The sequence below is a fragment of the Providencia burhodogranariea DSM 19968 genome (genome assembly GCF_000314855.2).
GTDB lineage: Bacteria > Pseudomonadota > Gammaproteobacteria > Enterobacterales > Enterobacteriaceae > Providencia > Providencia burhodogranariea.
The window spans coordinates 1681816-1739486 of sequence record NZ_KB233222.1 but is presented as its reverse complement, the minus strand read 5'-3'; the positions used below and the strand labels follow the sequence as shown (position 1 = coordinate 1739486).

At 39.3% G+C, this 57671-nt stretch carries 53 protein-coding genes, 1 tRNA gene, 1 other RNA gene and 1 other annotated feature (1 of these 56 running past the window's edge); of the genes, 35 read left to right on the top strand and 20 right to left on the bottom strand.

Annotation, left to right across the window (positions count from 1 at the left end; all coding sequences use genetic code 11):
- The 4 genes in view from OOA_RS07405 to OOA_RS07390 are tightly spaced (at most 1 nt apart) and all read right to left on the bottom strand, a layout consistent with a single transcriptional unit that may run on beyond the window.
- Window positions 1–472 carry the 5' portion of a metal ABC transporter permease gene (locus OOA_RS07405; protein ID WP_008911522.1) on the bottom strand. Its footprint begins 395 nt before the window's first position, so the window shows 472 of its 867 coding nt (coding positions 1–472); it begins with the start codon at window positions 470–472; its stop codon lies off the left edge, out of view.
- Window positions 465–1355, bottom strand: a complete 891-nt coding sequence (locus tag OOA_RS07400; RefSeq protein ID WP_008911521.1) for a metal ABC transporter permease — start codon at window positions 1353–1355, stop codon at window positions 465–467. Before OOA_RS07400 ends, OOA_RS07405 begins: the two co-directional genes overlap by 8 nt.
- The gene (locus tag OOA_RS07395; protein WP_008911520.1) at window positions 1352–2242 is read right to left on the bottom strand and encodes a manganese/iron ABC transporter ATP-binding protein; all 891 of its coding nucleotides are present in this window, start codon (window positions 2240–2242) and stop codon (window positions 1352–1354) included. The genes OOA_RS07400 and OOA_RS07395 overlap by 4 nt, the downstream gene beginning before the upstream one ends.
- Before the next feature lies 1 nt (window position 2243).
- Entirely contained in the window at window positions 2244–3155 is a 912-nt protein-coding gene (locus tag OOA_RS07390; RefSeq protein ID WP_008911519.1) for a metal ABC transporter substrate-binding protein, read from the bottom strand.
- 292 nt (window positions 3156–3447) lie between these two features.
- Between OOA_RS07390 and OOA_RS07385 the strand changes: the two genes are divergently transcribed.
- Window positions 3448–4095 carry a transglycosylase SLT domain-containing protein gene (locus OOA_RS07385; protein WP_008911518.1) on the top strand — a complete coding sequence of 216 codons (648 nt, stop codon included), beginning with the start codon at window positions 3448–3450 and terminating at the stop codon, window positions 4093–4095.
- On the opposite strand, the gene OOA_RS07380 is transcribed toward OOA_RS07385, so the two are convergent.
- A complete protein-coding gene (locus OOA_RS07380) occupies window positions 4092–4796 on the bottom strand; it encodes a MarC family NAAT transporter (protein WP_008911517.1) in 705 nt (234 codons plus the stop codon). The two genes, OOA_RS07385 and OOA_RS07380, sit on opposite strands and share 4 nt — an antisense overlap.
- 648 nt (window positions 4797–5444) lie before the next feature.
- Here OOA_RS07380 and fos point away from each other — a divergent pair.
- The 24 genes from fos (at window position 5445) to OOA_RS07265 (ending at window position 27986) form a co-directional block, all read left to right on the top strand.
- Window positions 5445–5861: a fosfomycin resistance glutathione transferase gene (gene fos, locus OOA_RS07375; RefSeq protein WP_008911516.1), complete on the top strand. Its 417-nt coding sequence runs from the start codon at window positions 5445–5447 to the stop codon at window positions 5859–5861.
- 62 nt (window positions 5862–5923) lie between these two features.
- Window positions 5924–6448 carry a GNAT family N-acetyltransferase gene (locus OOA_RS07370; protein WP_008911515.1) on the top strand — a complete coding sequence of 175 codons (525 nt, stop codon included), beginning with the start codon at window positions 5924–5926 and terminating at the stop codon, window positions 6446–6448.
- A gap of 128 nt (window positions 6449–6576) precedes the next feature.
- Window positions 6577–7005, top strand: coding sequence for a hypothetical protein (locus OOA_RS07365; RefSeq protein ID WP_008911514.1), 429 nt, complete (start codon window positions 6577–6579; stop codon window positions 7003–7005).
- A 105-nt stretch (window positions 7006–7110) separates the two neighbouring features.
- Complete coding sequence (locus tag OOA_RS07360) at window positions 7111–7560, top strand: methyltransferase family protein (RefSeq protein WP_008911513.1); 450 nt, start codon at window positions 7111–7113, stop codon at window positions 7558–7560.
- An 847-nt stretch (window positions 7561–8407) separates the two neighbouring features.
- On the top strand, window positions 8408–10336 hold the full coding sequence (gene thrS, locus OOA_RS07355; protein ID WP_008911512.1) for a threonine--tRNA ligase: 1929 nt from the start codon (window positions 8408–8410) through the stop codon (window positions 10334–10336).
- Between the two features lie 3 nt (window positions 10337–10339).
- Window positions 10340–10879: a translation initiation factor IF-3 gene (gene infC, locus OOA_RS07350; RefSeq protein ID WP_071524214.1), complete on the top strand. Its 540-nt coding sequence runs from the start codon at window positions 10340–10342 to the stop codon at window positions 10877–10879.
- Between the two features lie 361 nt (window positions 10880–11240).
- The gene (gene infC, locus OOA_RS07345) at window positions 11241–11780 is read left to right on the top strand and encodes a translation initiation factor IF-3 (RefSeq protein WP_040690872.1); all 540 of its coding nucleotides are present in this window, start codon (window positions 11241–11243) and stop codon (window positions 11778–11780) included.
- Between the two features lie 94 nt (window positions 11781–11874).
- Window positions 11875–12072 carry a 50S ribosomal protein L35 gene (gene rpmI, locus OOA_RS07340; protein WP_005968897.1) on the top strand — a complete coding sequence of 66 codons (198 nt, stop codon included), beginning with the start codon at window positions 11875–11877 and terminating at the stop codon, window positions 12070–12072.
- A 43-nt stretch (window positions 12073–12115) separates the two neighbouring features.
- Window positions 12116–12472 (top strand): 50S ribosomal protein L20, encoded by a 357-nt coding sequence (gene rplT, locus OOA_RS07335; protein WP_008911509.1) that lies wholly within the window; start codon window positions 12116–12118, stop codon window positions 12470–12472.
- A gap of 89 nt (window positions 12473–12561) precedes the next feature.
- Window positions 12562–12685: a sequence feature (Phe leader region), on the top strand.
- Window positions 12568–12612, top strand: a complete 45-nt coding sequence (gene pheM, locus OOA_RS21360) for a pheST operon leader peptide PheM (protein WP_148284526.1) — start codon at window positions 12568–12570, stop codon at window positions 12610–12612. (Overlaps the previous feature by 45 nt.)
- 124 nt (window positions 12686–12809) lie before the next feature.
- Window positions 12810–13793 carry a phenylalanine--tRNA ligase subunit alpha gene (gene pheS / locus OOA_RS07330; protein ID WP_008911508.1) on the top strand — a complete coding sequence of 328 codons (984 nt, stop codon included), beginning with the start codon at window positions 12810–12812 and terminating at the stop codon, window positions 13791–13793.
- 14 nt (window positions 13794–13807) lie between these two features.
- Entirely contained in the window at window positions 13808–16195 is a 2388-nt protein-coding gene (gene pheT / locus OOA_RS07325) for a phenylalanine--tRNA ligase subunit beta (RefSeq protein ID WP_008911507.1), read from the top strand.
- Between the two features lie 4 nt (window positions 16196–16199).
- The gene (ihfA, locus tag OOA_RS07320; protein WP_008911506.1) at window positions 16200–16496 is read left to right on the top strand and encodes an integration host factor subunit alpha; all 297 of its coding nucleotides are present in this window, start codon (window positions 16200–16202) and stop codon (window positions 16494–16496) included.
- Window positions 16497–16865: 369 nt separating this feature from the next.
- On the top strand, window positions 16866–17867 hold the full coding sequence (btuC, locus tag OOA_RS07315) for a vitamin B12 ABC transporter permease BtuC (protein WP_008911505.1): 1002 nt from the start codon (window positions 16866–16868) through the stop codon (window positions 17865–17867).
- 8 nt (window positions 17868–17875) lie between these two features.
- Window positions 17876–18643 (top strand): vitamin B12 ABC transporter ATP-binding protein BtuD, encoded by a 768-nt coding sequence (locus OOA_RS07310; RefSeq protein ID WP_040690866.1) that lies wholly within the window; start codon window positions 17876–17878, stop codon window positions 18641–18643.
- A gap of 124 nt (window positions 18644–18767) precedes the next feature.
- Complete coding sequence (gene arnB, locus OOA_RS07305; protein WP_008911503.1) at window positions 18768–19913, top strand: UDP-4-amino-4-deoxy-L-arabinose aminotransferase; 1146 nt, start codon at window positions 18768–18770, stop codon at window positions 19911–19913.
- Complete coding sequence (gene arnC / locus OOA_RS07300) at window positions 19913–20905, top strand: undecaprenyl-phosphate 4-deoxy-4-formamido-L-arabinose transferase (RefSeq protein WP_008911502.1); 993 nt, start codon at window positions 19913–19915, stop codon at window positions 20903–20905. The genes arnB and arnC overlap by 1 nt, the downstream gene beginning before the upstream one ends.
- Entirely contained in the window at window positions 20905–22887 is a 1983-nt protein-coding gene (arnA, locus tag OOA_RS07295; RefSeq protein WP_008911501.1) for a bifunctional UDP-4-amino-4-deoxy-L-arabinose formyltransferase/UDP-glucuronic acid oxidase ArnA, read from the top strand. Before arnC ends, arnA begins: the two co-directional genes overlap by 1 nt.
- Window positions 22887–23780 carry a 4-deoxy-4-formamido-L-arabinose-phosphoundecaprenol deformylase gene (arnD, locus tag OOA_RS07290; RefSeq protein ID WP_008911500.1) on the top strand — a complete coding sequence of 298 codons (894 nt, stop codon included), beginning with the start codon at window positions 22887–22889 and terminating at the stop codon, window positions 23778–23780. The genes arnA and arnD overlap by 1 nt, the downstream gene beginning before the upstream one ends.
- A gap of 7 nt (window positions 23781–23787) precedes the next feature.
- Window positions 23788–25446 carry a lipid IV(A) 4-amino-4-deoxy-L-arabinosyltransferase gene (arnT, locus tag OOA_RS07285; protein WP_008911499.1) on the top strand — a complete coding sequence of 553 codons (1659 nt, stop codon included), beginning with the start codon at window positions 23788–23790 and terminating at the stop codon, window positions 25444–25446.
- Window positions 25443–25790, top strand: coding sequence for a 4-amino-4-deoxy-L-arabinose-phosphoundecaprenol flippase subunit ArnE (arnE, locus tag OOA_RS07280; RefSeq protein ID WP_008911498.1), 348 nt, complete (start codon window positions 25443–25445; stop codon window positions 25788–25790). Before arnT ends, arnE begins: the two co-directional genes overlap by 4 nt.
- Window positions 25787–26194, top strand: a complete 408-nt coding sequence (gene arnF, locus OOA_RS07275) for a 4-amino-4-deoxy-L-arabinose-phosphoundecaprenol flippase subunit ArnF (RefSeq protein ID WP_008911497.1) — start codon at window positions 25787–25789, stop codon at window positions 26192–26194. Before arnE ends, arnF begins: the two co-directional genes overlap by 4 nt.
- A 212-nt stretch (window positions 26195–26406) precedes the next feature.
- Window positions 26407–26895: a C40 family peptidase gene (locus OOA_RS07270; protein ID WP_008911496.1), complete on the top strand. Its 489-nt coding sequence runs from the start codon at window positions 26407–26409 to the stop codon at window positions 26893–26895.
- Window positions 26896–26969: 74 nt separating this feature from the next.
- Window positions 26970–27986: a lipoate--protein ligase gene (locus OOA_RS07265; RefSeq protein WP_008911495.1), complete on the top strand. Its 1017-nt coding sequence runs from the start codon at window positions 26970–26972 to the stop codon at window positions 27984–27986.
- 99 nt (window positions 27987–28085) lie between these two features.
- On the opposite strand, the gene OOA_RS07260 is transcribed toward OOA_RS07265, so the two are convergent.
- From OOA_RS07260 to ppsR, 10 genes are all read right to left on the bottom strand, one after another.
- The gene (locus OOA_RS07260) at window positions 28086–28457 is read right to left on the bottom strand and encodes a helix-turn-helix domain-containing protein (RefSeq protein ID WP_008911494.1); all 372 of its coding nucleotides are present in this window, start codon (window positions 28455–28457) and stop codon (window positions 28086–28088) included.
- A 751-nt stretch (window positions 28458–29208) separates the two neighbouring features.
- Window positions 29209–29985, bottom strand: a complete 777-nt coding sequence (locus tag OOA_RS07255; RefSeq protein ID WP_008911493.1) for a heme ABC transporter ATP-binding protein — start codon at window positions 29983–29985, stop codon at window positions 29209–29211.
- Between the two features lie 4 nt (window positions 29986–29989).
- Entirely contained in the window at window positions 29990–30991 is a 1002-nt protein-coding gene (locus OOA_RS07250; protein ID WP_008911492.1) for a FecCD family ABC transporter permease, read from the bottom strand.
- The gene (locus OOA_RS07245) at window positions 30988–31809 is read right to left on the bottom strand and encodes a heme/hemin ABC transporter substrate-binding protein (protein WP_008911491.1); all 822 of its coding nucleotides are present in this window, start codon (window positions 31807–31809) and stop codon (window positions 30988–30990) included. The genes OOA_RS07250 and OOA_RS07245 overlap by 4 nt, the downstream gene beginning before the upstream one ends.
- Window positions 31810–32169: 360 nt before the next feature.
- Complete coding sequence (locus tag OOA_RS07240; protein ID WP_008911490.1) at window positions 32170–33219, bottom strand: hemin-degrading factor; 1050 nt, start codon at window positions 33217–33219, stop codon at window positions 32170–32172.
- A gap of 26 nt (window positions 33220–33245) precedes the next feature.
- Window positions 33246–35231: a TonB-dependent hemoglobin/transferrin/lactoferrin family receptor gene (locus OOA_RS07235; protein WP_008911489.1), complete on the bottom strand. Its 1986-nt coding sequence runs from the start codon at window positions 35229–35231 to the stop codon at window positions 33246–33248.
- 231 nt (window positions 35232–35462) lie between these two features.
- Window positions 35463–35687, bottom strand: coding sequence for a hypothetical protein (locus tag OOA_RS20465; RefSeq protein WP_148284500.1), 225 nt, complete (start codon window positions 35685–35687; stop codon window positions 35463–35465).
- A 181-nt stretch (window positions 35688–35868) separates the two neighbouring features.
- A complete protein-coding gene (gene hemP, locus OOA_RS07230) occupies window positions 35869–36054 on the bottom strand; it encodes a hemin uptake protein HemP (RefSeq protein WP_008911488.1) in 186 nt (61 codons plus the stop codon).
- Between the two features lie 340 nt (window positions 36055–36394).
- The gene (locus tag OOA_RS07225) at window positions 36395–37444 is read right to left on the bottom strand and encodes a 3-deoxy-7-phosphoheptulonate synthase (RefSeq protein ID WP_008911487.1); all 1050 of its coding nucleotides are present in this window, start codon (window positions 37442–37444) and stop codon (window positions 36395–36397) included.
- Between the two features lie 302 nt (window positions 37445–37746).
- On the bottom strand, window positions 37747–38607 hold the full coding sequence (gene ppsR, locus OOA_RS07220) for a posphoenolpyruvate synthetase regulatory kinase/phosphorylase PpsR (protein ID WP_008911486.1): 861 nt from the start codon (window positions 38605–38607) through the stop codon (window positions 37747–37749).
- 265 nt (window positions 38608–38872) lie between these two features.
- On the opposite strand from ppsR, the gene ppsA reads away from it, so the two are divergent.
- On the top strand, window positions 38873–41248 hold the full coding sequence (gene ppsA / locus OOA_RS07215; protein ID WP_008911485.1) for a phosphoenolpyruvate synthase: 2376 nt from the start codon (window positions 38873–38875) through the stop codon (window positions 41246–41248).
- Between the two features lie 494 nt (window positions 41249–41742).
- On the opposite strand, the gene rprA is transcribed toward ppsA, so the two are convergent.
- Window positions 41743–41851: antisense sRNA RprA (gene rprA, locus OOA_RS20005), an RNA gene on the bottom strand.
- A 237-nt stretch (window positions 41852–42088) separates the two neighbouring features.
- Window positions 42089–43204, bottom strand: coding sequence for an AI-2E family transporter YdiK (gene ydiK / locus OOA_RS07210; protein WP_008911484.1), 1116 nt, complete (start codon window positions 43202–43204; stop codon window positions 42089–42091).
- Between the two features lie 268 nt (window positions 43205–43472).
- Here ydiK and ydiJ point away from each other — a divergent pair, with 268 nt between their 5' ends.
- The 9 genes from ydiJ (at window position 43473) to OOA_RS07165 (ending at window position 54552) form a co-directional block, all read left to right on the top strand.
- Window positions 43473–46529, top strand: a complete 3057-nt coding sequence (gene ydiJ / locus OOA_RS07205; protein WP_008911483.1) for a D-2-hydroxyglutarate dehydrogenase YdiJ — start codon at window positions 43473–43475, stop codon at window positions 46527–46529.
- Window positions 46526–46942, top strand: coding sequence for a hotdog fold thioesterase (locus OOA_RS07200; RefSeq protein ID WP_008911482.1), 417 nt, complete (start codon window positions 46526–46528; stop codon window positions 46940–46942). Before ydiJ ends, OOA_RS07200 begins: the two co-directional genes overlap by 4 nt.
- A 371-nt stretch (window positions 46943–47313) precedes the next feature.
- A complete protein-coding gene (gene sufA / locus OOA_RS07195; RefSeq protein ID WP_040691195.1) occupies window positions 47314–47682 on the top strand; it encodes a Fe-S cluster assembly scaffold SufA in 369 nt (122 codons plus the stop codon).
- A 16-nt stretch (window positions 47683–47698) separates the two neighbouring features.
- Complete coding sequence (gene sufB / locus OOA_RS07190) at window positions 47699–49198, top strand: Fe-S cluster assembly protein SufB (RefSeq protein WP_008911480.1); 1500 nt, start codon at window positions 47699–47701, stop codon at window positions 49196–49198.
- A gap of 43 nt (window positions 49199–49241) precedes the next feature.
- Complete coding sequence (gene sufC, locus OOA_RS07185; protein WP_008911479.1) at window positions 49242–49988, top strand: Fe-S cluster assembly ATPase SufC; 747 nt, start codon at window positions 49242–49244, stop codon at window positions 49986–49988.
- Window positions 49963–51267, top strand: coding sequence for a Fe-S cluster assembly protein SufD (sufD, locus tag OOA_RS07180; RefSeq protein ID WP_008911478.1), 1305 nt, complete (start codon window positions 49963–49965; stop codon window positions 51265–51267). Before sufC ends, sufD begins: the two co-directional genes overlap by 26 nt.
- A gap of 7 nt (window positions 51268–51274) precedes the next feature.
- The gene (sufS, locus tag OOA_RS07175) at window positions 51275–52513 is read left to right on the top strand and encodes a cysteine desulfurase SufS (RefSeq protein ID WP_008911477.1); all 1239 of its coding nucleotides are present in this window, start codon (window positions 51275–51277) and stop codon (window positions 52511–52513) included.
- A gap of 326 nt (window positions 52514–52839) precedes the next feature.
- Window positions 52840–53256, top strand: a complete 417-nt coding sequence (sufE, locus tag OOA_RS07170; RefSeq protein WP_008911476.1) for a cysteine desulfuration protein SufE — start codon at window positions 52840–52842, stop codon at window positions 53254–53256.
- 216 nt (window positions 53257–53472) lie between these two features.
- A complete protein-coding gene (locus OOA_RS07165) occupies window positions 53473–54552 on the top strand; it encodes a L,D-transpeptidase family protein (protein ID WP_008911475.1) in 1080 nt (359 codons plus the stop codon).
- 561 nt (window positions 54553–55113) lie between these two features.
- Here the strand turns inward: OOA_RS07165 and OOA_RS07160 are convergent.
- The 3 genes from OOA_RS07160 to OOA_RS07150 form a co-directional block, all read right to left on the bottom strand.
- Entirely contained in the window at window positions 55114–55350 is a 237-nt protein-coding gene (locus OOA_RS07160) for a major outer membrane lipoprotein (protein WP_008911474.1), read from the bottom strand.
- Window positions 55351–55744: 394 nt separating this feature from the next.
- Window positions 55745–57157: a pyruvate kinase PykF gene (gene pykF, locus OOA_RS07155; RefSeq protein ID WP_008911473.1), complete on the bottom strand. Its 1413-nt coding sequence runs from the start codon at window positions 57155–57157 to the stop codon at window positions 55745–55747.
- A gap of 411 nt (window positions 57158–57568) precedes the next feature.
- Window positions 57569–57645 (bottom strand) — tRNA-Val (locus tag OOA_RS07150).
- Window positions 57646–57671 lie beyond the last annotated feature (26 nt).

The window sequence follows — 57671 nt, the reverse complement described above, 5'->3', positions numbered from 1 at the left end:
CTTTACGTTTGATTAAGATAATAGCAATCGTAATACCAGCAAACCATAGATTCTGTTTAAACTCAGCATCAGTGATACCAAGAATGTCACCAAATAAAATGTGTGTGAGGTGTTGTTCGGTATCAATCTTGGCAAACATGACTAACCCGACAGCAAACATACCGGAAAAAACAATTCCCATTACGGTATCTTCTTTGATCCGGCTATTTTCTTTCAAATAACCTGTCGCAAATGCACAGAAAAGCCCTGAAGCAAACGCGCCAATAGCGAGTGGGATCCCCGCCACGGAGGCAATCACAATACCCGGTAACACAGCATGAGAGATAGCATCTCCCATCAATGACCAGCCTTTTAAGACCAAAAAGCATGATAAAATTGCGCATACTGCTCCAGTCACAATTGCTGTAATAATCGCTTTTTGCATAAAAGGGAAAATAAAAGGTGCCGTTAGCAAGTCAATAAAATCACTCATTAGAGGCCCCTTGCTGTTTTATTTTATGTAGATTCTCAACTTCATGTTTTGCTTTACGACGTGAAGCAAAAATGCCGTGTTTGGGTGCGAAGAAGAATGCTAATAAGAAAACAACGGTTTGCAAGGTTACAATTAAGCCACCCGTTGCGCCGTTAAGGAAATAACTCGCATAAGCTCCGATTGCACTAGTTGCAGTACCAATAACGACAGCAATAATGACGAGACGTTTGAATTGATCTGTCAGTAAATATGCGGTGGCACCCGGAGTAACAACCATGGCAATAACGAGAATAGCTCCAACAGTTTGTAATGCTGCGACTGTACAGGCACTTAATAAGGTAAAGAAAATAATCTTTAAGCGCAGAGGATTTAAGCCGATTGAGCGTGCGTGGCTTTCGTCAAAAAATACTACGAGAAGATCTTTCCATAAGGCGAGTAATACGATGAATGAAATAGCAATAATAATTTCAACTTGTAATACGTCAGCATCAGCGATACCTAAAATATTGCCAAATATAATTGTTTGTACGTTCACTGAAGTCGGATTCAATGACACAATTAGTAGGCCGACTGCAAAGAATGTCGAAAAAATAAAACCAATAACAGCATCTTCACGCAAGCGAGTAATATGCTTGATAAATGTCATGGCTAGCGCAGCAAGGATCCCGGTAAAAAAAGCACCAGCAGCATAAGGTAAGCCCAGAGCATACGCACCAGCAACACCAGGTACTACAGAGTGAGATAGGGCATCTCCCATTAATGACCAGCCTTTCAGCATCAAATAAGCAGAAAGAAAAGCACAAACAGCACCAACAATCGAGCTTACCCAGATGGCTTTAACCATATAGTTGTACTCAAAAGGCTGAAGTAACAACTCGATCATTCTGAATCCTTAGGTTGATTTTTTCTAACCGGAGCATCATGGTCGTGGCCATAGAAAACCGCAGCTCTCTCATCATCAGTAATGACTGTAATAGAGCGAGGGTCGTCATCGTCATGAAGTTCTTGACCCGAAAGGTTGATATGACGTAATACGCCACCAAAGGCCATCTGCAAATTCTTTTGAGTGAACGTGGTTTCTGTTGGGCCACTTGCGAGGACGGTGCGGTTAATCAATATGACTTGATCACAGAATTCAGGCACGCTTCCTAAGTTATGTGTTGAAACCAATATCAGGTGACCTTCATCACGAAGACTGCGTAACAAGTCAATAATGGCATTTTCTGTTTTAACATCGACCCCAGTAAAAGGCTCATCGAGCAATAATACTTTACCTTGTTGAGCAAGAGCACGAGCTAAGAATACGCGCTTTTTCTGCCCACCGGAAAGCTCTCCAATTTGGCGATGTTCAAGGCCGGCTAAATCCACACGTTCTAATGCACGCTTTACCGCTTCTTTATCTTCATTTTTTGGGATACGAAAAAAACCCATTTTGCCGTATCGACCCATCATCACCACATCAGAAACAAGCACTGGAAAATTCCAATCGACTTCTTCTGTTTGGGGAACATAAGCAATAACATTTTCTTTTAATGCAGCTTTGATTGGGTCACCATTCAAAGTGACATGACCCGATGATGGTGTAACAAGGCCCATGACTGTTTTAAATAATGTTGATTTTCCACTACCGTTTACACCAACCAGCGCACAGATTGAACCACCAGTAATATTGAAACTAGCGTCATAAATTGCGGTATGGCCGTTATTGTAAGTGACGGTGGCATTATCAACAATTAGATTAGGATGTTCGAAGCGGTTTGAGCTACTCATTTTACTGACCAAATCCTTTTGCTATGGTGTCTACGGTGGTGGTTAACAAATCAATATAGGTTGGTACTGGACCATCAGATGTTGATAATGAATCAACATAAAGCATACCACCATATTTTGCACCAGTTTCTTTACTCACTTGACGGGCAGGCTTGTCTGAAATTGTGCTCTCGCTGAAGACAACCGGTATTTGGTATTCACGGACAGTATCAATGACTTTTTTAACTTGTTGCGGCGAACCTTGTTCTTCCGCATTAATTGGCCATAGATAAACTTCTTTAAAACCATAATCTTTTGTCAAATAACTAAATGCACCTTCGCTTGAAACTAACCAACGTTTATCTTCTGGAATTCGGTTAAGGCGCTCACGCAGGGGCGCATCGAGTTTAGCAATTTTTTCTGCATAGGCTTTTGCATTTTGGTTATAAATTTCGGCATTTTGTGGGTCATATTTCACTAATGCTTGGCGAATATTTTCAATATAAATTTTTGCATTTGCTGGAGACATCCAGGCGTGTGGGTTAGGGTGCCCTTCATATTCACCTTCACGAATTGGCATCGGCTCAATACCTTCGGTGACTACGACAGCAGGGACATTTTGGACATTTTCGAAAAAGCGTTGAAACCAAACCTCAAGATTCATACCATTCCACAAGATCAAATCAGCATCATAAGCTTTCATGATATCTTTTGGTGTAGGCTGATAACCATGAATTTCAGCGCCGGGTTTAGTAATTGATTCAACAATAGCGGCATCACCGGCAACATTTTGCGCGATATCTTGAATAATGGTAAAAGTTGTGACGACCTTAAACTTTTTAGCCAATGCAGGTTGATTAATAAGTAGAATAGCTGATAAAGCAAATAGGATAGAAAGTAGCGGTTTAGAAAGCAGTGATAATTTTTTTTTCATTGTACATACCCTGACATCATTGGCTTAGTGGATTCTTTTTAAATTGTATTGTTTTCTGTGTGTTCTGTGTTCTGTGTTCTGTAGAGACAGAAATAAAGCTAACAATACAGTTGATAATAATTATCATTATCAACTAGGTAAAGTCAAGACAAAAAGTAGGTGATTTTGATATAATTATGATTGTTTTTTACTAGACTTAAACATTTCTTGAAGTAAAAGTTAAGTAAAAATTATTTTAATTTTCCTGTGATTAGTTATTCTTCCGTCAGTTTTATTTGCAGAGGGTCTCTCGGTGAAAAAAAATATCAGTGGTGCATTGGTATTTCTGTTGTTAGCGGGCTGCTCTAGCGGACCAGAAAAACAAGTCTCAACACAGCGAATGTTAGGGAATAATAATACAGCTCAGCAAAGTATTTCATTTGCTCGTACACCATTTGATGAATATATTCGGGAGTCATCAAATCGTTATAATGTTGATGAAATATTGATTCGAGCCATCATTGAGGTTGAATCAAATTTTCGACCTGAGGTTGTGAGTAAATCGAATGCAATTGGTTTGATGCAAATAAAGGCTTCAACGGCGGGGCGTGATGCCTATCGTTACCATGGAAAATCAGGTGAACCTTCTACTCGCGATTTAAAAGATCCAAGAACGAATATCGATATTGGAACAACCTATATTCGCATTTTAAAAGAACAACAACTCGCGGGTATTAATCATCCACAGACTATGTATTATGCTACCGTAGTCGCCTATGTTAATGGCGCAGGCGCGTTATTGAGGACGTTCGATAATGATAAAGCCAGAGCTATCGCGATGATTAATAGAATGACACCTGAAGAATTTTATCAGCATGTTCAAACTAAGCACCCAGCGCCTCAAGCTCCGCGTTATTTATGGAAAGTTAAAAATGCCTATAATTCATTAGCAATGAATTAATGATGTGCTGAAATAAGCTGTGGGAGCTGCGCAACGATTTCAACTATTCCGTTGATCACAAATTGCACTCCCATACAAATTAATAAGAAACCCATCACTCGAGAAATTGCATCAATCCCACCGTTACCTAACCATTTCATAATGGAAGTCGCACCTCTTAGTGCAATCCAAACGATAAAGCTGACAATAAAAAAAGTCATAACAGGGGCAACTTTTAAAATCCAAGGAGCAAAGCCAACATCGCCTTGTAAAGAAGCTGTCGAACTGATGATAATAGCAATTGTTCCAGGACCCGCAGTGCTTGGCATTGCAAGAGGCACAAAGGCAATATTAGGTGACTTTTGGCGCTTTTTAGAAATAGTTGAATCGTCAGTGGCTAATGTACTTGTGTCATCATTGTTTTCATTGCTTGGAAACAGCATACCAAAACCAATAAAGGCCACAATCAACCCTCCGGCAATACGCAAACCGGGAATAGAAATACCGAAAGTATTCATCACTAATTGCCCTGCATAAAAAGCAATCGTCATGATAGAAAAAACATAAATTGATGCCAGCAGTGACTGATGATTCCGCTGTTCTTTGGTCATATTGCCAGACAAACTGAGCATGACTGCTATTGTTGTCAGAGGATTAGCAAGAGGAAGTATTAAAACCAATCCAATACCGATGGCTTGAAACAGCCCTAAAAAGTCATTCATAATAGGCAAACTAAGCTCTTAATTGGGTAAATATCCATCATATTTCAAGTTACACTGCAAACGAGAAGCTTGTGTCTGAATGCCGTCGTTACTGATGCCCTCAGAGATAATCTAGTCTAGCGTGAATATACAACTTGAATAATTTTGGATACAAAAAGTCAAAGCGAATTAGGATTATAACAAATATTGTTATAATCCTGTACATTATGCGAGTAATTAAACGATCTTCATATAATTGAATAATGTGAAAATTACTTAATCTTGATAAAGTTGATATGAAGAATTATTAAAGTTGTACACATTAACTGTGGATAACACTAGCATTCTATTGTGAATAACTTAATTTAATCGTTTTATAACAGTGGGATATATGCATGAGCTAAAAGTGTTCAATTTTAAGGGTAAAAAAAACCCTTTTTATGGGGAACATAAAAAGGGAAAGGGCATCTATTAGTAGGTTGTCAAAATTTCGATATGCTTAAGTTATACCCTTAATTATGTTATTTACTTATTGGTTATGTAAATTCATTAAAAGAAAGCATAAATTCGTCTACAGGATGCTGCTTAAGTGCTTTTTAACAACACCTGCTATCTCAAACTTAATTGTTATCGCGGTTCTAAAGCATTTTATCTAGAGGATTGATATTGATGATAAATGGAATTAACCATTTAACCTTAGCAGTTACTGATATTCAAAAAAGCATGTTTTTTTACCATAAAGTGTTGGGAATGAAATTACATGCCAGTTGGACTCGTGGTGCATATTTAACCTGTGATTCGTTATGGGTATGCCTCTCTTTAGACCATACAAGGCGAGTTACTCGATCTGAAGACACCGATTATACTCATTATGCTTTTTCCGTTACCGAAGATAGCTTTCCGATCATGGTTGAAAAATTAAAACAATCTGGTGTGCAAACGTGGAAGGATAATCTTAGTGAAGGCTATTCATTCTATTTCCTTGACCCAGATGGACATAAACTAGAGATTCACGTTGGCTCACTGATAGAACGTTTAAAAAGCTGTGAAACAACGCCTTATGATAGAATGGTATTTTACTCATAATAGACTTTTTAATATTGTAGAAAACTGTTTGCTTTATAAATGATGTAGAGAGGAATTATTTAATGTCTATCGATATTTTAGCAACCATTCAAGGGCATGAATTACAATTTGAACAACTATTAATTAATGGTGTTAATAATGGTGCTTCTATCGGATTTATTGCGCCATTAGGGCTAGATGAGGCAAAGCAGTATTGGTTACAGGTCGATAGTGAAGTACAGCAAGGTAACCGTTTACTGCTAGCTCAATTTATTGATAATCAATTAGCTGGAGCAATACAACTCTCGTTATGCCAAAAAGCGAATGGTCGTCATCGTGCCGAAGTGGAAAAGTTGATGGTGCATACTGATTTTCGTCAACATGGAATTGCTAAGCAGTTGCTTGTGTATGCGGAACAGGTTGCACTCGACAATCATCGTACCTTATTAGTGTTAGATACTCGTACTGGTGATGTGGCTTCACATTTATACCGCCGGCAAGGTTATATTGAGGTTGGTCAGATCCCTGATTATGTTTGTAGCTCTGAGAATAAGTTTGAAAGTACCACATACTTTTATAAGCAATTAAGTCCCTCAATATCATTGTAATTTACTCGTTTTTATCACTAGCTTAATGTTGGTAGAGCTTTCTTTACAAACAATTTTTTATTTTAAAGTTGCTTTACGCCCCATGATTTATCCTAGTGACAGTTAAATAGGTAAGTTTTGGGGTGTAAATGAAAAAGTTAACGACAACTCTGACTACATTGTTGATGTTAATTGTGATCGCAATCGCAGCGTTATTTATTGTGTTTCCACAGCAGTGGAAACAAAGTGTATATCCCAACATATCGCAGGTCTTGCCTGAATCAATTAATTCATTAATTCCAAGTTGGGGTTCTAGCAATAATGCATGTGATAGCTTAGAAAGTAATCTAGAAACTTTTGCGGATTACCTAAAAGCTAACCAAGATGTGGTGAGTGTAAAAGGGATGAATGGTTTGGATGAACAATTAAGCTTAATCCGCTCTCGGGTTGATCAAATGCCAAATCAAGTTCGTAAGTTAGTTTGTCAGCAAGAAAATGCACGATTGGAAGGCTTAAAAAGTGTTTTTTTCTTGGGGCATAATAATTCGTCAGATCAATCATCAATATTTCTCAGATAAAACAGTTACTGATTTTAATATATAGGCAAAGGTGTTTTATTCTGAAGCTAATTAGAACGCAATTATGTTAGTCTAGATATGCGTTGTCACATAAAGGACATCATGATGAACATATTTAGGCTTTCCTTCTTAAACTGGCTTATTTTAAATGGAATTGCCGTTTCTCTACTTTATGCTAACGGGCTTTTCTCATGGAGCTTTTCAGGTTGGGTAGGCATACTGGCCATTTTAGTGGCTTTGGAAAGCTTTGGTTGGATAGCGACAAGCTTATTTTATTTTATTCGCCATAAAACCTCACCCAATCCAATGAACCAAGCAACGTTTCTTATTACTCAAGGCCCATTTCGGTTATCGCGCAACCCGCTATATCTTGCCTTTACTTCAATGAGTATCAGTGTTGCATTATTCACTCATTCTCCTTATTTTTTGGTTTCAGGATTAATTTATTGGTTAATTACCGATCTCTATACTATTCCCCAAGAAGAGAAGTTTTTATCTGAACACTTTGGTGACGAATGGGCAAGCTATAGCCAGCAAACACGGCGCTGGTTATAACGAAAATCGAAAATAAGAATAAAATTTCTTTAGCCATTAGCTAATGCACAAATCTATAATTGAAAAATCAAATCGAGTAAGCCTATTCAGGTTGAATTATAATTTTTCCTAATATCATGCATTAACAATGCATTTGTGTTTTTATTCATGCTTAAGTTAATTATAATATGCTTGAAATGGTTGAAGAAAAAAGCCAGTACCCTGCGAATATGAGGGGAGAAGTACTGGCAAAAATCAGTTTGAGACTAATTGTTGTTATAAAACGCAAATATGACATTAATCATAAAAAGATGTTTACATTAAATGCGAATCAACTGTTTTTCAAACGTATATATAAATAAAAATTGATAAGTGATATTACCCTTAGGATAATTTAAGTGTGTAAGTTCATAATAAAAACCAAAAAAAGCCGAGAAAATTAAGATTGATATAGCTATTCAGCTATATGTAAAAACATAATAATTCCAAATAAATAGTTGTTGATTTGAAGCTATCATGGATAGAAATATAGATTAATTCTTTCAGCCTGATTACCAGCTCTATTCGTATTTTCAGAAGCGATTTCTTACTATTAGCCTATAATATAAAGGGTTTGGATTAGGCGTCATAATTTGACAAGAGTGGTTAATAACCTTTCTTGACCTATCGCCATAAAATATGTCTGTGTTATTATTGTCTTTGAGTTGTTGTCGATGTGCATAGTCATTTTAAGGTCTGTATACAATAACTATGTGCATATTTCGCATCGTGAAGCGAGAAATCGATAGTAACGTATTGTTTTATAACTTAAGAATAATCAAGCAAGTGATCTTGCGTATGGGTCACCACTGCCGATAAGGATTTATTAATGCCTGTTATTACTCTTCCTGATGGAAGTCAGCGTCAATTCGACCATGCCGTTTCTGTGATGGATGTAGCTCGCGATATTGGAGCGGGCCTCGCAAAAGCGTGTATTGCGGGTCGTGTAAATGGTGAGTTAGTTGATGCTTGTGAACTCATCGAAAATGATGCGAATTTATCCATCATTACAAGTAAAGATGACGATGGTCTTGAAATTATTCGTCACTCTTGTGCTCACTTGTTAGGTCATGCCATCAAACAATTGTGGCCAAATACCAAAATGGCAATTGGCCCAGTCATCGATAATGGTTTTTATTATGATATCGATCTTGACCATACGCTGACCCAGGAAGATTTGGAAAAGCTTGAAAAGCGTATGCAAGAGCTTGCCAAAACAGATTATGACGTGATTAAAAAACGCGTATCTTGGGCTGAAGCACGTGAAACGTTTGTTGCACGCGGTGAAGACTATAAAGTTGAAATTCTTGACCAAAACATCAGCCAAGAAGACCATCCAGGTCTATACCATCACGAAGAATATGTTGACATGTGTCGTGGCCCACACGTGCCTAATATGCGTTTCTGTCACCACTTCAAGTTGCAGAAAATTGCGGGTGCTTACTGGCGCGGCAATAGCGATAACAAAATGTTACAGCGTATTTACGGCACTGCATGGGCAGATAAAAAGCAACTAAGTGCTTATTTAGTACGCCTCGAAGAGGCGGCTAAGCGTGACCACCGTAAAATTGGTAAGCAGCTAGATTTATATCATATGCAGGAAGAAGCGCCAGGTATGGCATTCTGGCACAATGATGGCTGGACAATTTTCCGTGAATTAGAAACATTTGTACGCACGAAACTGAAGTCTTATCACTATCAAGAAGTGAAAGGCCCATTCATGATGGATCGCGTTTTGTGGGAAAAAACAGGGCACTGGGAAAACTATAAAGACGCGATGTTCACGACCTCTTCTGAGAATCGTGAATATTGTGTCAAACCAATGAACTGTCCAGGCCATGTTCAAATCTTCAACCAAGGTTTAAAATCTTACCGTGACTTACCACTGCGTATGGCAGAGTTTGGTAGCTGCCATCGTAATGAACCTTCAGGTGCACTGCATGGTTTAATGCGCGTGCGCGGTTTTACTCAAGATGATGCGCATATCTTCTGTACTGAAGAACAGATCTTGAGTGAAGTCACCAGTTGTATCGAAATGATTTATGACGTTTATGCAACATTTGGATTTGAAAAAATTGTTGTTAAATTGTCTACACGCCCTGAAAAACGTATCGGTACTGACGATATGTGGGACACAGCGGAAGCTGATTTAGCTCAGGCGTTAAAAGATCAAGGTATTGAATTTGAATACCAGCCAGGTGAAGGTGCATTTTATGGTCCTAAAATTGAATTTACCCTGTATGATTGCCTTGACCGTGCATGGCAATGCGGTACTGTGCAATTAGACTTCTTCTTGCCGGGTCGCCTCAATGCCTCATATGTTGGTGAAAACAATGAACGTATTGTTCCTGTCATGATCCACCGTGCTGTTTTAGGTTCACTAGAGCGTTTCATAGGTATTTTGACAGAAGAATATGCAGGGTTCTTCCCTACATGGCTGGCACCACAGCAAGTTGTAGTAATGAACATTACAGATGCTCAGGCAGATTATGTTCAAGAATTAGTCAGTAAATTACAAAGTGTTGGCATTCGTGCGAAAGCGGACTTACGTAACGAGAAAATCGGCTTTAAGATCCGTGAACACACCCTGCGTCGTGTTCCTTACATGCTAGTTTGTGGCGATAAAGAAGTTGAATCAGGTAAAGTCTCTGTGCGTACCCGCCGTGGTAAAGATTTAGGCAGCCTTGATGTTACTGAATATACAAACAAACTGCTTGAAGAAATTCGCAGTCGTCAGCTTAATCAGATGGAGGAATAAGGTATTAAAGGCGGAAAAAAACTCCCAGCAGCACGTCCAAATCGTATTAACGAAGAAATCCGTGCAACTGAAATTCGTGTCACAGGTTTAGAAGGTGAGCCACTCGGTGTCATGAGTGTTCGTGAAGGACTCGCTAAAGCGGAAGAGGCTGGTGTTGATTTAGTTGAGATTAGCCCTAATGCTGAGCCACCTGTTTGCCGGATTATGGACTATGGCAGATATCTTTATGAGAAAAGTAAATCTCAAAAAGAACAAAAGAAAAAACAAAAAGTTGTTCAAGTGAAGGAAATTAAATTCCGTCCTGGGACTGATGAAGGTGATTACCAAGTTAAATTGCGTAGCCTGATTCGCTTTTTGGAAGATGGTGACAAAGCTAAGGTTACACTACGTTTTCGTGGCCGTGAAATGGCTCATCAGCAGATCGGTCTTGAAGTGCTAAATCGCATTAAAGTTGATCTGGATGAACTGGCGTCAGTAGAATCGTTTCCTTCAAGAATTGAAGGTCGCCAGATGATCATGATCTTGGCACCGAAGAAAAAATAATTAAGCCATAATAAATAGCACTCACAATAATTGAGGGTGCTATTTTTTCATTTTTATTGGTGAAATCTATGGTTTTTAATGTTCAATTGCTTATGTCATTCGTAGATTTAACCTCTTTGTTAATAGCAAGAGACACAAATTAATGCGAAAAATTCCATTATCTGCTTGAGTAATCGAGCAATAAGCATTAAAATCCGCGGTCGAATCACTATATTAAGATGTCGTTATAAAGTCTAATATAGGCAAATAAATAATATTGCGTTTTGATAATCAATAAATTAAATGTATTAACTCAATGATTATCAGGATGTGTGCTTTAGAGAAGTTAGCAAATCTCTTTATCCAGTTGGAGGAATAAAGTATTAAAGGCGGAAAAAGAATCCCAACAGCGCGTCCTAATCGTATCAACGATGAAATTCGTGTGACTGAAGTCCGTTTAACCGGTTTAGACGGCGAACAGCTTGGCATTATGAGCTTTCGTGAGGCGCTTGAAAAAGCAGAAGAAGCAGGTGTAGACCTTGTGGAAATCAGCCCAAATGCCGAACCGCCAGTTTGTCGTATTATGGATTACGGCAAATTCCTTTATGAGAAGAGCAAGTCTCAAAAAGAACAGAAGAAGAAGCAAAAAATTGTTCAGGTGAAGGAAATTAAATTCCGCCCTGGTACAGATGAAGGTGATTATCAGGTCAAACTACGCAACCTGATACGCTTCATAGAAGATGGTGATAAAGTTAAAGTAACACTGCGTTTTCGTGGTCGTGAAATGGCTCACCAACAGATCGGTATGGAAATGCTTAACCGCATTAAGTCTGATCTAGAAGAGCTGGTCGTTGTTGAATCATTTCCTTCAAGAATTGAAGGGCGTCAAATGATCATGGTACTGGCATCTAAGAAGAAATAATTAGGCCATCAAGTAGTAACTTTTGTAGAAATATGGAAGCTATTCGCCTAGTTAATTCGTAGTTAATCACAATGCGAAGTTGGAAATTAAAGAAATGCCTAAGATTAAAACTGTACGTGGCGCAGCAAAGCGCTTTAAAAAAACTGCAGGCGGTGGCTTTAAGCGTAAGCATGCAAACCTTCGTCACATTTTGACCAAAAAATCTACTAAGCGTAAGCGCCATTTGCGTCCGAAAGGAATGGTATCTAAGGGCGATCTTGGTCTGGTAATTGCTTGCCTGCCATACGCATAAGTAAACATTGGTTAATTAAGATAAAAGACGATAGGAGATAGCTATGGCTCGCGTAAAACGTGGTGTAGTGGCACGTGCACGTCACAAAAAGATTCTGAAACAGGCGAAAGGTTACTATGGTGCACGTTCACGTGTTTACCGCGTAGCATTTCAAGCGGTAATCAAAGCAGGTCAATATGCTTACCGTGACCGCCGTCAGCGTAAACGTCAGTTCCGTCAACTGTGGATCGCGCGTATTAACGCAGCGGCTCGTCAGAACGGTCTGTCTTATAGCCGTTTCATCAATGGCTTGAAAAAAGCTTCGATTGAAATCGACCGTAAGATCCTGGCAGACATTGCTGTATTTGACAAAGCAGCATTCTCTGCTTTAGTTGAAAAAGCAAAAGGCGCTTTAGCCTAAGTGTTTGCTTGAAAAGAGGAAGGTAACTTCCTCTTTTCATTTAGAGCTTTTTATGTTAATACTTAAAAATTCAAAACATTCAGTGAACTAATTATATGCAAATCGTTACTTTCCGTTTCTTCTTTTACTTTAGCACCTGAGTATTGGGGCTTTCGTGCGTAAGAAAATAAACGAAAAGTTACGCTAAAGCCTCCTAATGGAGGCTTTTTTATTTTTGATTGTTGAAAAAATACAGTAAAATCAGGTAAGTGCTTATCCATTCAAGGAATGGCAAGTGAGAACTTAACAAATCGATGAATAACTAGTAAAACGACCGTAAGGTCTTAAAGGGGAAACAATGCCACATCTCGCTGAGTTGGTTGCACAGGCAAAAGCAGCCATTGAACAAGCCCAAGATGTTGCTACGTTAGAGTCAGTGCGTGTTGAATTTTTAGGCAAAAGCGGCCACTTCACACTACAGATGAAAACGTTGCGTGATCTGCCAGCTGAAGAACGACCAGCTGCTGGGGCTGTGATAAATGAAGCCAAAGTACAAGTTCAAGATGCACTGAATACTCGTAAAGATGCCATGCAGGCTGACATACTGAATGCACGCTTAGCATCCGAGAAAATCGATGTCTCATTACCGGGACGCCGCATGGAAAATGGTGGATTACATCCAGTTACTCGTACTATTCAGCGAATTGAAGAATTTTTTGGTGAGTTAGGATTTAGCGTTGAAACCGGCCCTGAAATCGAAGATGACTATCATAATTTTGATGCATTAAACATTCCAGCTCATCATCCTGCACGTGCTGATCACGATACATTCTGGTTTGATGCTAAACGTTTACTCCGCACCCAAACTTCAGGTGTGCAAATTAGAACAATGAATGGGCAACAACCACCGATCCGCATTATAGCGCCAGGCCGTGTATATCGTAATGATTACGACCAAACGCATACCCCAATGTTCCACCAGACTGAAGGTTTAATTGTTGATAAAGACATCAGCTTTACAAACCTTAAGGGCACCCTACATGACTTCTTGAATAACTTTTTTGAAGAAGAAGTTGAAGTCCGTTTCCGTCCATCTTATTTCCCATTTACAGAACCTTCCGCTGAAGTTGATGTTATGGGTAAAAATGGCAAATGGTTAGAAGTGTTAGGTTGCGGTATGGTTCATCCGAATGTTCTGCGTAATGTGGGTATCGATCCAGAGGTTTATTCTGGTTTTGCATTCGGAATGGGAATGGAACGCCTGACAATGCTGCGCTACGGTGTTTCTGACTTGCGCGCATTTTTCGAAAATGATCTTCGTTTCCTCAAACAGTTTAAATAAGGCGGGACTTTCTCATGAAATTCAGTGAACTCTGGTTACGCGAATGGGTGAATCCGGCCATTAGCAGTGAAGCATTATCCGATCAAATCACGATGGCCGGTTTGGAAGTTGATGGTGTTGAACCGGTTGCAGGGCAATTTAATGGTGTTGTCGTTGGTGAAGTTGTCGAGTGTGGGCAGCATCCTAATGCCGATAAACTGCGAGTGACAAAAGTCAACGTTGGTGGAGATCGTCTATTAGACATCGTTTGCGGTGCACCAAATTGTCGTCAGGGCTTAAAAGTTGCTGTTGCGACTGTCGGTGCCGTATTACCCGGTGACTTCAAAATTAAAGCGGCAAAATTACGCGGTGAGCCTTCGGAAGGCATGCTGTGCTCATTCTCTGAGTTGGGTATTTCTGATGATCACAGTGGCATCATTGAATTACCGTTAGATGCTCCGATTGGTACCGATTTACGTGAATATTTAAAATTCGATGATAGTGTCATTGAAATTAGTATCACACCAAACCGTGCTGATTGCTTAAGTATTTTAGGCGTTGCTCGTGATGTTGCAGTTATCAATAAACAAGAATTGAATGAGCCTGTAATTGAAGCGGTTAAAGCAACGATAACAGATACATTCCCAATCAGAGTTGAAGCGCCGGAAGCCTGCCCTCGTTTCCTTGGTCGTGTTATCAAAAATATTGATGTGTCCGCACCAACGCCAATGTGGATGAAAGAAAAACTGCGTCGTGGTGGTGTGCGTTCAATCGATGCCGTTGTTGATATTACTAACTATGTATTACTCGAGTTAGGTCAACCTCAGCATGCTTATGACCTTGATCGCTTGAATGGCGCTATCGTCGTTCGTATGGCAAAACAAGATGAAAAATTAGTATTGTTAAATGGTAATGAAGCGATACTTAAACCGGATACTTTAGTCATTGCCGATGAGCAAAAAGCGCTGGGTATTGCGGGTGTTTTTGGTGGTGAGCATTCTGGTGTTAACACTGAAACGAAAAACATTCTTCTAGAATGTGCTTTCTTCAATCCGTTATCCATTACAGGCCGTGCTCGTAACTATGGGTTACACACTGATGCATCTCATCGCTATGAGCGTGGTGTGGATTCAGAATTGCAATTCAAAGCGATTGAGCGCGCTACACAGCTGATCCTGGATATCTGTGGTGGTGACGTTGGTGAGATTATTGATACCACTAGTGCTGAACATCTACCAAAAGCGGCAAACATCAGATTAACACGCAATAAACTCAATCGATTGATTGGACATGTGATTGCTGATGAGTTAGTGACTGACATTTTGACGCGTCTTGGGTGCAAAGTGACTGTATCTGAAGGGCGCTGGGATGTTATTGCTCCAAGCTGGCGTTTCGATATGCAAATCGAAGAGGACTTGGTTGAAGAAGTTGCTCGTGTTTATGGTTATAACAACATTCCAGACGTACCTGTACGTGCTGATTTAATTATGACTGAGCACAAAGAAGCTGATTTACCGATTAAACGTGTAAAAACTGGATTGGTAGATCGCGGTTATCAAGAAGTCATTACCTACAGCTTTGTTGACCCGAAAGTACAAGCGTTGATTCATCCTGAGCAAGAAGTTTTAGTATTGCCAAATCCAATTTCCGCGGATATGTCTGCGATGCGTTTATCGCTTCTTACAGGACTGTTGACTACGGTGGTCTATAATCAAAACCGTCAACAAAATAGAATTCGTTTATTTGAGACCGGTCTACGCTTTATTCCTGATAATCATGCAGAATATCAAATACGTCAGGAAACTATGTTGGCAGGCGTGATTGCTGGAAACCGTTTTGAAGAACATTGGTCATTAGATAAACAAATTGTGGACTTCTTTGATTTAAAAGGTGATCTAGAAGCTGTTTTAGAATTGACTGGAAAACTGAATCAAATTACATTTAGACCTGAAGCGCACCCAGCATTACATCCTGGGCAAAGTGCTGGGATTTATCTGGGTAATGAACATATTGGTATTATTGGTGTTGTTCATCCAGAAATAGAACGTCAACTCGATTTAAATGGTCGTACCGTTGTATTCGAGGTTCGTTGTGATGCGATAGCTGACCGTGCTATTCCTGATGCTAAGGCGATTTCACGCTATCCATCGAACCGCCGTGACATCGCTGTTGTCGTGCCGGATGATGTTGCCGCTGCAGATGTTCTGGCAGAGTGTAAAAAAGTTGGCATAAATCATATAGTTGGCATAAACTTGTTTGATGTGTATTGTGGTGAAGGGATAGCAGACGGTTATAAGAGTCTCGCTATCAGTCTCGTCTTCCAAGATACAGCTCGTACCATGGAAGAAGAAGAGATAACCGCGACCGTTGATCTGTGTGTTGCTGCGTTAAAACAGCGATTCCAAGCCTCTTTGAGGGACTAAACCTATGGCGCTTACTAAAGCTGAAATGTCAGAAAATTTGTTTGAAAAACTGGGTGTTAGCAAACGTGATGCTAAAGACCTTGTGGAAATCTTCTTTGAAGAAGTTCGTCACTCTTTAGAGAATGGCGAGCAAGTAAAATTATCTGGATTCGGTAACTTTGATTTACGTGATAAAAATCAACGTCCCGGACGTAATCCAAAAACTGGAGAAGATATTCCAATTACCGCACGTCGTGTTGTTACATTTCGCCCAGGCCAAAAATTAAAAAGCCGGGTTGAAAAAGCAACACCGAAAGAGTAATTGCATACTTGCATTGCTGATAAAAGACCGCTTAGGCGGTCTTTTGTTTTTTTGTAATTATATGTTTTATAAAAGGATTTATAAGACCCCATCCACATCACATCCACGATGTCATATAGTTTATTGCCGTATAGTTATCAATAAAGCAGTGGTTGGTTCTATAACCTCGTGCTATTAAATTAATTTATTATTGAATCAATAAGATACTGTATAAATCTTTAATGATACTGCAATTTATTTTTGTTATATTCACTCCGTTTTAGTGTTTGGAATAGTATGATTTATCATCATATAACCCATCAGTTGGTATCGCGTTCATAAAAAGCTATACTTTGAGGTTCTATCTCTAATTCAGATACTTTTTATTTGATGAATAATCGTTTACAGAACTTACAAAAAAAACAACAATCCGCGGATTTGCGATTACTTATCATTTTATCTGTATTTTTAGTGATTACGGCTATGGTTGCTTTGAGTGTCGGTGAGGTTTGGTTAGGGCCTAGTCAATGGACAAGCGAAGCGGCTCAATTATTTGTTTGGCAAATTCGTTTTCCTCGTCTACTCGCAGTGGTGACTATTGGTGCTTCCCTCGCTGTTACTGGCGCAATCATGCAGGCTCTGTTTGAAAATCCTCTTGCTGAGCCGGGATTACTTGGCATTAGTAATGGTGCTGGGGTTGCTGTGGTATTGATTGTTTTATTATCACACGGGGTCACTCAATATTGGCTGATGAGTACAGGAGCGATTCTTGGTGCATTACTACTGACGTCAATTTTGTTATTTTTTGCACGGCGAAAACATTTTAATAATACTAGCTTATTGCTTGTAGGGGTTGCACTTGGTGTGATTTGTGGCGCAATCATGACCTGGATGGTGTATATGAGCAGTAGCTTAGACTTACGTCAATTGCTGTATTGGATGATGGGAAGCTTCAGTGGTATCGATTGGCGTCAGTTAGGCTTAGTTTCAGCTTGTGTGCCATTTTTATTATGGGCAGTATGCCAAGGCCGAATCCTTAATTATCTTTCTCTGGGGTCAATGCAAGCCTATCAACTTGGATTTTCTCACCATAGATGGCGGTTTATTTTAATTATTGTTACGGGTATTTTAATTGGATTGAGTGTGGCAATCGCAGGAGCAATTAGTTTTGTGGGTTTAGTCATCCCACATATTTTACGTTTAGCAGGGTTAACTAATCATCGATTTCTACTGCCTGGATGTGCATTTGCTGGTGCGGGAGGATTATTATTGGCAGATATTTTATCTCGTATATTAATTACAAATGCTGAGATACCTATTGGTGTAATAACTGCAACCTTAGGCGCACCAATTTTTATTTGGCTTTTAGCTCGTAATAACCAATGGCATTGAACCGAATTATGCATAATCAACCAATTATTGAGTTAATTCAGCTTTCTATTGCTAATAGGCTTGTGAATATCAATGAAAATGTGTTTGCAGGTGAGCAAATACACTTGCTTGGTGCAAATGGTTCAGGGAAGAGCACGTTACTTTGTGCATTGAGTGGTTTTTTAGCTTTTACAGGCCACCTCAAGATACATGGGAAAAAGATCAATGATTTTCATGGACAAGATTTACGTCAATTACGGGCATATTTTCCGCAGCAAATTACCACCCAACCTATTTTAAAAGTTTTCCAATATCTTGCACTTTTTCATTCACCATCAATATATCAACTATCATTATTTGATGCGTTATCTCAAGATTTTCAGTTAGAAAAATTATTATTAAAACCTATTACACAACTTTCAGGTGGAGAATGGCAACGTGTTCGTATCATTGCGATTTTTTTACAAGTGTGGAATAGCGAAGATTTAAGCGGAAAATTTATTCTATTTGATGAGCCAACAAACAATTTAGATATTATTCAGCAAGCAAAGCTCGATAAATGGGTGAAATATTTTTGTGATTGCCAAGGAACAGTTATAATGAGCGGGCATAACCTGAGTCATTCATATAAATGCGCCAGTCGAATTTGGATGATGAAAAATGGAAGGGTTATTTTCTCGGGGGTTCCTGATAAAGTAATGACAGATTTTAATTTATCTGAAATATTTGCAGGCAAAATTCGCTTAAGCCCAAATGATGAAAATAAAGCCTGGCAGGTAATTAATTTTGACGGTTAACTGAAAAATTGTTCTAATTACTGGTTTTATTGTGATTTATGAAATGTTTTCAGGTGTTGATGTTCGGTTAAAGTAACTTTAACTAGAATACTCTATTCTCAATATAAATTAGGTTACAGACTATATGAGTAATTTCCTTCCGTTTTCAAAACCGGCAATCGGTGACGAAGAGGTTAAGGCTGTAGAGAAAGTTCTGCGTTCAGGCTGGATTACTACTGGGCCTCAGAACCATCAGTTAGAAGAGGACTTTTGCAAGCGTTATGGCTGTAAGCATGCTATCGCGCTTACCTCCGCGACTGCAGGTATGCATGTTGTCTTAATGGCACTTGGTATCGGTCCTGGTGATGAAGTTATAACGCCTTCACAAACGTGGGTATCAACAATCAACATGATTGAGTTGTTAGGTGCGACGCCTGTCATGATTGATGTTGATCGCGATACTCTAATGGTGCAGCCAGCAGCCGTAGAACAAGCTCTGACGACGAAAACGAAAGCGATAATTCCTGTTCACTATGCAGGAGCTCCTTGTGATCTGGATGCATTACGTACTATTGCGCAAAAAGCGGGTGTAGTATTAATTGAAGATGCTGCTCATTCTGTTGGTACACGCTATAAAGATGAATGGATTGGCCAGCAAGGTACAGCAATTTTTTCTTTTCATGCTATAAAGAATGTGACTTGTGCGGAAGGTGGATTAGTCGCTACAGACAATGACGAATTAGCACAGCGCGTTAGGACATTAAAGTTTCACGGTCTTGGTGTTGATGCCTTTGATAGACAAATTCAAGGTCGAAAACCACAAGCCGAAGTCGTTGAACCTGGTTTTAAATATAATTTATCTGATATTCATGCTGCGATTGCAGTGGTTCAATTATCTCGCGTTGAAGAAATGAACCAACGTCGTGCGGAGATAGTTGCTCGTTACCGAGCTGCGCTAAAAGATTCGCCTTTGCAGATGCTCTCAATTCCAGAATATGCACATTTGCATGCCAACCATTTATTTATGGTGCGTGTTGATAAAAATGTTTGTGGTATTGATCGTGATGCTTTTATGGAAAAACTTAAAAATAGAGATATTGGTACTGGTTTACATTTCCGTGCAGCACACACACAGAAATATTATCGTGAGAAGTACTCGCAACTCTCACTCGTAGAGTCAGAATGGAATACAGCTACGCTTTGTTCTCTGCCTCTTTTCCCTGATATGTCTGATGCAGATGTTGATAGGGTTGTTAAAGCAATAAATGAAATCCTTTTGGAGTCAAAATAGTGTCATTTGTAGATGAATTTGAAGAGATAAAAAAAGTCTCTGTTGTGATCCCTGTTTATAATGAAGAACAAAGCTTGCCTCAGTTGCTAGAACGCACAATTAAGTCTTGTAAACAACTTACTCAGGCTTATGAATTAATTTTAGTCGATGATGGAAGTAGCGATCGTTCGGCGAAAATGTTGACAGAGGCAGCAGAAAACCCAGATAACCACGTTATCGCAATTATTCTGAATCGTAACTACGGGCAGCACTCTGCAATTATGGCTGGCTTCAATCAAGCTGATGGTGATTTAGTGATTACACTGGATGCGGATTTACAGAACCCACCAGAGGAAATCCCTCGCTTAGTCGAAACTGCATCACAAGGTTATGATGTTGTTGGTACTCGTCGTGCTAATCGTCAGGACTCATGGTTCCGTAAAACAGCATCTAAAATGATCAATGCTCTGATCACTAAAGCGACAGGTCGCTCTATGGGTGATTATGGTTGTATGTTACGTGCTTATCGTCGTCATATTATCGAAGCGATGCTGCAATGCCATGAAAGAAGTACTTTTATTCCTATTTTGGCAAATACTTTTGCGCGTAGAACTATTGAAATTGATGTAGCGCATGCTGAACGTGAGTTTGGCGATTCAAAATACAGCTTTTTGAAGCTGATTAACTTAATGTATGACCTGCTGACTTGTTTAACAACGGCTCCACTGCGTTTGTTAAGTGTGGTTGGTAGTATTATTGCTGCAGGTGGTTTCTTGCTAGCAGTGTTATTGATTGTTTTACGTTTGGTTTTTGGCGCAACTTGGGCTGCTGAAGGCGTATTTACACTGTTTGCCGTACTCTTTATGTTTATCGGCGCACAATTTGTCGGTATGGGTTTGCTTGGTGAATATATTGGCAGGATCTATAATGATGTGCGTGCGAGACCCCGTTATTTTATTCAAAAAGTCGTCGGTGCTGATGCTAAGACTGACAAAAATCAGGAAGAAAACTAATGAAAGCTATTGTTTTTGCCTATCATGATATTGGCTGTGTAGGGCTGAAAGCGCTAAAAAAAGCTGGTTACGATATTCAGGCAGTATTTACTCACACTGATGATCCTAATGAAAACCACTTTTATTCCTCAGTAGCACGTGTCAGCGCGGACATGGAACTTCCTGTTTACGCGCCAGAAAACGTTAATCATCCATTGTGGATTGAGCGTATTCGCGAATTAAAGCCTGATGTGATTTTCTCATTCTACTATCGCGATATGCTAAGTGAAGAGATACTGTCTCTGGCACCAAAAGGCGCATTTAACCTACATGGTTCTTTACTACCTAAGTACCGTGGTCGTGCACCAATTAATTGGGCGTTACTTAATGGTGAAACCGAAACAGGTGTTACTTTACACAAAATGGTAGCTAAAGCAGATGCTGGCGATATTGTTGCACAAGAAAAAGTCGCTATTAGTGATACAGACACTGCTCTGACACTGCATGCTAAAGTTCGTGAAGCAGCAGAGGTTTTGTTAGATAAAACCCTGCCATTGATTGAAGCTGGTAGCTATACATCAGTTCCTCAAGACGAAAGCCAAGCAAGCTACTTTGGCCGCCGCAGTGAAAAAGATGGTTTAATTGATTGGAACCGCTCTGCAAAAGAAATTGATTGCTTAATTCGTGCTGTGACTGAACCATACCCGGGTGCCTTTACTTATTTAGGTGCGCGTAAAATGATTATCTGGCGTGCTCGCGTGTTAGATGATAATCAAGGCAAACGTGCTGGGACGGTATTATCTAACGATCCACTGCGTATTGCTTGTGGTGAAGGTGCTATTGAAATTGTTAGCGGCCAAGGCGATTCTGGTTTGTACATGCAGGGTAATCGTCTTGCTAATGAAATGGGTATCGTTACTGATGTCCGTGTTGGTTCGAAACCAACAGCACAGATTAAACGCCGCACACGTGTTTTGATCCTCGGTGTTAATGGTTTTATCGGTAATCATTTAACTGAGCGTTTATTGCAAGATGATAACTATGATATTTATGGTATGGATATCAGTTCATCAGCAATTGACCGTTTTATCGGTAACCCACGTTTTCACTTTATTGAAGGTGATGTGAGCATCCATACTGAATGGATTGAATACCACATTAAAAAATGTGATGTTATTCTGCCACTAGTCGCGATTGCAACACCAATCGAATATACCCGTAACCCACTGCGTGTCTTTGAATTAGATTTCGAAGAAAACTTAAAAGTTGTGCGTTACTGTGTGAAATACAACAAACGTATTATTTTCCCATCTACCTCAGAAGTTTATGGTATGTGTGATGATAAAGAGTTTGATGAAGATGAATCTCGTCTGATTGTTGGTCCAATCAATAAACAACGTTGGATCTACTCTGTATCTAAACAGCTGCTTGACCGAGTTATTTGGGCTTACGGTGCTAAAGAAAACCTGAAGTTCACACTATTCCGTCCATTTAACTGGATGGGGCCACGCTTAGATAGCTTGAACTCAGCACGTATTGGTAGTTCTCGTGCAATCACGCAGTTAATCCTAAACTTAGTTGAAGGTTCTCCGATTAAGCTGGTTGATGGTGGTGAGCAAAAACGCTGCTTTACCGATATCAAAGATGGTATTGAAGCACTGTTCCGTATCATTGAAAATAAAGACGGTAAGTGTGATGGCCAAATCATCAATATTGGTAATCCAACTAACGAAGCAAGTATTCGTCAGTTAGCTGAAATGTTACTCGAAAGTTTCGAAAATCATCCACTGCGCGGTAATTTCCCTCCTTTTGCAGGCTTCCGTGAAATCGAAAGCAGCAGCTACTATGGTAAAGGTTATCAGGACGTTGAGCACCGTAAACCAAGTATTGAAAATGCACGCCGCCTTCTTGAGTGGGAGCCGAGTATCGATATGAAAGATACCATTGAAGAAACACTGGACTTCTTCTTGCAAGGTGCAGTGGAAGAATTAGGTAAGAACTAATGAAAAAAGTTGGCTTGAGAATTGATGTAGATACCTATCGTGGCACATTAGACGGTGTGCCTCAGCTACTCAAAGTGCTCAAAGAGCACAATATTCAGGCCAGCTTTTTCTTCAGTGTAGGACCCGATAATATGGGGCGCCATTTATGGCGCCTTTTGCGTCCTAAATTCCTGTGGAAAATGCTGAGATCTAATGCAGCCTCTCTTTATGGATTTGATATTTTGCTAGCCGGTACAGCATGGCCGGGTAAAAAAATAGCGAAAGATTTAGGTTACTTGATGAAACAAACCTTAGATGCAGGACATGAAGTTGGATTGCATGCGTGGGATCATCAAGGTTGGCAGGCTAAAGTTGCAAAATGGAGTGAAGCTCAGCTAACTGAACAAGTTAAGTTAGGCGTAGATGCTCTTGAACAAGCAATCGGGCAACCTGTAACTTGCTCTGCGGTTGCTGGTTGGCGTGGTGATGAGCGCGTTCTTGAAGTTAAACAAAAGTTTGGGTTTACCTATAACAGTGATTGCCGAGGAGAATATCCGTTTAGGCCTGTTATGCTTGATGGCTCGATAGGAACGGTGCAGATCCCAGTAACATTGCCTACCTATGATGAAGTCGTTGGTACAGTGGTAAGCGATGAAGCTTTTAATGATTTTATCCTCCAAGCGATAAAAGATGATCAAGGTGTGCCTGTTTACACCATTCATACTGAAGTCGAAGGGATGTCTAAGTCAGAACAATTTTCACAATTATTGGAACGAATCACACAAGAAGAAATCCAATTCTGTACATTGAGTGAGTTATTGCCAGAAGACATCAATACGCTGCCGAAAGGGAAAGTAATTAGGTCATCATTCCCGGGGCGTGAAGGCTGGCTTGGCTGCCAAGAAAAGGAATAATATAAGCATGTGGAATAACCGAGCGAGCAAAGTAGGAGCCTCTCTGCTGGCTCTTTTTTTTATCTTAACCTATCTATTACCGTTGAACGGTCGTTTACTCTGGCAACCAGATGAAACACGATACGCGGAAATTAGCCGAGAAATGCTACAGCGCGGTGACTGGATTGTCCCCTATATGCTGGATACACGCTATTTTGAAAAACCAGTTGCAGGCTATTGGATAAATAATATTAGCCAAATGATTTTTGGTGAAACTAACTTTGCCGTTCGTTTTGGTTCGGTATTCTGCATTTTACTAAGTGCGTTACTTATTTATCGCATGGCGAAAATGATGTGGCGAGATAGCCACGTCGCTTTCGTTGCGAGCTTTATCTATGTTTCAATGTTTTTGGTATTTGCGGTAGGAACATACAGTGTTCTCGACCCAATGTTGTCACTCTGGATTGCTGCCAGTATGTATTGCTGTCTTTGGGCAATGAAAGCGCGAGGGGTTAAAGAAAAATTGGCTGCATGGGTAAGTCTTGGCTTAGCCTGTGGAATGGCCTTTATGACCAAAGGATTTTTAGCGCTAGCAATTCCTGTTATTGTAATGATCCCGATAACTCTCTATCAAAAACGTTTTCTTGAAATGGTGAAATATGGGCCATTAGCAATTATTTCAGCTATATTAATTAGCTTGCCTTGGGCGTTAGCGATTGCAAAACAAGAACCTGATTATTGGAATTATTTTTTCTGGATCGAACATATTAAACGCTTTACGGCAGATGATGCTCAGCATATTGCACCATTTTGGTACTATATCCCGATCATTTTACTCGGAAGTATTCCATGGGTAGGGTTATTGCCCGGCGCATTAATTAAAGGTTGGAAAGAACGTAAATCTAGCCCAGATATGTTCTTTTTGCTCTGCTGGTTCATTGTTCCTGTCGTGTTCTTCAGTATTTCACGTGGAAAATTACCGACATATATGCTGCCATTTATGGCTCCGCTTGCCTTACTAATGGCTAAGTATGGTGTGGATTGTGTCCGTAGTGGAAAAATGAAAGCCTTAAAAGCTAATGGGATAATTAATATAGCAATCGGTATATTGGCTGTTATTGCTATTATTATTGTTGGTACTGTGATTAAACATCCATTATATGAAGCGGATGAATGGTCAAAAATGGTGCTTGGTATCGTTGCTTTTTCTATTTGGGGTATCATTGGTTACCTGTGCACGGTGTTAAACGCTAAATACTGGTTATGGGCTGCATCTTGTTCACTGGCTGTCAGTTTATGTATTGGTAGTGCGCTACCCAACAACACCATTGACTCGAAACTTCCACAAAATTTTATCCATCAAAATCATGATTTACTAATGAATAGCCGATACTTGATGGCTAGTAATGTCGGCGTTGCAGCAGGTTTGGCGTGGGAAACACAAAATTCAAATATTTACTTATATAACAGTAGTGGCGAATTGACGTATGGGCTTGAATATCCGGATAGTCAACATCGCCTTGTTAAACCAGATCAATTTGCGAATTGGCTTGAAAAAGCGCGTAAAGAAGGTCAAGTTACCGTAGTCTTTTTACTAGGACGCAAAGAAGGGTTACCTGATATTCCTAAGCCAGATGAGGTTATTAGTAATTCACGTATGGCGATTGTGGTTTATCACAAGCAATGATTACTCAACTATTATTGTTGTTATTAGTCAGTGTACTAACTTGTATTGGGCAGGTCGCACAAAAACAAGCTGTTGTATGCTGGCAGGGTGAGCGACAGCATAAAACAGCATCAGCCATTCGCTGGTTGGTGCTGGCGTTGCTTATGCTCGGATTTGGAATGCTATTTTGGCTAAAGCTACTAGAAAGTATGCCATTGAGTATTGCTTACCCGATGTTAAGTATTAATTTTGTCTTGGTGACATTGATAGGCCAATTTGCCTATCATGAAAAAACAGACCTTAATCATTGGCTTGGCGTTATCGCGATTATGTTTGGTATTTTTTTGATGAGTATAAGTGGATGAATAAAGGCTATGTTTGGGCGCTCGGCAGTGCACTGCTAGTCACCATTGCGCAATTAAGTTTGAAAACTGGAGTTATGGGGTTACCTTCATTCACATTGGGTTGGCATTGGCTCCAAATTGAATGGTTATCTGCGAATAGTGTCAGTCTTGGTGTGGTTTTTATTGGCTTGATTTGCTATGCATTATCTATGTTGTGCTGGTTGTTTGCACTGAAGTCTATTCCACTTAACAAAGCATATCCTTTAATTAGTTTAAGTTATGTATTTGTCTACTTATTAGCCGTTGTTTTACCTTGGTTTAATGAACCTGCTACTTGGCTAAAAGCGGGTGGGATTGCTTGCATTTTACTTGGTGTATGGTTGATTAGTCGTCCAGTGCAAAAACATTCTGGTAAAGTTGAGTAATTTGATTTATTAATAAGATAATTACCGGTTAAGAATTTATTTACTATGGTAATAAGCCAAGTGTTGTGTATACCTAATGTGATTTAACTAACATATGATTGTCAGCAAAAATCACGAAAAGGTATAAAAATTGATTCAGATAACGGATTATCGCCAACAGAATGTAACTTGCAAAATAGCGAGTATAAATTCGATTGTAAATAGGGTGCAATATGATAATAAAATGGCAACATCTACCATTATTGTTTTCATTGGTATTAATTGGTTGTTCATCGACATCAGTGAAAAGAACACCTGCACCACCACTTAAAACACAATTGTCTGATCCAATAATGACCATTGCTCAGCTAAAAGACCAGTTAGAGCAATGGTATGGAACACCGTATAATTATGGTGGCATGAGCCAAAGTGGGGTAGATTGCTCAGGCTTTGTTTATCGTACCTTCAATGACCGTTTTGCGATCCAGCTTCCACGAACAACAATTGATCAAACTCGATTAGGGACTCGGATTGATACATCAGACCTGATGCCGGGTGACTTGGTTTTCTTCAAAACAGGCTCTGGAGAGAATGGTTTGCATGTGGGTATTTACGATACGGACAATAGCTTTATTCATGCTTCAACCAGTAAAGGCGTGATTAGATCCTCGATGGATAATGTCTATTGGCGAAAAGTATTTTGGCAAGCACGGCGTATCTAATTACCACGTAATCTCCTCATTTTTATCCCTAATTATGTTATCTTAGAGGCAACTTTTGCTTTTAGGATAGCTTAATGTCTAGCTTACGTTTACTTATCTCTGAATCCTTTGACCCGTGGTTTAACTTAGCGGTTGAAGAGACAATTTTTCGTCAAATGGCGCCTAACCAGCGCGTGATGTTTTTATGGCGTAATGCCGATACTGTGGTTATCGGGCGAGCGCAAAACCCGTGGAAAGAGTGCAATACTCGTCGAATGGAACAGGACAACGTCCGCTTGGCTCGCCGCAGTAGCGGAGGGGGCGCTGTTTTTCAAGATTTAGGGAATACTTGCTTTACCTTTATGGCGGGTAAGCCGGAATATGACAAAAGTATCTCGACAAAAATTATTGTAGATGGGCTTGCACTGGTTGGAATTGATGCTGATATCTCGGGGCGTAATGACTTAGTATTAAATACTGTTAATGGTCCACGTAAAATCTCAGGTTCTGCCTATCGTGAAACACGCGATAGAGGCTTTCATCATGGTACTTTATTGATTAATTCTGATTTAAATAGATTAGCGGATTATTTAAATCCAGATCCTAAAAAATTACAGGCTAAAGGTATTACATCAGTACGTTCTCGAGTAGCAAATCTCAGTGAATTAGTTGCTGATATTAGTCATGAGAAGGTGTGTGAAGGAATAATCGAAAGCTTCTTTAACTATTATGGTGAAACTGTTGAAGCTGAATTTATCTCACCCGATAAATTACCCGATCTACCAAATTTCCGTGAGACATTTGCTAAGCAAAGTAGCTGGGAATGGAATTTTGGTCAAGCGCCCGCCTTTACACATTACAGCGATACTCGCTTCACTTGGGGGGGAATTGAGTTTCATTTTGATATTGAAAAAGGGGTAATCAAACGCTGCCAATTTTTTACGGATAGTTTAGACCCATCACCACTAGAATGGTTGAGTAAACAGCTAACCGAACAAGTATACCAAACAGAAACAATTCGTAAGCTTGTGTTAGAAATGCATAAAAAATGGCCTCAGCTAACAGAGCAATTTGATGATCTAGAAACTTGGTTGGTCCATGAACTGAGTTAAAAAAAGCCGGTATTAACCGGCTCATGAATAAATATTAAGGAATAAGAGATAAAAAAACAATCACATGGGGTGAGTGAAAATTAACCAAAAGTTGATTAACTAACCATTACAACTGCAAGACATAAACGTTTTACATTCTGGCATTTGTCCATTTTGGCGGAATTTTGCAGGTGTAATATCAAAATGCTTTTTAAAAATGCGAGTAAAAGTGGCTTGTGAACTAAAACCGTATTGTAGAGCAATATCAAGAATTGGCAGGTTGCCATCACGTAATGATTTAGCAGCTTCCAATAAACGACGTTTACGGACGTATTCGCCAAGCGTGCATCCTTTCAATTCTTTAAAAACACGCTGTAAATGCCACTTAGAATAACCGCTTTTATCAGCGATAGTGTCGATTTTGATACCTTCATTGCGCTGTAACTGACTTTCCAGCCATTTAATAATATCGTTGACTATACTCTCGGACATATTTACCTCCCACTTCTACGGGGTATTGTTCATTAATAACTAATAATAACCAAAGAAACTAGTGTCTATTCTTGCTATTTTTCCGATATATCGATAGGCATAACGTGCTTTTTTTAAGAGGTCTTCATTATCAGTTTAATCGCTTTTCTCGATATCATGATTTTATACATTCAATGGTGTATGTAATTAGGTATTTATAATCAAGTGGTTGAATGTTTTTTTAGTGTTTTTTATGTGTCAAAATTGCCACTGAAATTAATTGTTCAAATTATTTGATTGTGGTATTCGAATTTATTAACCAAGTAAAATATTGAAAAATTAATATGCCTTAAGGTATGCCTATTTATCCAGTTAATGCGAAAAATACACCGGAAATTCCGAGGTAATTATGATGCTCTTTAATACTATATTTTTGAGTATGTCCAGGTTGTGCTCATGAATGTTACCTTCTTTTTTTTGCAAGGTGATGTCATTAAATCCATTAATAACGGTTATAGATAATAGTCTAGCACTCAAAAACGCTTAGGTGAAAAAATAATAGTTAAATGAATTTTTCTATATTTGGTATTTATAGATACCAACAAGCATGCTCGAATTTGCTGTTAATAAGGTAGATTAATGGCAAAATGGTGCTTGAGTTCAAGGAGGCACTCTCTGTTTTTGGCGTGATAAATAATCTCAAAACAGAGAGTTTAGGTCTATTTTTATTTAAATTAAAAGCCCTACCTAAGATAAAAATAAGCGGCCTAGGTCATCGCCGGAGATACACGTGCGGTGTTGTTGTTTCGGGGTGAGTGATTACGCCTAGATCTGCTTTATACCAACGTGTTAAATTCTCAGCGGTCAGCACTTGCTCTGGAGTACCCGATGCAGCTAATTTACCCTGATGAATTAAATAGACTCGGTCAGCATAAAGGGCTGTAAGATTAAGGTCATGTAATACGCAACAAACTCCAAAAGGATGTTCCCGAGTTAATTGATGTAGTAAACGTAAGCTATGTTGTTGATGGTACAAGTCTAACGCAGAAGTAGGCTCATCAAGAAACAAACAGGCGGGATTATTGTTAGGTTGCCAAACTTGTGCAAGTACTCTTGCAAGCTGAACTCGTTGCTGTTCCCCACCAGAGAGTTGACGAAAATCACGCCCGCGTAGTTCTATACAATCTGTTTTTTCCAATGCTTCTTCGATTGCTTGTTGCTTATGCTCTGAACCATAGGGACTACGCCCCATAGCCACGACATCTTCAACCGTAAAGGCAAATGATAGGCTATTTTGTTGCTTCATGACGGCACGTTTACGGGCAAGGGCATTGTGTTGCCATTTGGTTAATGCGAGGCCTTCTAAAAGGCATTCACCGTGGGTAGGGGGGGTGAATCCAGTAAGCAATTTTAATAAACTTGATTTACCTGCACCGTTTGGGCCTATGATAACCACCATCTCATGTTGTTGGATGGATAGACTAATATCATCTATTAATACCTTATCACCAATCTGAAAACTGAGATTGCGCGCTTCGAGTAATGTCATGTTATCAAATCTTCCCTGCTGGCTGGCGTAAAATAAGCCATAAGAAATAAGGCCCACCAATCAGACCCGTTAGTAGCCCTACAGGGATCTCAGCTGGGGAGACCGCAGTACGAGCTATGGTATCGGCGATTAAAAGTAATGTTGCGCCAATAATCGCGGAGCCGGGTATTAACCAGCGATGATCTGGTCCGAGTGTCATTCGAATCAGGTGAGGCACTACTAAACCAATAAAACCAATAACACCACTCATGGCAACTGCGCAACCAACCAATAGGGCACTAAGAAAGAGTAAAATAAATTTGGTACGCTCTACATTTAGACCAAGGTAGTGAGCATCTTCATCACCAAGTTGCAGTAGATTAAGTTTATTACCTTGCCAAAGGCAGATAAAACATGTCGGCAAAATAACGCTAGCGGCAATCGTCAATGATGTCCAATCGACACTCGCAAGTGTCCCCATCATCCATAAACTGAAGGTTCGCAATTGTTGGTCATCGCTGATATAGCTCAAAACACCGATAAATGACATGCACAGAGCATTGATAGCAATTCCTGCAAGCAATAACCGTGCAAGGTTGCCATTCGAATAACGATTAAGGCTAAAAATAATGATTGAAACTAACAAGCTACCAATGAAGGCGGCACCTATGTGCCCATAATTGAGAAGCACGCTGGGTAATGAAAAAGATAAAACAATAAAGGCCGCAACGCAAAGCGCAGCACCACTGCTAATACCTAATAAGCTGGGATCTGCGAGAGGATTACGGAATAACCCTTGCATGATTGCGCCTGAAACAGCTAATGCTAGTCCAACCAATATCGCCAATAAAATACGTGGTAGACGGATGTTGAGCCAGATTTGCCAAAGAGAGTCTGTGGCAGGTGTCTGCCACAAAGTCTTAAACGAAACATTCATAGCACCGGTATTGGACGCCACCATTGCAATAACAATGAGGATTACCAATAGTACCATGATGGCTAATAGAGGGTGTTTAATTCGGTTCATTGAAGCTTCTCTAACGCCTCTCGCATTTGTTCCATCACTTTTGGTGTATCAAGGCTGAAGCCGAGCATTCCCATGTCATCAACTACAATTAATGCTTTATTTTTTGCGGCTGGAGTCATCGCGATACCAGGAAGTTTCCAAATTTTGTCTTCGCCACCTAGCGATTTTACACCTTCATGTGTGACAATAATTAGGTCTGGTTGGCTTGCAATTACACCTTCTTGCGATAACGGACGATAGCTATTAAAGCCTGCCATAGCATTTTTAGCTCCTGTAGCTTTGATAAGACTATCCGCTGCCGTTTGTTGGCCAGCCGCAAGAGGTAATACGCCACCATGGCTCATGACGAATAACACTTTTTTATCAATTGGAGTGGTGTTTACTTTAGCAAGTTGTTCATTAAATTGTTTTATCAGTTGATCGCCTTGCTCTGTTTTACCAACTGCATTTGCAATAGTACTAATTTTTTCAGGAATGGCTTCTAATGATGGTTTTCCGGTGACTTTGATAATTTTTACACCACTTTTTTCTATCTGAGAAAGCGCCATCGACGGTTTAGCAAGTTCACTTGCTAACACTAGAGTAGGACGAATAGAAAGCACGCCTTCAGCATTTAGCATACGCATATAACCTACATCAGGCAGTTTAACTGCTTGCGCAGGATGAATGCTGGTGCTATCTCGTGCAACAACTTCTGAACCAGCACCAAGTTCAAAAACAATCTCAGTGACATCACCTCCTAAGGTGATGATCCGTTCAGCTGATTGAGCTGTAAAGCTCATCATTAACGTAATTGTAATTAGAAGCCAATGTTTCATTTTTATTTACCTAGGAGCTGTTGGTCTTTGCTGATTATTTTTACAGCAGGAAAAAACAATAAACAATCAATTCAAATTTGTATTAATCCATCACGATGATAATTTTTTTAACTAAAAAGGTGACCAAAGCCTCTCCTTCGTGTTCGATTTAGTTCACTAAGCGGAGAATTTCTCGCCAAGAGGCGGCTATGCTTTTATCATAAAGACGGCCCTACAGGTTCAGTTAAAAGGCATTTTATTTGTCTTTCGAGTCAAAGAGAGGCCTTTTACCTAGTAATTAGGTGGCAAACCTCTCTCTTTGATTAAAACCTGTTTACTTTGAACAAAAATCGACCCTAATAGAAAAGCAGTCTTTAGCGATTAAATGTGTGGTAGAGCAGTAACCTGATTGCGCCATTGCTCTTGTTCTGGCGTACCTTCAGTACGTTGCCCGTACATCTGCACGATTTGATTGCCGTCTTTATCAAAAACTTCAAGGCTAGTAACAAAGCCATCTTGTGTTGGCTTACGTGTTACCCAGCATTCTGAAACGCCGTTTTCAATCATATGCAATGTAAAGTCAGGGTTAAATATATTCAGCCATTTAATATCTGAACCTTCACTTTGGTATGGCATAAGACGTTTTAATTGACCAGTGAAAATCTGCACACAACCGCGGTTACCGACAAAAATCATAATCTCATTTTGGTCGTTGAATGCAGTATTAACCAATTGATTAAAAGAATTTGTAGGAACTTGCCAGGCTAAATCATCACTCACAGAGCGGAACACTTGCTGGCGGCTGAGATTGTTTTTCTTCAATAAAATAAAGAATTGGTGAACATCAGTCATGTTGCGCCATTCTTGCTCAAGCTGCTGCTTCAATTCTTCACTGATAGGCTGCTCGGAGAAAGGTTCTGCTGGCTCAATCACCAGTGGCGGGTTCTCTGAAGTCGCATATTGTTCAATCAGTGATTGCCAAGCTGCCATATCAGTCTCATCTGTAGTATAGACTTTATGCAGTGCATCACCTTGTTTATCGAAAAATTGGATACTGTGGCGTTCGCCATTTTTAGCATCTTCTGTCAGCGTAAAAACCGAACTCCAATGCGAGAAAAACATACGTAAATCCAATGCGCCTGGATTTAAGATTAAGCCAGCATGAGGACTGAATTTAGCATTGTCATAACGACCAACTTGCTCATGAACAACGTATTCATTACGTGTGATAGCTTTAACTTGACCCACAGCAGCGAGTGCTTTGAGTAGAGTAGGGGCATCAACGTCCAGTCTTTGTGCTTTGTCATGACCAACTCGGCTATGTAACAGTTCTCCTTCAGAAACATTGAGGAACGCAGCCAGATCACGAGCGTATTTTGCTTTGTTTTCTGCTTTTGCTTGTTGATAACGCTCGAAAAGTGATGAACTCACAGTGTATCTCCTTAATTAATTATAAATTACCATTGGAAGCTAACAAGTAGCTTGGCATTACGCCCATCCTGTGGGATGCCTTGTGACGAATAATATTCTTTGTCGAAGGCATTGCCTAATACGACGCTGGTTCCTAAGCCTTTTAATTGACCGTCACCTTTGTAGCTAACATAGAAATCATGGACAGCGTAACCTGCTTGGCGTTGTACGTTGGCTGCCGCATTAAAATCGGTATGACGGGTAAATTCACCTAACCAACCCACAGAGAAGCCACTATCTGCAACTGGTACAGAGATGTTACTGGTGACTGACTCAGGTTTGATTGACGTAATTGATTTCCCATTATGTTCGTTTTTACCTGTCGTTTTGTTGTAAGCAAGATCCCAGCTAAAGTAGTCATTTTTGTAGTTCATTGAAGCATCTACACCCCAAATTTTAGCCTGTTTAGCATTGACAGAGGTGGTGTAGCCCTTGGCGAAATTAACTTCAGTATTAATATAATCTTTAGCTTTTGTATTAAAGTAACTGGTTTTAAACTGTAGATTATCACGAGCCATTAGTAGGTCATCAAAACGCAAGCCAAAACCATATTCAGCTGTTTTTGTAGATTCTGGTTTTAGCTCAGGATTTGGTTTCCAATAGTTGCCTGGAAAATGTCTTTCATCGTTATACATCTCCATCATCGTTGGTGCGCGGAATGCTTCTGAATAGGAGGCAAACAACATTGACCAGTCGGTAGGTGTGACACTGACAGCCCCTTTTGATGACCATTTACCTTCTTTAACATCATTATTGTTTTTTGCGGTAGCCTTATAGTGGTCATAACGTGTTCCAACAATAAATGATACTGGTAAATCTTTTAATGCAATTTCATCTTGTAAAAAGCCTGCTGCAAATAAGATATCTGCATCCGGGAATTGTGTAGTTGATGCATACGGAGTTTGCTTTTGTTTATAAGTTTCACCACCATAAGTGAAGTTATGCGCCGCGAGAGGCATATTATAAATATTAGACCGATTATCCAGCTTTAAGCCATAAGTTTCTTGAGTACGCCCCTCATAGTTGGTGCCGTTTCCTTTTGCCGTAATATTCACGTCGGAGTAATAAGGGGTTGCTTTAAGATTTAGCCAATCATTTGATTCAGGATTTAACTGATACGTGACTTGAGCATCACGTTGGCGTGTTGTTCGATTCACTTGTAGATTACTTTTGCTTACAGCAAGTTGTTGAGGATCTTTAGGTTCATAAGCATTGTTATTGTAGTAACGTAGTTGACCTGAAATTTTTTGGTCATCATTAATTTGCCACGTCCCTTTACCAAGCATGTTTGAAATGGTTTCTTTATTATCCATATCATTGCCGTTACTTAGGCGAATATCACCGACTTGCTTGGTTACAAAGCTAAATAGTCCATCGAATTGTTCTGTACGGCCAAATGAAGTACCACCAAAACCAAAACTATGATCGCCAGTGGCTGCCTGACTAAATACGCGGAAACCACTGTTTTGCCCTTTATCTAATAGGTCTTTGGCATCCACAGTTTCCCATGCGATGACACCACCCATAGCACCGCTACCATACAGTAGTGCAGAAGGGCCTCGGATAATTTCAACTTGTTTTATTAGGGCTGGGTCAAGAAATGTGCCATTAATGTGACCTGTATCTGTGCCTTGGCGCACATTATCTACTAGCGTTAAAATGCCTCGACGATCAAACCCACGCATATAGACATCTTGCCCGTTGGCACGGCTTGTTCCTGTAACACCAATACCCGGAATTTTGCGTAAAATATCATTCACGGTGCTGGCAGTTTGTGTTTCAGGTGAATTATTTTTGATAACGGTCACCATCATTGGGGCATCAAAGCTATCTCTTTCATTTCCTGTCGCATAAACGGTCATTACATCATGATTTTTTGCTGACTTTGTTGATGTTTGCGTTTCTGCATGTGCACTGGTAATAACAGATAAGATAGCACTTGTCAGAATAGATAAACGTAAAACATGAGACATATTGTTACACTCCATAACGAGTTACCGATGTAATTTTCAAGTTCAAGTATTTTGCCTAAACATGCATGTAGGAAAATAAATCGGTGAACATTATTTGTTTTATAATTATTAATGGGTTGTCATTGATAATTCACATTGCAATAGAGGTTCAACTCTTCTTAAAAAACCTCCAAAAATAAATATGTTGATGAGTAAAATACTTTTTCATCGTAAATGTCAGAGCTAACCCTTTTATAAATTGTTTTGTTTAGCGAGATAGCTCACCGAGAAGTTATGCAAACTATATGGTACATGTGTAATGGCTTCACGGAGATTGCTACCGAATCCATGCTGTGATTTATTTCGTGTTAAGTGATACGGATTTTCACCTTGAATTTGTATTGTTAAGGCTAATTTCCTTATCCAAACAAGGTGAAGAGTTGCTATCGCCATCGAAGTACTGAAGCGAGCTAACATAGGATTTTAAATCCTATTAGAGTGACAATAGGTACAACGATTATTCGATGATTGAGATAACGAGTGGGTGTTGTAGGCATCAGTTAAACTCCATAGAATTTTATGGTGAATTAAGCTGGCTGCCTTGATACGAAGATCTGGGTGGCTTGCTGTTAGTTAAATTATTTATCAGAATAAAAAACTATTTGGTTAAAATTAGTTTACCTGCGCGTGTTTGCCTTAGTTGGTATAACTCACCGTGGTGTTGAATCGTGACTTTCCCATCAGACCCTAATAATTGATGGCTATCTATAACGATAGGGTTGACAGATTGAACTGTAGAATTAGGTATATTTTCAACAGGTTGTTTAGCAATGTTATCAGTCATATTCAACTCAATTGATAATCGAACTCATATTGAGAATCATTATCTTTAAGTTATCTGGTAACATCAAGAGATTTTTACATTTGATAACAAAATAACTACAAGAGGGAGTTATTTATACTGTAAATAATTCATATCAGATGTTAATAATCAGCATAAATATCTCGAAATTATGTGGAATAGGTGATTCTGATAGTGGTATGAAGTATGTACATATCAGTACATGTGATTGTGTTTAGTATTGGGGGAGCGAGCATTAAGTAAGGGGAAGTAAAAAGTTAATGGTTAAAATTGACCCCCTAGTTTTAAAACAGTTACTAGAGAGTCAAATTTATCAATTAAATCATTTAAAGCGGCTTTCGACTGCGAGGGCTAAAATTTCGAGTAATTGCTCGGTGTCATCCCAGCCTAAACAAGGATCTGTTATAGATTGCCCATAAGTCAGAGGCTGACCAGAAACAATTTTTTGTGTACCTTCGATTAAAAAGCTTTCTGCCATGATGCCACTTATTGCTGTTGAACCATTTTTAATTTGTTCAGCAACATCTCGGGCAACTTCAAGTTGACGACGATGAATTTTTTGGCAATTGCCGTGGCTGAAATCAATGACCAAATGTTCTGCTAATTCGAATTCACGTAACTTATGACAAGCTGCTGCTATATCACCAACAGAATAATTAGGCTGTTTGCCACCACGCATAATGATATGGCCGTGAGGGTTGCCACTTGTTTGGTAGATAGTCATTTGACCATTTTTATCTGGTGATAAAAACATATGTTGAGCTTTCGAAGCACGAATCGCATCGATAGCAATATTAATATTACCATCAGTACCATTTTTAAAACCGACTGGACAGGAAAGCGCCGATGCCATTTCTCGATGAATTTGGCTTTCCGTAGTTCGAGCGCCAATCGCTCCCCAACTAATCAAATCAGCAATATATTGGCCTGTCACCATATCGAGAAACTCAGTAGCTGTTGGCAAGCCAAGTTGATTGACATCAATGAGAAGCTTACGAGCAAGGCGAATACCGGTATTGACCTGACAAGAGTTGTCTAAATTTGGATCAGAGATTAAACCTTTCCATCCTACAACGGTACGCGGTTTCTCAAAATAAGTACGCATCACAATTTCGAGGTTATCTTGATAGCGCTCACGTAATACATTGAGTTTATTAGCATAATCAAGTGCGGCATCTATGTCATGGATAGAGCATGGCCCGACGATAACTAATAAGCGAGGATCTTGACCCGATAAGATTTTTTCAATTCTTTTACGTGACGCCGTCACGTTTTCGGCAACTTGATTGGAAATAGGAAATTCATCAGCGAGCGTTTGTGGTGTAATTAAACTGTCCACACGCTGAGTACGTAGTTCATCAGTTTTTTGCATTGTTTCTTCTCAAAAGCATTATTAGAAGTTGTTGTTCTTTGCTGCTTATTTTTCGATTAAAAGACCATTTGACACATTTTAACCTGTGTTGAGTGGTGTTTTTCCTTATTTATAGGCCTGTAAACCGTTCGATTAGCTTTTTTTACTTAAGTAAAGGTTTTAAATTCTAATAAAAATTGACCTTCAAAGTTCAACAGCTCTAGACAGGTCTGTATCAGTGATGGAGATCACAATAAACGAAAATGAAGCAAATTCAACCTTCAACTTAAAATTGATCGAAAAATTTTGATATCAAATGCTGATTAAAAAATGCGTCGTTGTAATCCCATGGTATCAATCACTTTGGCTGAGATCTCTTCAACAGAGTAATTTGTCGTATTGAGATAATTAATCTTATTTTGCCTAAAAAGTGCTTCGACTTCTGCCGTTTCGATTCGGCACTGACGTAATGAGGCATAACGGCTATTTTCACGCCGTTCTTGGCGTATCGCAGATAATCGTTCTGGGCTAATTGTCAGACCAAAGAGTTTATGTGTATAAGGGCGTAAAGCTGGAGGGAGTTGTATATTATCCATATCGTCAGCAGTAAATGGATAATTAGCTGCTTGTATACCAAATTGCATAGCCAAATAGAGACTGGTTGGTGTTTTACCACAACGAGAAACACCAATAAGAATGACCTGTGCTTGGTCAAGGTTTCGCAGTGAAATACCATCATCATGTGCCAATGTATATTCTATAGCAGCGATACGTGCGTCGTACTGATTAATATTTTGTAAAGATAAGCCATGGGTACGGTTAAGTTTAGGCTCTGGTTCCAGCCCAACTTCTTGCTGAATTGGAGCAACTAAAGTTTGCACGATATCCTGACAAAAACCCAAACTCTCAGTGATGATTTTTCTAACGGATGGTGAAATGATCGAATAAAACACTAATGGTCGATTTTGTGTTTCTTGATAAATCGCATCAATTTTTTGTTTTATTTCTTGTGCTCGAGCTTCAGTGGTCACAAACGGGAGAGTATAAGAACTAAAAGCTAAAGGAAATTGAGATAAAACAGCATGGCCTAATGTTTCTGCTGTAATAGCTGTTCCATCTGAAATAAAGAAAACAGTGCGTTCTGTAAAGTTAGTTTTTTGATTAGTTGGCGTTGTTTCGCTCATAGATTTCATCTTTTGTTGTATTTTTCGTTAGTTTTAGAAAGATATTATATTTTATTAAAGTATAAAAAATAGTTTATAGGGAAAAGTATAGCCATTATTTAATCAATTTTTAGAACAAAAATTTTTTCTTGTTAGACGGAACGATTCACCTGTCAATGTTCCCATATTGTCTGTGCTAGTCTGTTTCATGAGGCGAAATATCGCCAATGAGATTTTCCACGATTTGTACTTTGCCACTATTTTGCTAGATAAAGGATCGCGTTCAATGTCCACAAATAGCCTCACTCCGTGTAATGTACTTTGGTATAACCAATTAGGGATGAACGATGTTGACCGTGTTGGAGGTAAAAATGCTTCCCTCGGTGAAATGATTACCAACCTGTCCGATCTTGGTGTATCCGTACCTAACGGATTTGCGACAACTGCACAGGCGTTTAATGATTTTCTTGAACAGAGCGGCGTTAATCAACGAATTTACAGCTTACTGGATGAAACAGATGTTGATGACGTTAATCAACTTGCTGCCGCGGGTGAAAAAATTCGCCAATGGGTGATTGATACACCACTGACACCTGAATTGGAAAATGATATTCGTACAGCATATCAAACGTTGTCTGAAGGTGAAAAAGAAGCATCGTTTGCTGTTCGTTCATCTGCAACCGCAGAGGATATGCCTGATGCTTCATTTGCAGGGCAGCAGGAGACCTTCCTGAACGTTCAAGGCATTGATGCGGTATTAGTTGCGATTAAACATGTATTTGCTTCTTTATTTAATGATCGTGCAATTTCTTATCGTGTTCACCAAGGTTATGACCACCGTGGGGTGGCACTTTCTGCTGGTGTGCAAAGGATGGTACGTTCAGATTTATCATCTTCTGGTGTCATGTTTACGATTGATACTGAGTCTGGTTTTGACCAAATAGTGTTTATTACATCAGCTTATGGTTTAGGTGAAATGGTCGTACAAGGTGCGGTTAACCCAGATGAGTTCTATGTGCATAAACCGACGTTAATTAACCAACGTCCAGCTATTGTGCGTCGTACGTTAGGGTCAAAGAAATTGCAGATGGTTTATGCAAATAGCCAAGAGCATGGCAAACAAGTACAAATTGAAGATGTGCCAGAAGTGCTACGCAATCGTTTCTCTTTAACTGATCATGAAATTGAAGAGCTTGCGCGTCAAGCATTACAGATTGAAAAGCATTATGGTCGCCCGATGGATATCGAATGGGCTAAAGATGGACATAATGGGCGATTATATATCGTTCAGGCTCGTCCTGAAACGGTTCGTTCAAATCAGCAAGTAATGGAACGTTATCAACTAAAAGGGCAAGGCAACGTTTTAGTTGAAGGACGTGCGATTGGTCACCGTGTTGGTGCAGGCAAAGTTAAAGTCATTCATAATCTCAGTGAAATGGATAGGATCCAACCTGGTGATGTATTGGTGACTGATATGACTGACCCTGATTGGGAACCTATCATGAAAAAAGCAGCTGCGATTGTTACCAATCGAGGTGGACGTACTTGCCATGCTGCGATTATTGCTCGTGAATTAGGTATTCCAGCGGTTGTTGGTTGTGGGGATGCAACAGAGCGTTTGGTGGCAGATCAACAGGTAACAGTTTCTTGTGCCGAAGGGGATACGGGCTTTGTATATGAAGGCAAACTTGATTTTGAAATTCATAGCTCAGCTGTAGACAATATGCCGCATCTTGATGTGAAAATTATGATGAATGTGGGCAATCCTGACCGTGCATTTGATTTTGCTTGCTTACCTAATGAAGGTGTTGGCTTAGCAAGATTAGAATTCATTATTAACCGAATGATTGGTGTTCACCCAAGAGCATTACTTGAATTTGATGCACAAACACCAGAACTTCAAAGTGAAATTCGTACTCTGATGGCTGGCTATGATGACCCAGTTGAGTTCTATGTTGGTAAATTGACTGAAGGTATTTCAACGCTGGCAGCTGCATTCTGGCCAAAACGTGTCATTGTGCGTCTATCTGACTTCAAATCTAATGAATATGCCAACTTAGTTGGTGGTGATATTTATGAGCCTGAAGAAGAAAACCCAATGCTAGGTTTTCGTGGGGCTGGTCGTTATGTTTCAGATAGTTTCCGTGCTTGTTTCGCACTTGAGTGTGACGCAGTTAAGCGTGTACGTAATGAGATGGGATTAACTAATGTAGAAATTATGGTTCCATTTGTTCGCACAGTTGCTCAAGCGGAAGCAGTCATTGCTGAGTTAGCTAAACATGGACTTAAACGTGGTGAAGGTGGCTTGAAAATTATCATGATGTGTGAAATTCCATCAAATGCTTTGTTGGCGGATCAATTTCTTGAGCTCTTCGATGGTTTTTCTATTGGCTCAAATGATATGACACAGCTAGCATTGGGTTTAGATAGGGATTCAGGAGTTGTCTCGGAACTATTTGATGAGCGCAATGAAGCAGTTAAAGCTTTACTTTCTATGGCAATCAAAGCTGCTAAACGTCAAAATAAGTATGTTGGCATTTGTGGCCAAGGTCCATCTGATCATGAAGATTTCGCCCAATGGCTTGTTGACGAAGGAATTGATAGCTTATCTTTGAATCCAGATACAGTCATTAAGACATGGTTAAATCTCGCGAAATTATAATTCTGTGATAAATGATTTAATCAATACACATTAAACCGGCAAGTTTATATAGCCGGTTTTTTAAATCAGTTATGTCGATTAGTCTAATCAATAAAAGCTATTGATGCACAGTTTAAATAAGTTAATTGAGTAAGTAATTAATAGCGTTATACCCTTTTAGGGATATTGAAAGTACATGACAAAGGTTAACTTATCGCGCTGTCAGTGTTAATTATCTTAGAGTAAGATTAATTTGGTTGTATAAATATATATATAAAGAGTCGTGAAATCTTTAATTACTCTAATATTGAGTATGGAGGGTGAGTATTATTGTTATATATGATATTGGTACTTAAAATTGTATGCTGACGACAAGTCAAGATAGTTAGTTGGTGGGAAATAATAATATGGTTCATGTAATTGAAATATTTGTTTTATTAGCGATAGGTTAAATGTAATTTTAATCCTTTTAGTATTCATAAGTGGTGAGCTTATGCCACTTGATGAGGATAAGATAAAAAAAAAGCCTATCATGGGCTGACAGGCAAAGACTACACACAGCAATTTTTTTAATCATGCTTCAAATAAAAATAAGCATAATTTTATGTTCAGTATTAGAAAAATGTTGCTTGATGAATTAAGCATAATTTAATTCAATTCCATATACACTCAGAAGACTCTTAATATAATTGTTAGTAGCTGTAAGTAAAAGAGAATATTTTCCGTGCAGAAGATAATATCACAAACTAGTTTTAAAACTAACATAAGTCTGTTAAATATTGTTTCTAAATATTAATGAAGTTAATAGTTAATTAGAAAGCATGCTTAATAAAAGCATGCTAAATGTTAATTTAATGTAGTTTATTTTTTGTGCATAAATTCTTTTTCGAGAAATTTTTCTGTTTCTTCAAGGTTTTCATTTGGGATTGCAACCTCATTCATCCAAGCGTTTAATAAGCTATATGAAACGGCTAATACCACAGGACCAATGAATAGTCCCATCATCCCGAAAGATAAAATTCCCCCAATAACACCAATAAGAATAAGCACCATTGGAAGATCTGCACCCATTTTGATAAGCCAAGGACGTAATACGCCATCCATTGTTGCGACAACAGCAGCCCAAATACCAAGGATAATTCCCCAAGTTGTATCGCCTGTCCAAAAAAGCCAAATAACAGAGGGGATCATAATAAGTAAAGGTCCAAGTTGTGCAACGCAGCAAATAAACAACATCACGGTTAAGATGGCTGCGAAACTAATACCAGATAAAGCAAGCCCAATTCCACCAACAATAGCTTGAATTAATGCAGTGACCACGACACCAAGTGCAACAGCACGAATTGATTGAGCCGCTAATAATACAGCTGCATCACCACGAATGCCGGCTAAGCGCACAGCAAAATGACGAATACCGAGCATTACTGACTCTCCTTTTAAGTAGAGTAACCCACTAAAAAGCAGCATTAGTATAAGGTGAAACATAAAACGACCTGCGCTGATGGCTTGCGTGACAAACCAGCCTGCTGCTTGCCCAAAATAGGGCTGAACTTTTGCTAATAATGCATTACCACCACTAGCTACTAAGCTATGCCAAGCGTAATAAATTTTCCCGCCTACAAATGGAATGCTATTTAGCCACTCTAAGTCAGGTAAACGTAAACTATTCGGTGATTTAGCGAGATCGATAAGCGGTCCACTGTTTTGAATAATGCTACCAATAAGGACCCCTAGTGGAATCACAAATAGGAGTAGTATCAAAGAGACCATCACTAAGGTTGCTAGCCAACGTTTATTCCCTAGTCTTGCTTCTATTTTTATCAGTAGAGGCCATGTAGCGATAACCGTCATACCGGCCCAAGCAAACCCAAGAATAAACGGGTTTAGAACCCAAAAGCAGGCTGTTATCATTAAAATAATAAAAGCCAATCCGAAGAGAAGCTTAGGTAAATCGAGTCGATTTTGCGATTTTTCCATTAATGCCTAATCCTTAACAAATAAAAACTCTGCAAGTAAGCGGTTTTTTTAGCAAAAAATAACGTAATTATTTTTCACGAACAAAAAAAAACAATATTGTGATATGGTTCATTACTGACAATGTCATCAGCGGTTGTACTCTCTTTCAGAGCAACAGGTTTTGCAGGGGAAAGCTCTGTAAACCAATCAAGCACTATTGTGCTACTTAAACTAAAGATAGTACAGAACGAGCTATGCGAACACTAAACAACAAGAGTCATCGTTAATAATGATCCCGCGTATAACTGAAGCACCTCATCTAAGTAAACTCGCCATTGAATTTCTGCACCAGCTGCAAGAGCAGGGCTTTACGGGTGATAATGGCACCAGCTATGCTGAACGTTTATCAATGGCAACAGATAATAGTATTTATCAATTATTACCTCAGGCCGTTATTTTTCCTCGTTCAAGTGCAGATGTACAAATTATTACCCGAATAGCAGGGCAAGATAAATTTCGTGAGCTCACATTTACCCCTCGCGGTGGTGGAACCGGTACTAATGGCCAGTCCCTCACTGAAGGGATTGTCGTCGATATGTCACGCTACATGAACCGCATCCTAGAAATTAATCCAGAGCAGGGATGGGTTAAAGTTGAAGCTGGTGTTATCAAAGACCAACTAAATCAGTTCCTTAAGCCTTATGGCTATTTTTTCTCACCTGAATTATCGACAAGTAATCGTGCGACTCTCGGTGGAATGATCAATACTGATGCTTCAGGTCAAGGTTCACTAGTTTATGGTAAAACATCTGACCATGTTTTGGGTGTTAAAGCTATTTTACTTGGAGGAGAATGCCTTGATACACGTGCTATGCCTATCGCACTCGCCCAAACGATTGCGTCTGAAGATTCTATCACTGGGCGAATTTACAAAACAGTACTGGAACGCTGTCTAGAGCAGAGACCGTTGATTGAAGCAAAATTTCCAAAGCTTAATCGATTCTTAACAGGCTATGATTTACGCCATGTCTTTAATGATGATCTCAGTGAATTTGATCTAACTCGTATATTAACCGGATCTGAAGGGTCACTTGCTTTTATTACTGAAGCAACCTTGGATATCACTCCACTGCCGAAAGTACGTCAACTGGTTAATATTAAATATGATTCATTTGAATCAGCGCTTCGTAATGCGCCGTTTATGGTTCAAGCGAAAGCACTGTCTGTTGAAACAGTTGATTCAAAAGTCCTCAATCTAGCACGTGAAGATATTGTTTGGCATTCAGTTAAGACATTGATTACAGATATTCCCAATAAAGAGATGCTTGGCTTAAATATTGTTGAGTTCAGCGGTGATGATAAAATTGAAATTAATGGCTTGACGGAAAGTCTCTGTCAACGGCTTGATGAATTAATGGCGAGCCATGAAGCAGGCATCATTGGTTATCAGGTTTGTGATGATCTTGAGGATATTAACCGTATTTATAATATGCGTAAAAAAGCTGTTGGCCTGTTGGGTAATAGTAAAGGCGCTGCAAAACCTATTCCATTTGTAGAAGACACTTGTGTTCCTCCTGAACATCTTGCTGATTATATCGTTGAATTTAGAGCGTTACTGGATAGCCATAATCTTAATTACGGCATGTTTGGACATGTAGATGCGGGTGTTTTACATGTCCGTCCAGCATTGGATATGTGTGATCCCCAACAAGAAATATTGATGAAGCAAATTTCAGATGACATTGTTGCTCTCACTGCAAAATACGGTGGGCTATTATGGGGAGAGCACGGAAAAGGCTTTAGAGCACAATATAGCCCTGAATTCTTTGGTGAAGTTCTTTTTGCCGAATTACGAAATATTAAAGCAGCATTTGATCCTGATAATCGGTTGAATCCTGGGAAAATATGTCCTCCAACTGGGCTTGATGCACCAATGAAACAGGTCGATGCCATAAAACGAGGCTCATATGACCGACAAATTCCGGTACAAATACGCCAAGAATTCCGTGGCGCTATGGATTGCAATGGCAATGGGCTCTGTTTTAATTTTGATGTAAAAAGTCCGATGTGTCCTTCAATGAAAATTAGCGGTCAACGGATTCATTCACCAAAAGGCCGAGCAACACTTGTTCGTGAGTGGTTAAGATTACTAGCTGAGCAAGGAGTCAGCCCTGAGAGCCTTGAAAAAGGAATTAAAGATAACCGTCCTTCATTACGTGGATTAATTGATAAAACACGTAATACATGGCGTGCTCAAAGGGGGGATTACGATTTTTCTCATGAAGTTAAAGCCGCAATGTCTGGCTGTTTAGCGTGTAAAGCTTGTTCAACACAATGCCCAATTAAAATTGATGTTCCTTCATTTAGAGCTAAATTTTTAGCTTTATATCATGGTCGTTATTTAAGGCCTGTGCGAGATCATATTGTTGCTGGGGTTGAGGCAAGTGCACCATTGCTATCAAAAGCACCGGGTGTATTTAATTTCTTTTTGCGTCAACCGTGGATCCAAAAGTTAAGTGAACAAACTATCGGTATGGTTGATTTACCTTTATTTTCGCAGCCAACATTGAAGCAGGAATTGTCCGGTCATGCGGCAATTACAGTCACATTAGAGCAATTAGAGGGAATGACGGTATCGCAGCGGGAAAATTATGTGCTGGTGGTACAAGACCCATTTACCAGTTATTACGATGCAAAGGTCGTTGCTGACTTTGTTAAGTTGATTGAAAAATTAGGATTCAAACCCGTTCTATTGCCATTTTCACCTAATGGTAAAGCTCAGCATATTAAAGGTTTTCTTGCACGGTTTGCGAAAACAGCGCAGAAAACAGCAGATTTTCTCAACCGTGTGGCGAAATTGGAATTACCGATGGTCGGTGTCGATCCTGCACTAGTCTTATGTTATCGCGATGAATATCACGAAATATTGGGGCAGCAACAGTGTCGATTTACAGTGCAGCTTGCACATGAATGGCTTATCGCACTACCAGATCCTCAATTGAATAAAAAAATGCAGTCTGAACCATGGTATTTCTTTGGTCATTGTACTGAGGCAACAGCATTACCAAATAGTGGTGTGCATTGGGCTAATTTGTTCAAGCGGTATGGACAAGAACTGAAGAACATTAGTGTAGGCTGTTGTGGCATGGCTGGAACCTATGGACATGAAATCGCTAATATTAAAAACTCAAAAGGTATCTATAATTTGTCGTGGAAACCTGAGATGGATAAATTACCGAAGGCTCGCTGTTTAAGTACAGGCTATTCGTGCCGTAGCCAAGTGAAACGCATGGAAAATACCCAAATAAAGCATCCTATACAAGCATTGCTGGAGATAGTTGAATGATTTGGAAACGTAAATTTAATCTAGAACAGATGTCCTTAATGGCAAAAGACTGCATGTTAGGTCATCTTGGTATCGAAATTACTGGTTTTGGTGATGACTATCTTGAAGGTATAATGCCCGTTGATAATCGGACAAAGCAGCCTTTTGGTTTATTGCATGGTGGAGCATCAGTTGTTCTGGCTGAATCTTTAGGCTCAATTGCGGGTTATTTGTGTAGTGAAGGCGAGCAACGTGTTGTTGGTCTCGAGATTAATGCAAACCATATTCGTTCTGCAAGGGACGGTGTGGTAAAAGGTATTTGTAAACCTATTCATCTTGGACGTCGTCAGCAGGTTTGGAATATTGATATTTTTAATGAGCAAGGGCAGTTGTGTTGTACTTCTCGTCTAACAACGGCCGTACTTTCAGATTAGTTGCCCCTAGCCTCAGGCTAAGTTTGGTCTGAGATTCCTTCATTGACATTTATTATAATATCAATTCTTACTAAACCAATTAAGTTGTATAATAAATATACCTTTATTAATTAGTGCCATTTTGTGTATTTATGAGTACAAAACGACAAAAAAAATGTAATTATTTTTAATTGTTTATATTTAATGGGTTAGCTTACTTTTCCGTTGTTATTGATTGAAAAATAAACTACATTTGAGTAAAAAGTAAACTATAATGGGTATAACCTCTCAAAACAAATGGTTGAAGTAGTAAGGGTTATGGTTACCATAGTATAAACGGAGTTAATCTCCTGATAACTGGCTGAAAAGCCATGAAAATTGTGGGGTCAAAAATGACTGACAGCGTAGAAACTTTTTCTCTGGATGAAAGTAGTTGGCAAGGTGTAAACCTAACTGATAGCGCAGCGAAACAAATCAACAAATTGATGGAACAAAATCCTGAAACTAAAGGACTTTCGTTAGGCGTTAAACAGTCTGGTTGTGCAGGCTTTGGCTATGTTTTCGAAATGATAGAAAACCCAACAGAGAACCATTTACTCTTTGAACACAATGGTGCACATCTATATGTACCAAAAGAAGCAATGCCTTTCATTGATGGCACAGTTATCGATTATGTCCAAGAAGGTCTTAATCGTATATTCAAATTTAATAACCCGAAAGCACAACATGCCTGTGGGTGTGGTGAAAGCTTCGGCGTTTAACATGTGAAGTCAGATTATGTCTCAGAGCAATGTAGAAATTGGCGATGAAGTTCAAAGCTGGCTAGATGACCAGCGTTATAAAGAAGGCTTTTTTACTAATGTCGCCACAGATGAAATGGCTAAAGGGATTAACGAAGATGTTGTCCGTGCTATTTCTGCGAAACGTAATGAACCAGAGTGGATGCTAAAGTTCCGCCTTGATGCTTATCATCATTGGAAGGGAATGGAAGAGCCACATTGGTTAAAAGCCCATTATCCAAATTTAGATTATCAGGAGTATAGTTATTACTCTGCACCCTCTTGTGGTTCTTGTGATGACACTTGTGGTTCACAAACGGGTGCAACACAAGCGACTGGTGTTACAGAAACCAACAACTATCTAACAGCAGAAGTCGAAGAAGCCTTTAACCAACTTGGTGTTCCTGTTCGTGAAGGAAAAGCGGTTGCAGTTGATGCAATTTTTGACTCTGTCTCTGTTTCCACTACATACCGTGGAGACCTTGCTAAGCACGGCATTATTTTCTGTTCATTTGGTGAAGCTATTCACGAATATCCGGAACTTGTACAAAAGTATCTTGGTAGTGTTGTTTCTAGCCACGATAACTTCTTTGCTGCGTTGAATGCTGCGGTTGCCTCAGATGGCACCTTTGTGTATATCCCTAAAGGGGTTCACTGCCCAATGGAGCTATCTACCTATTTCCGTATTAATGCAGCAAAAACTGGGCAGTTTGAGAGAACAATACTCATTGCTGATGAAGGCAGTTATGTGAGTTACATCGAAGGGTGTTCTGCGCCAGTTCGTGATAGTTACCAGCTGCACGCTGCGGTCGTTGAAGTCATCATTCATAAAGATGCTGAAGTGAAATACTCAACAGTTCAAAACTGGTTCTCAGGGGGTGACAGTGAAGCGGGTGGTATCCTTAACTTCGTCACTAAGCGCGCTCTGTGTGAAGGTGAAAACTCGAAGATGTCATGGACCCAGTCAGAAACGGGTTCAGCCATCACATGGAAATACCCGAGTGTTATCTTAAAAGGTGATAACTCAGTCGGCGAATTCTTTTCCGTTGCGCTAACAAATGGTAACCAACAAGCAGATACGGGAACCAAAATGATCCACATCGGGAAAAATACCCGTTCGACGATCATTTCTAAAGGTATCTCGGCAGGTAAAAGCCAAAATAGCTATCGCGGCTTAGTGAAAATATTGCCTAGCGCCTATAATGCACGCAATTTCACTCAATGTGATTCGATGTTGATAGGTACTCAGTGCGGCGCTCACACTTTCCCTTATGTTGAAGTAAAAAATAACACTGCACATCTCGAACATGAGGCAACGACCTCTCGTATCGGTGAAGATCAGCTTTTTTACTGCCTCCAAAGAGGAATAAGTGAAGATGATGCGATTTCAATGATCGTAAATGGTTTCTGTAAAGATGTTTTCTCGGAACTTCCATTAGAGTTTGCGGTAGAAGCACAGAAATTGCTAGCAATCAGCCTAGAACACAGCGTGGGTTGATATAAATAGAATTATATGCGCAAGGCGCTAAAGGCATGTTGATATGTTGAGTGTTAAAAATTTACATGTAAGTGTAGAAGGTAATGAGATTTTAAAGGGTTTATCACTAGAAGTGAAACCTGGTGAAGTTCACGCGATAATGGGACCAAATGGTTCTGGTAAAAGTACACTTTCTGCGACGCTAGCGGGTCGTGAAGAGTATGAAATTGACAGCGGTGAAGTTACTTTTAAAGGAAAAGATCTCCTTGAATTAGATCCAGAAGAACGAGCAGGTGAAGGTATTTTCCTCGCATTTCAATATCCAGTTGAAATTCCGGGTGTCAGTAACCAATTTTTCTTGCAAACAGCAGTTAATGCTGTGCGAGAGTATCGTCAAGAAGAAGCTTTAGATCGTTTTGATTTTCAAGATTTTATCGAAGATAAAATTAATTTACTTGAGATGCCACAAGATTTACTGACTCGTTCAGTGAATGTGGGTTTCTCTGGTGGTGAGAAAAAACGTAATGATATTTTGCAAATGGCAGCGCTTGAGCCGCAGTTGTGCATCTTAGATGAAACTGATTCAGGTTTGGATATCGATGCATTGAAAATTGTTGCAAATGGCGTCAATTCACTACGCTCACCAGAACGCTCATTCATTATTGTGACGCACTACCAGCGTATTCTGGATTACGTCAAACCTGATTTCGTACATGTCTTGTATCAGGGAAAAATCATCAAATCAGGTGATTTCAGCTTGGCGAAAAAACTGGAGGAACAGGGTTATGGCTGGCTTATTGACCAACAGTGAAAAATCAGGAAAACGCTCTCAAGTAGCAGCATTAAATGAGCAGGCGATGGCGCGTTTTGCAACACTTTTCAACATCCGTTCTGGTGCTAAATCTCACCATGCAGCGGCACATTGGGAAAAAGCCAATCAGGTAGGTTTACCTGAATTTCGTCATGAAGATTGGCACTACACGCCTTTACAAACTGTTCTTAATACACAGTACAGTTTTGCTGAGCAGAATATTGATGAGAAAGAGTGTGAAGGATTAGCGCTGCCAATTGATGCTTATCGAATTGTTCTTGTTGATGGGCGTTATAGCTCGACATTGAGCTCAGTTGATATGGGGCCATTTCAAGTTGCACTCTTAGATAATCAAGATATGTTGCCTGATGCGGTTAACAGCGAAATTTTCTTACATCTGACAGAGAGCCTTGCTCAACAGCCTATTGTTATTCATCTTGCTGCGAACCAAATCGCACAAAAACCGCTTTACTTACTGAATATATCCAGTGGGCATGATGGAACAGAGGTTAATACGAGCCAGTACCGCTACCACATTACGTTGGATACAAATAGCAAGGCTCAGGTGATTGAGCACTTTGTTAGTTTTAATGATAAAGCGCATTTCACAGGTAGTCGATTAACGGTTGAAGTTGGTGATAACGCTCAGTATCGGCACTTTAAGCTGAATAATGAAAACAACCAGGCACAGCATTTTGCGCATAATGATATTGTTGTTGGTCGCGATAGCCAAGTATTGAGTAGTAGTTTTTTACTTGGCGCTAAACTAACTCGTAATCATTCCAGTGCTCAACTTGAAGGTGAAAGTGCCAATTTGTCACTTAATAGTTTGCTATTGCCAAAAGATGCTGAAATTGCTGATACCAGAACGTATCTTGAACATAACGCAGGCCATTGTACAAGTCGCCAATTACATAAAGTGATTGCAATGGACAGCAGTAAAGCTGTGTTCAATGGCGTCATTAAGGTTTCACCAAATGCCTTGAAAACAGATGGGCAGATGAGTAATAACACTTTGTTATTAGGTGAAAAATCTGAAATTGATACTAAGCCACAGTTAGAAATCTATGCTGATGATGTAAAATGTGGGCATGGTGCAACTGTCGGACGTATCGATGATGAGCAGCTATTTTATCTGCGTTCTAGAGGCATTGATGGCAAAGCAGCGAAACATATGATCATTATTGCTTTTGCAGCTGAGCTCACTGAATCGATTGAATCAGAAGAACTCAAACAAGCTGTGATGGCGAGCATCCGCCAACGCTTAGCAGAGGTCTAGTATTCGTATGACATACAACGTAGCAGCAGTTAGGCAGGATTTTCCTGCCTTATCCCAAAGTGTGAATAATCATCCTTTGGTTTATCTTGATAGCGCAGCCAGTGCACAAAAGCCTCTACAGGTGATTGAAAGAGAGAGCGAGTTTACGTTGCATCAATATGCCGCAGTTCATCGCGGTATACATACGCTCAGCGCACAAGCGACGACCATGATGGAAGAAGTTCGGCAAAAAGCGGCAGATTTTATTCATGCAGCATCAGCAGAAGAAATTGTATTTGTTAAGGGCACAACGGAAGCTCTTAACTTAGTCGCAAATAGCTTCGGCCGAAAATTTATTGGTAAAGGCGATAATATTGTCATTACTGAGATGGAGCACCATGCCAACATTGTTCCATGGTTTATGTTGGCAGAAACCATTGGTTTTGAAATTCGTATCTTGCCCGTATCTGACGGTGGAACATTACAATTAGAAAAATTAGATGAGTTGATCGATGCAAATACCCGTTTGTTGAGCTTTACACATATCTCTAATGTATTAGGAACAGTCAATCCGGTAAAAAATATTATTCAGCAAGCAAGAGCTATCGCTGCTTCACGTGGTGCAGAGCTTTATGTGTCAGTTGATGGTGCTCAAGGTGCGATGCATAGCATTGTTGATGTGCAAGATCTCGACTGCGATTTTTATGCATTTTCGGGACATAAACTGTATGGGCCAACAGGCATTGGTATTCTATATGGTAAAAAATCGCTGTTAGATCAAATGCCACCATGGGAAGGTGGTGGGGCGATGATCCGTCAAGTTAGTCTCAAGAAAGGTATAACGTATGCGGATGCACCTTGGCGTTTTGAAGCAGGAACACCCAATGTTAGCGCAATTATCGGTCTAGGTGCTGCTTTTGACTATCTCAATGCTATTGGTTTGAAAGAAGCATTTGCGCATGAGTCGGATATCATGGCTTATGCATCGCAAAAATTAAAAGAGATCCCATCAATAATTTTATATGGAAATGATCAGCGTGAAGGCGTCATCGCTTTCAATCTTGGCATACATCATGCCTATGATGTTGGGTCATTCTTAGATCAGTATGGAATAGCGATTCGTACAGGACATCACTGTGCATTGCCTCTTATGGACCGTTTTAGTGTGCCAGCTATGTGTCGTGCATCTGTTGGTATCTATACGACAAAAGAAGAGGTAGATACCTTATTCAATGCGTTACAGAGAATTAAAAAATTGTTAGGCTAGGTGATAAAACCTAATTGTGTTTATTTTTGCTGTTATTGATGGAGAAGAGCCAATATGTTATTGGCTCTTCTCCATGATATAGCTATCATATTTCAAGCTTTATGGCTGGTTTGTTACCTATATACAGCTCGAATTATTTTTGGTGCGGTTCCTTAAATTTGCAATAAAAAAGGGGTCAAGGTGCTATAGCCGCAGTTTTATTTTGTAAAAGATATCAAAAGTAACTTGGCATTCTACCTTTTCACAACATCATTAATATTCATAAAAATAAACTAATCTAGGCTAATAAACCTTTAGTACATTTGCTATTAAGTAAGGAAAGAAGTATGCCAGCTTTGCCCGATGAACATAAATTACTGCGTAATTTTGCGCGTTGTCAGGACTGGGAAGAACGTTATCTCTACATGATAGAGCTTGGTGGGCGTTTGACCGATTTAACCGATACACAACGTAGTGATTCTAACCTTATTGCGGGTTGCCAAAGCCAAGTTTGGATTGATATGCAAAAACAGTCTGATGGCAGAATCAACTTTGTTGGCGATAGTGATGCTGCCATCGTAAAAGGATTGGTTGCGATAGTTATTATCCTATTTCAAGGCAAAACAGCAGAACAAATTCTATCGTTAGATATAAAAGCATTTTTCTCTCAGCTTGCCTTGGAGCAGCATTTAACCCCATCACGCACTCAGGGGTTAAATGCTATGATCCGCTCAATTCTAGCCCGTGCAACAGCGCTGCAATAACATTAAAGCGGGGAACTTCACTTCTCCGCTCATTTTTCGTTCTATTCCTATAAACACGTACGATGTTATTTTGTTAACCTAATATGCTGTTTTTTAAGCTAAGTAACCATTATTGGCATCTAAAATATCTAATAGGTATTATAGATATGTAATATTGTTGCTATTATATACATCTATAACTCGTAGATAGTATTGAATTATTTCCCTGGAGTCGGTATGAAGAAAGTGTTAACGATGGCAAGTTTATTTGTAGCGAGTGCATTGTTGTCGCCGGTACAAGCGATGGATTATCCATTACCAGATAGTAATACGCGTCTTATCGGGGAAAATACGCTCTATGTTGTACCCGATGATGGGCGTTCGTTAGAAATGATTGCTAGTGAACACCAAATTGGTTTGCTTGGTATGCTAGAAGCTAATCCAGGCACAGATCCCTATTTGCCTGAAGCCGGCAAAGAATTGATTATTCCTACACAGATGTTACTTCCTACTACTCCAAGAACGGGTATTGTGATAAATCTTGCAGAGTTAAGACTTTATTACTATCCCGCAGGAAGCAAGGAAGTTGTCGTTTATCCAATAGGTATTGGCCAATTAGGACGTGATACACCAGAAATGGTAACTTCTGTCAGTCAGTCCATTAAAGATCCAACTTGGACACCGACAGTGAATATTCGTAAAAATTATGCAAAAGAAGGCATTACATTACCTGCGGTTGTACCTGCTGGGCCTGAAAACCCAATGGGGCTTTATGCTCTGCGTTTAGCCTATGGTAAAGGTGAATATTTAATTCATGGAACCAATGCTGACTTTGGTATTGGTATGCGAGTAAGCTCAGGTTGTATTCGTTTGCGTCCAGATGACATTGAAGCACTATTTAAAACAGTGCCTAAAGGAACACGAGTTCAAGTAATTAACCAACCAGTCAAATATTCTAAAGAGGCTGATGGTAGTTATTATATCGAAGTACACCAACCATTATCTAAAACATCAAACGATGACCCTCAGATCATGCCTATCGCATTGTCTGATGATTTCAAGCGTTTTTTAGAAAATGAAGGGGTTGATAAAGCTTTAGTTCAAAAAGAACTTGTGAGACGTTCAGGGCTACCTGTGAAGGTAAATAATGAACAAGGTAATAATGAACCTGAACACCCTGAGCAGGAATATACAGCAATTGAACCTGAAAGTAGTCATAATTCTGGGGAGCAGGGTAAGTATCCAGAATTGACGCCAATCGAAGCATTTACCATTTCACAGCCTCAGCCAGTATACAGTGAGCCAACAACCAACTAGTTAGATTAAGCGCGGTTAAAAAATGGACGAATAGTAGGTTCAGTGGACATGAATGATCAATCACAAGGAACCTGCTATATACAGCCAAATTAGTTAGTAAGGCGACCAGTAGGTCGCTTTCTTATTGCATTATTGGAAATTAATTGATTTTACAATCATTTAGTTTCGCAGTAATTCACCATGTTATAGCGATAAATATATAACCAATTGAAATTAAAAATAATAGTTAGCTGGTTTATGAAGGGTTTTAGTAAAAATATAGATTTATCACGATAAAACGTGACATGTCACACTGCATATTTAACGATTTAATTATTCTTTTCTCATCCTATTCTGATGTAATAAATAACTAGAAAACTTCAATTCAGCCAGTTTTTATCTATGGTTAAGTTGTACTGCCTAGATTTATGCTGAATTCAACATTGATTATGGTTTGAATAAAGTAAGGATAATTCGCATCTAACATCTAAAAAAATAAGAGGATCTATAAATATAGACCCTCTTATAGAGAGCGCACGATGTAAAGAAAAAATTTTCTATATCATCGCTGTCAATCCAAACTTACTTTTTGTAAGAACGGACTTGGTTGTCTAGACGTTGGTTAGCACGTGCTGCTTCTTGTTGCGCAGTTTGTACTTCGGCACGAATAGTTTGAACATCGCTGCTCAGTTGATCGACTTTACCATTCAGAGTTTGAACATCTGAAGAAAGTTTCTGAACCTCAGTGCTGTTAGAACAACCCGCCAGTAATGCTGAAGCTAATACGATAGAGCCCAGTACAAATTTAGTACGAATCATTATTTTACCCTCTAGATAGATTTATATTGAAAATATAAAAAGTAAGCCACCAACAAAATAGATTTCAGATAGTATCACTACTTCTGCTTAATTCTGATAAGGCCATTTAAAATGCCCAAAGATGGTACTCACTTAGTCTTATGCTAGTACTTAATTTCCAGTTTTGCTAGAAATACTTTACGCCATGTAGTAGGAAAAATAAGAAAAAATTAAATTTAACGTTTAATGCCGCTATTGAAGCACTTAAAACTATTCTAAGATATTAGATTAACATAACAAATAAACAATAAGGTTATAAGTTGAAACGTGCGTTAGAAAAAGCATTTTATGTTAAAGAAAAGCCCTGCACTGAGTTAACAGTATAGGGCTTAATATCACTGAATTACTTTATTAATTATAGAACGTGTACTGATGAGGTATTTGTTGTTCCGCTTGGAACAAGGGCACCAGAAACCATTACAATAGCATCGCCTTCTTTTGCTAGGCCACTATTTAATGCAGCGTTTTTACCTTCACGATAAAAATCATCTGTTGATGTAAAACCATTGATTAACATTGGAATAACACCTTTAACTAATAATAACTGACGAGCCGTTTCTTCATTAGTTGTCAGTGCCAAAATCGGTGCAGTTGGGAAATATTTACGCACTGATTTTGCAGATTTCCCACCGTAAGTGGCAACAACAATTAGTGGAACATGCAGTTTTTCAGACATTTCAACAGCACCACGTGAAACAGCTTCTGTAACACGTAAAGGTTGGCCTGTTTTTTGACTGTCAATACGAGTTGGCATTACACGGTCAGTACGTTCACAAATTGTAGCCATAATAGTTACAGCTTCAATTGGATATTTACCTTTTGCGCTTTCACCAGAAAGCATAACAGCATCAGTACCATCAAGGATGGCGTTAGCTACATCGCCAGCTTCCGCACGGGTAGGGCGAGGGTTTTTAATCATAGAATCTAACATTTGTGTTGCTGTGATAACGACTTTACGAGCTGCAACACATTTTTCAATCATCATTTTTTGTGCAAAGATGACTTCTTCAACAGGGATTTCAACACCTAAGTCACCACGGGCAACCATGATGCCATCAGAGGCTTCTAAAATTTCATCGAAGTTATTTAAACCTTCTTGATTTTCAATTTTAGAGATAATTTGAATGTTTTCGCCGCCATGTTTTTTCAAATGAGCGCGAATTTCTTCAACATCTGAACCTTTACGAATAAAAGATGCAGCAACAAAATCAACACCTTGCTCGCAACCAAAAACTAAATCTTCTTTATCTTTTTCGGCAAGTGCAGGTAAACCTATGGAAACGCCTGGTAGGTTAACCCCTTTTTTCTCACCTAAGTCACCATTATTTAACACTTCACAAATAACTTCAGTAGTAGTGACGTCTTTAACTTTCATACCAATCAAACCGTCATCAACTAAGACGGTATCACCAGCGTTTAGATCTGCAGTTAGACCCGCATAGGTGACAGCGACTTTATCTTTATTACCGATAACAGAAGTATCAGTGGTAAATGTAAAGGTTTGACCAGCAACAAGAGAAACGTCGTTACCGCCCTCTAGTTTCATTGTGCGGATTTCTGGTCCTTTAGTATCAAGAAGAATTGCAGCTTGTTTTCCTGTTCTTGCACAGACAGCGCGTAAGTTTTTGATGCGTTGACCATGCTCATCATAGTCACCGTGAGAGAAGTTGAGACGCATGACATTCATGCCTGCATCAAGAAGTTGATTCAATTTTTCTTCTGATTCGGTTTTTGGGCCGATGGTACAAACAATTTTAGTTTTTTTCATGGCAGTCTATCTAAAGGTTATAAAGGAAATCGATATTGTCACCGATTCAAAAAAATGCATGCCAGTAAATGACTTTGCGCAACGCATTGTATTAATGATAGGTGACAGTCTGGTATTTAATGCAATTATATTGTGAATTAGCTCTCATTTTTTATCATAATTCTTGTGGCTATAATCTACTTCACTAAAGCTAACTTACTGATTTATTTCTAATGAAACTTTTCAGTGATTAATCTTATTATAGACAACAAAAAACTGTGAGACAAATCAAATTTTGCAAAATTGAATGAAGAGATAGCTTAGATCAAAATAATTGATGATTTACGAACATTATGTTGCGCAACAAATAAAAAGAAAAAGCAATTCGCTCTAGTCGATAGAGAAGTTATTGAGAATCAAAGGGAAAATGAATGGTGCGTCCGAGTAGACTCGAACTACCGACCCCCACCATGTCAAGGTGGTGCTCTAACCAACTGAGCTACGGACGCATTGTGATATTGTTAACGCTAAGAAA

Coding starts and splice junctions, on each gene's coding strand:
- OOA_RS07400 (WP_008911521.1), bottom strand. CDS start 1,355: ATGATCGAGTTGTTACTTCAGCCTTTTGAGTACAACTATATGGTTAAA.
- OOA_RS07395 (WP_008911520.1), bottom strand. CDS start 2,242: ATGAGTAGCTCAAACCGCTTCGAACATCCTAATCTAATTGTTGATAAT.
- OOA_RS07390 (WP_008911519.1), bottom strand. CDS start 3,155: ATGAAAAAAAAATTATCACTGCTTTCTAAACCGCTACTTTCTATCCTA.
- OOA_RS07380 (WP_008911517.1), bottom strand. CDS start 4,796: ATGAATGACTTTTTAGGGCTGTTTCAAGCCATCGGTATTGGATTGGTT.
- fos (WP_008911516.1), top strand. CDS start 5,445: ATGATAAATGGAATTAACCATTTAACCTTAGCAGTTACTGATATTCAA.
- OOA_RS07370 (WP_008911515.1), top strand. CDS start 5,924: ATGTCTATCGATATTTTAGCAACCATTCAAGGGCATGAATTACAATTT.
- OOA_RS07365 (WP_008911514.1), top strand. CDS start 6,577: ATGAAAAAGTTAACGACAACTCTGACTACATTGTTGATGTTAATTGTG.
- OOA_RS07360 (WP_008911513.1), top strand. CDS start 7,111: ATGAACATATTTAGGCTTTCCTTCTTAAACTGGCTTATTTTAAATGGA.
- thrS (WP_008911512.1), top strand. CDS start 8,408: ATGCCTGTTATTACTCTTCCTGATGGAAGTCAGCGTCAATTCGACCAT.
- rpmI (WP_005968897.1), top strand. CDS start 11,875: ATGCCTAAGATTAAAACTGTACGTGGCGCAGCAAAGCGCTTTAAAAAA.
- rplT (WP_008911509.1), top strand. CDS start 12,116: ATGGCTCGCGTAAAACGTGGTGTAGTGGCACGTGCACGTCACAAAAAG.
- pheS (WP_008911508.1), top strand. CDS start 12,810: ATGCCACATCTCGCTGAGTTGGTTGCACAGGCAAAAGCAGCCATTGAA.
- pheT (WP_008911507.1), top strand. CDS start 13,808: ATGAAATTCAGTGAACTCTGGTTACGCGAATGGGTGAATCCGGCCATT.
- ihfA (WP_008911506.1), top strand. CDS start 16,200: ATGGCGCTTACTAAAGCTGAAATGTCAGAAAATTTGTTTGAAAAACTG.
- btuC (WP_008911505.1), top strand. CDS start 16,866: ATGAATAATCGTTTACAGAACTTACAAAAAAAACAACAATCCGCGGAT.
- OOA_RS07310 (WP_040690866.1), top strand. CDS start 17,876: ATGCATAATCAACCAATTATTGAGTTAATTCAGCTTTCTATTGCTAAT.
- arnB (WP_008911503.1), top strand. CDS start 18,768: ATGAGTAATTTCCTTCCGTTTTCAAAACCGGCAATCGGTGACGAAGAG.
- arnA (WP_008911501.1), top strand. CDS start 20,905: ATGAAAGCTATTGTTTTTGCCTATCATGATATTGGCTGTGTAGGGCTG.
- arnD (WP_008911500.1), top strand. CDS start 22,887: ATGAAAAAAGTTGGCTTGAGAATTGATGTAGATACCTATCGTGGCACA.
- arnT (WP_008911499.1), top strand. CDS start 23,788: ATGTGGAATAACCGAGCGAGCAAAGTAGGAGCCTCTCTGCTGGCTCTT.
- arnE (WP_008911498.1), top strand. CDS start 25,443: ATGATTACTCAACTATTATTGTTGTTATTAGTCAGTGTACTAACTTGT.
- arnF (WP_008911497.1), top strand. CDS start 25,787: ATGAATAAAGGCTATGTTTGGGCGCTCGGCAGTGCACTGCTAGTCACC.
- OOA_RS07270 (WP_008911496.1), top strand. CDS start 26,407: ATGATAATAAAATGGCAACATCTACCATTATTGTTTTCATTGGTATTA.
- OOA_RS07265 (WP_008911495.1), top strand. CDS start 26,970: ATGTCTAGCTTACGTTTACTTATCTCTGAATCCTTTGACCCGTGGTTT.
- OOA_RS07260 (WP_008911494.1), bottom strand. CDS start 28,457: ATGTCCGAGAGTATAGTCAACGATATTATTAAATGGCTGGAAAGTCAG.
- OOA_RS07255 (WP_008911493.1), bottom strand. CDS start 29,985: ATGACATTACTCGAAGCGCGCAATCTCAGTTTTCAGATTGGTGATAAG.
- OOA_RS07250 (WP_008911492.1), bottom strand. CDS start 30,991: ATGAACCGAATTAAACACCCTCTATTAGCCATCATGGTACTATTGGTA.
- OOA_RS07245 (WP_008911491.1), bottom strand. CDS start 31,809: ATGAAACATTGGCTTCTAATTACAATTACGTTAATGATGAGCTTTACA.
- OOA_RS07235 (WP_008911489.1), bottom strand. CDS start 35,231: ATGTCTCATGTTTTACGTTTATCTATTCTGACAAGTGCTATCTTATCT.
- OOA_RS20465 (WP_148284500.1), bottom strand. CDS start 35,687: ATGTTAGCTCGCTTCAGTACTTCGATGGCGATAGCAACTCTTCACCTT.
- hemP (WP_008911488.1), bottom strand. CDS start 36,054: ATGACTGATAACATTGCTAAACAACCTGTTGAAAATATACCTAATTCT.
- OOA_RS07225 (WP_008911487.1), bottom strand. CDS start 37,444: ATGCAAAAAACTGATGAACTACGTACTCAGCGTGTGGACAGTTTAATT.
- ppsR (WP_008911486.1), bottom strand. CDS start 38,607: ATGAGCGAAACAACGCCAACTAATCAAAAAACTAACTTTACAGAACGC.
- ppsA (WP_008911485.1), top strand. CDS start 38,873: ATGTCCACAAATAGCCTCACTCCGTGTAATGTACTTTGGTATAACCAA.
- ydiK (WP_008911484.1), bottom strand. CDS start 43,204: ATGGAAAAATCGCAAAATCGACTCGATTTACCTAAGCTTCTCTTCGGA.
- ydiJ (WP_008911483.1), top strand. CDS start 43,473: ATGATCCCGCGTATAACTGAAGCACCTCATCTAAGTAAACTCGCCATT.
- OOA_RS07200 (WP_008911482.1), top strand. CDS start 46,526: ATGATTTGGAAACGTAAATTTAATCTAGAACAGATGTCCTTAATGGCA.
- sufA (WP_040691195.1), top strand. CDS start 47,314: ATGACTGACAGCGTAGAAACTTTTTCTCTGGATGAAAGTAGTTGGCAA.
- sufB (WP_008911480.1), top strand. CDS start 47,699: ATGTCTCAGAGCAATGTAGAAATTGGCGATGAAGTTCAAAGCTGGCTA.
- sufC (WP_008911479.1), top strand. CDS start 49,242: ATGTTGAGTGTTAAAAATTTACATGTAAGTGTAGAAGGTAATGAGATT.
- sufD (WP_008911478.1), top strand. CDS start 49,963: ATGGCTGGCTTATTGACCAACAGTGAAAAATCAGGAAAACGCTCTCAA.
- sufS (WP_008911477.1), top strand. CDS start 51,275: ATGACATACAACGTAGCAGCAGTTAGGCAGGATTTTCCTGCCTTATCC.
- sufE (WP_008911476.1), top strand. CDS start 52,840: ATGCCAGCTTTGCCCGATGAACATAAATTACTGCGTAATTTTGCGCGT.
- OOA_RS07165 (WP_008911475.1), top strand. CDS start 53,473: ATGAAGAAAGTGTTAACGATGGCAAGTTTATTTGTAGCGAGTGCATTG.
- OOA_RS07160 (WP_008911474.1), bottom strand. CDS start 55,350: ATGATTCGTACTAAATTTGTACTGGGCTCTATCGTATTAGCTTCAGCA.
- pykF (WP_008911473.1), bottom strand. CDS start 57,157: ATGAAAAAAACTAAAATTGTTTGTACCATCGGCCCAAAAACCGAATCA.